This window comes from Arthrobacter ruber (assembly GCF_002954225.1).
In the GTDB taxonomy this organism is placed as follows: domain Bacteria; phylum Actinomycetota; class Actinomycetes; order Actinomycetales; family Micrococcaceae; genus Arthrobacter_D; species Arthrobacter_D ruber.
In genome coordinates, this window is sequence record NZ_PPTH01000016.1 from 166516 (window position 1) to 220152 (window position 53637).

Below are 53637 nucleotides of genomic sequence, written 5' to 3' on the forward strand. Positions count from 1 at the left end.
CGAACGTGACGAATTCTGGAGGAAACGATTGCGGCATCCCTGTTCTTCTGCGGCTCGGTCCCCTCACGATCCCTGCCCGGCTCAGGCAGGAATAACGACGACCTTTCCTGAGAGGCGGCCGGCCGTTGCTTCGGCGTGAAGGGTGGGCAGTTCCCTGAGCGGGATCCGGCGTGTCACCTCCACGGTGAGTGCGCCGTCGTCGACCAGGGACACCAGTTGCGCGAGCCGGTCACGATTGCGGAGGACGAACACCGTCCTCGCCTGCACGCCTCGGGTGTCGTCGCCAGGGGTGGGCATGAATGCCGTGGTGCTGACGACCACACCGCCGTCACGCACGGCGGTGACGTACGCGGTGAACTGCTCCGGATCGATCGGGGCGAGGTTCAGCAGCACGTCGACCTGCCCGTCGAGGGCGTCGAGCAGGTCCGTGTCGGTGTGGTCGATGATCTGGTCCGCGCCGGCTGCCCGGACGGCCTCGATGCTGCGCGGACCGGCCGTGGCGATGACATGCACACCGGCCCGCCTGGCGAGCTGGACGGCGTACTTGCCCACGACGCCGCCTGCGCCGATGATCAGCACACGCTGGCCCGCCGCGAGCCCACCCTCGTCGAAGAGCGCCTGCCACGCGGTCAACGCGACCGAGGGAAGGGCCGCGGCATCCGCCAGCGGAATACTCGTCGGAGCTGCGACGACAGCATCCGCAGGAGCGACCACGTACTCGGCCGCACCGCCGTCGCGCTCCATGGGCAGGAAGGCGATCACCGGGTCGCCGACGGTGAGCCCGTCGACGCCCTCGCCCACCGCGTCGATGGTGCCCGAGACGTCGTAGCCCGGCACGTGCGGCAGCTCGATCGGGATCGGGAGGAACCCGGCTCGCATACCGTTGTCGGCCGCATTGAATGCCGAGGCCGCGACATGCAGCCGTACCTGCCCGGCAGCCGGAACCGGCTGCACGATCTCGCGGTATCGAAGGACCTCGGGACCGCCGACTTCCTGGAACTGTATCGCCTTCATGATCCGACCCTCTCGTTAATTGCTTCGAGTTCGAAGCAGATACGAGAACAGTACACCACTTCGAATTTGAAGCAACCCCTATGATTAGACGATGAGCCAACCACCTGCCTCACTGACGCCGACCCAGCTCGGCGCGTACTTCGCCTTCACGGAGGTGAGCAGTCTGCTGCGCCCCGCGGTCGAGAAGCAGCTCCGCGACGCCGGCGCCCTGAGCTACGTCCAGTTCCAGCTCCTGGCACGCCTGGGTGACGCCACCGACGGCCATATGCGCATGACCGACCTCGCCGATGGCGTGGTGTACAGCCGCAGCGGCCTGACCTATCAGGCGCAACTGCTCGACCAGCGCGGTCTGGTCACCCGCTCCCCCTCGCCCGACGACGAGCGCAGCACCGTGGTCGCCATCACGGCCGCGGGCCGTGACGTCCTCACGGCGGTGTTTCCCGGCCATATCGAGGCCGTCCACGACCTACTGTTCGCACCTCTCAGCGATGATGACGCCGGTGATCTCGCTCGTATCCTCGGTCGCGTCAGTGCACACCTCCGAGCGGCCCCACCGCGCTCGGCGACGCGCCGACGGAAGACCTGACCCTGCGACTGCCGCGAGGGACACTCGCTCGTGCATGCGTGCACCCTTGACGATGCGGTCGACGACGTCGCGGGGACCGCGAAGGCCGATCCCGACAAGGTCCAGCCTGTGGGCAGGTACCCCTGCCACCGCAGCCCTGTTGGCCTCGTCATGACCGGTGGAGAACAGCTCCCGCGTGTACAGGGCGATGGGGACACCACGGCCCAGTGCCCGCTCCCGGGCTGCCGCCAGCAGGTCCGCCCCGGCCGCCGTGGCACAACAGACGGTGACGGGCCCCTGGATCGTCACGGCGGTGACCGGCATCCATGCCGCGCTGTCCTCACCGGGTGATGCACTGGCAGCCGAATGCGGCGTACGGGATCGCCCCGTACGCCTACGTCACAGGACGGCGCGTGGACCGGGCCGGCGTCTCCTGCTCGACGAACGCTCGGCGTCCGAGGCTGCAGTAGAGGCAGGTTTCCACGACCAGGCGCATCTCACGAGGCACTTCAAGCGTGTTCTGGGAACCACTCCAGGAGTCTTCGCCGGCTGATCCGACCGGGCGGCAGTGGTGCGGGTCGGCATGCCGTCAACAGCGGGTCCACGAACCGATCCCGGAAGCCACCGGCTCGCCGCATCCCCCCTCCTTGCGGTGCTTCACACGAGGTCGGTCACGAAGACCCGTCGGAGGGTCCTGCGTGCCGGTCCTACGTGCTGGGCAGAGTGCGGGGTCAGCCCCCGAACAGGGCCGCGACGCGGGTGAGGGTCTGGAAGACGCCATAGGCGAGGGGCACTCCCACGAGGGCCCAGACGACGGCGATACGTGCTCCGGCCATGTCAGGCCTCCTTCGCGAATGCTCGGGGTGCGTCCCCGACGGGCTCGTGGAAGCGGGGATCGACGGGCTTGATGAGCAGGTTCGCGATGAAACCTATGATCAGCAGGCCCACCATGGTGAGCAGCGCGGGCTGGTAGGCACCCGCGGTCAGCTCGCCGGGCGTGCCCTGCGAGTCGAGGAACGCATTGACGATCAGCGGCCCGGCGATGCCGGCCGCCGACCACGCGGTGAGCAGCCGGCCGTGGATCGCGCCGACCTGGTAGGTACCGAAGAGGTCCCGCAGGTAGGCCGGAACGGTCGCGAAACCACCGCCGTAGAAGGAGATGATCACGAAGGCCAGGACCACGAACAGCAACGTGGTCGAGGAGCCGGCCAGGGCGAGCACGGAGTAGAGGGCCGCTCCCACCCCGAGGTAGACCATGTAGATCCGCTTGCGACCGATGATGTCCGACGTCGTCGACCACACGAAGCGTCCGCCCATGTTGCCGATCGAGAGCAGGCCCACGAACCCTCCGGCGACGGCGACGGAGACCGCCGTCGTGCCGTCCGCGCCGCGGAAGAAGTCCTGGATCATCGGGGCGGCCTGCTCGAGGATGCCGATCCCGGCCGTCACATTGCAGAACAGCACGATCCAGACGAGCCAGAACTGGCGGGTCTTGATGGCGTTCGCGGCCGAGACGTTGTCCGTGGTGACGAGCGGCTTGGATTTCAGCTGGGAGGGGTCGAAACCGTCGGGCTTCCAGCCGTCGGCGGGGACCTTGATGGTGAACGCGCCGAACAGCATGTACACGAGATAGACGACGGCGAGGGTCAGGAACAGCTTCCCGACGGCGTCGCCACTGGCCACCCAGCCCTCCGCCCCGGAGTTCGGGTCGTACGTGCGCAGCAGCTGCGTGGAGAGCGGGCTCGCGATGAGGGCGCCGCCGCCGAAGCCCATGATCGCCATGCCGGTGGCGAGGCCGGGTCGGTCGGGGAACCATTTGATGAGCGTGGACACCGGGGAGATGTAGCCGATGCCCAGGCCGATCCCGCCGATGACCCCATAGCCCAGGTAGAGGAGCCAGAGCTGGTCGGTGAAGATGCCGAGCGCTCCCACCAGGAATCCGGAGGTCCAGAACACGGCCGACGTCGCCATGGCCTTGCGGGGACCGTTGCGGTCCACCCAGGTTCCGAGGACGGCAGCGGACAGGCCGAGCATCACGATCGCGATCGAGAAGATGATGCCGATCTGCGTGAGGGTCGCGTCGAAGTGCGCCGTCAGGGCGGTCTTGTAGACGCTCGTGGCGTACGCCTGCCCGATACAGAGGTGCACGGCCAGTGCGGCCGGGGGGATCAGCCAGCGGTTGAACCCCGGTGGCGCAATGCTGTGCTCGCGGTCAAGCCAGCTCATCGAGAGCCTTTCGATCGGCATGGCGGCCGCTCACCGGCCCTTGTTGTTGAGGGCAATTATGCTGTGCGTCACGTGGAACGGGAACAACCCGCGACCGGTGGTGCTCCTCGTGCGACGAGTGGTATGGGCGGGGAGGATCTAGCCAGCCGGCTTAGTACTCTCACCTACACTGACCCCTATGGCCATCACTGAGCAGGTTCCCGACACCCGATTGAAGCGCGGCATCTCGGGTCCGCTGCTGTACCTCTTCATCCTCGGGGACGTCCTCGGGGCCGGCGTGTACGCCCTCGTCGGCGTCATCTCCGGGAAGGTGGGAGGCGCTATCTGGGTACCCCTCATGGTGGCCCTCGCCCTGGCCCTGCTGACCGCCGGGTCCTACGCCGAACTCGTCACGAAGTACCCGAAGGCGGGTGGGGCCGCCGTCTTCGCCGAACGCGCCTTCAAGAAACCGTTCATCTCGTTCCTCGTCGGCTTCTGCATGCTCGCGGCCGGCGTGACGAGCGCCGCCGGCCTCGCACAGGCCTTCGCCGGTGGGTACCTCACCACCTTCATCGACGTACCGGCCGTGCCCGCCGCCCTCGTGTTCCTCGTCCTGCTGGCCCTGCTCAACATGCGCGGCATCAAGGAATCGGTGCGCAGCAACATGGTCATGACCGTGATCGAGGTATCGGGCCTCGTCCTGGTGATCGTGGTCGTCGGCATCTTCGTGGCGGGTGGCAACGGCGACATCTCGCGCGTCACCGAGTTCCCTCCCGGCGTGAGTGCGGCCTCGGCCGTGCTGGCTGCGTCCCTGATCGCCTACTACTCGTTCGTGGGGTTCGAGGTGTCGGCGAACGTCGCCGAGGAGGTCCGCGACATCAGCCGCGTCTACCCCCGGGCCCTGTTCGGTGCCCTGCTGACAGCCGGTGTCGTGTACCTGCTGATCGGACTCGCCTCCTCGGCCGCCCTGGCTCCCGATCTGCTCGCCGGCTCCACCTCGCCCCTGCTCGACGTGGTCGCAGCCACCGGCGCAGGCATCCCGAACTGGCTCTTCAGCCTGGTGGCCCTCGTGGCCGTCGCCAACGGCGCCCTGCTGACCATGATCATGTCCAGCCGCCTGACCTACGGCATGGCTGAGCAGGGACTGTTCCCGTCGATCTTCGACCGCGTGCTCCCCAAGCGCCGCACCCCGTGGGTCGCGATCGTCGTGACCACCCTGGTGGCCATGGCGCTGACGCTCACCGGCGGCCTCGAGTCCCTGTCGCAGACCGTGGTGCTGCTGCTGCTGTTCGTGTTCCTCAGCACCAACATCGCCGTCCTCGTGCTGCGGAAGGACGAGGTGGACCACCGGCACTTCCGCATCCCGGCGGTGTTCCCGTACCTCGCGATCGCCTCCTGCATCCTGCTCCTGACGCAGCAGTCGGCCGAGATCTGGCTGCGCGCGGGCATCCTCCTGGCACTGGGGTTCGTCCTGTACGGGGTGCAGCGCCTCGTCCGCGGATCCGGCAAGGCACCCGTTTCCTCCTGAGCCACGTCCGGGCCGTCGGGTACGGCGAAGTCAGCAGTGGGCAGGACGAAGGGGGGCGGCGGTAGCCGCCCCCCTTCGTCCTGCCCGTCCCGGCGCGTCTACCGCTTGCCGTACTTGCGGTGCACCGCCTGCTTGCTCACTCCCAGGCATTGGGCGATCGCTTCCCACGACAGTCCGGCCTGACGCGCGCTCCGGACGAGACCGGCCTCCGCCCGCCCCACCACCCTGTGCAGTTCCGCGATCGCCTGCAGGGACTCCGCAGGGCCCTTCCCATCCATCGAGCCGACGAGTGTCTTCATGCGCTCCACCTCCATGCGTCAACATTAGTTGACGAACTGGGGTGGGACAAGGACCGATCGTCGACGGACATTTTCGGTCCAGCGTCGGGTGCCGACGGCAGACCGCCTCAGGCAGGGAGGCGCCGGAGTCCGAAGGAGCACGAGGTTGATCGTGCATTCCCCTTCGCCCTCGCGTGACCGAAGGCGAGAAGACCGTGCACACTCACCAGGCGTGCGGCGCCGGCCTGCGCGTACTGGGCAGGGTGTTGTTGAGGCGCCATTCATGGATCCACTCGGGCAGGACCAGATCCGCGGGCGGCGCACCGAAGGCCGCGACGATCTCCTCGTTGCTGACGGGACCGGTGCGCGAGACGAGCCGCGTGGCGATCACGGCCCGGGCATAGATCTCGCCGCCGGCCACGGCGCGCTGCTCGAAGTAGATGGCGCGCTCGTCGAGACCGATGATCCGGGTCTCGATCGAGTACCGCTGGCCGAGTCGCAGCGACTTGCGGAAGCTGATGGTCTCCCCCGCCGCGACCGGGCTCCACCCTCGGGCGCGCATCTGCCGCCAGACGCCGCTGCGCACCATGAGGTCGAAGCGTCCGAGATCGAACACGGAGAAGTACATGCCGTTGTTCATGTGCATCGCGATGTCGATGTCCGTGAGGAGTACACGCAGGGTCACGCTGCCGGCACCCCAGATACTGAGCGCCGAGCGCCTGCCGGAGGTGAACAGCTGCAGGATCGTGCGGAGGATCAGGTGCATGATCGAATGCTACCCGCCGGTAACCTGGTGGCCGGGGAAGCGAATAAGCGGAATAATTCCTCCGGATACCCGGTTTCCGCCTGCAGGAAGCCATTCGATCCGAGGAGCAGTCATGACCGTCAGTACCCAGATCCAGCTCACCTCCCGCCCCGTCGGCGCCCCGACGCCGGAGGACTTCGCCACGGTGCAGATCGAGCTACCCGCCCTCGGCCCGGACGAGGTGCTCGTCCGCAACGAGTTCGTGTCCGTGGACCCGTACATGCGCGGCCGCATGAGCGAATCGAAGTCCTACATCCCGCCCTTCGGCCTGGACGAGACCATGACGGGCGGCGCGGTGGGCAGGGTCGTGGAGTCGGCGTCCGACGCCCTGCCCGTCGGCAGCGCGGTCCTCTCCAGCTACGGCTGGCGTGATCTCGCCCAGGGCCCTGCCGCCCACTTCTCCCCCCTTCCGCAGTCGGAGCTGCCCCTGTCCGTGTTCCTCGGTGCTGCCGGCATGACCGGACTCACCGCCTATGCGGGCCTGAAGCGGGTTGCCGGCCTCAGGGAGGGCGACGCCGTCTTCATCTCAGGAGCCGCCGGCGCCGTCGGCTCCATCGCCGGGCAGGTGGCCCGCAAGCTCGGCGCCTCGCGCGTCATCGGCTCGGCGGGCTCCGCCGCGAAGGTGGCCCTCCTGAAGGAGAAGTACGGGTACGACGACGCCTTCAACTACAAGGACGCCCCCGTGCGGAGGCAGTTGCGGGACCTCACACCCGAGGGTATCGACGTCTACTTCGACAACGTGGGCGGGGACCATCTGGAGGCAGCCCTGGACCGCCTCAAGCGCGGGGGCCGGGCCGCACTGTGCGGCGCGATCTCCCAGTACAACAACACCGAACGCACGCCGGGGCCGGACAACATGGCCAATCTGGTCAAGAACTCGCTGAAGCTGGAGGGCTTCATCGTGGGGCAGCACCAGGACCTCCAGGCGGAGTTCGCCGGGAAGATGACCGGATGGCTCGCGGACGGCAGCGTGGTGTTCGACGAAACCGTCGTGGACGGGATCGGGAACGCCGTCGGCGCCTTCCTGGACATGATGGACGGCGCCAACACGGGCAAGATGCTCGTCCGCGTCTGACCGGCCGGGCCAGGAGGATCGGGGTCGCTGCACCGCCCGGCAGGGCAGGACCCACGGCGGAGCGCACTGCTCGGGCCGTCCCTGCACCACCTCATCGGGTGTGCAGTCCCTTCCCGTCCCGCCGGTGCTGTCAGTCGTCGCCCGCCGCGCGCAGTGTCGCTTCGAGCCGTTTGCGCTGGTCGACCGGTAGGAGAGCGCGGTACTGGGGGAACTCGGTGAGGAACTCACGCACCCGCGGGCAGTAGGGGACCACCGCGATACGACGCCGGTGGGCGTTGAGGAGCACCTGACGGATGAGGGCCGGCTCCACGTCGACGGCGTCGAAGCGGGGGTCGACGACGGCCTGGATCAGGACCGCGTGCGGACCCTTCATCTCGTACTTCACGTGGCCCACCATGGTGCCGTCACTGAAGAGCTCGAAGCGCGCGAAGAGGGAGTTGTCGCGGAAACCGCTGCGGGTCCTCACCGGCACGGTGCGGGCCTCGGCCTGCACCTCGCGCCGCTCAATCTCCTCGACCAGCAGCTCGTAGCGGTGTACCGCCTCCATCGGCGGGAAGTCGCGGTCGAGCAGGCGGTAGGTCTGGTTGCACAGCACCCGCAACTGGCGCGTGGAGACGACCGTCAGATCCTCGGGGAATTCGGCGTCCTCGGTGCGCGGAAGGGGTGCAGGCGAGATGCGGGGAGCCGCACCCCATACCGACTGCTCCGGCTCGGCAAGGGGTGCGGCCTGAGTACGGTAATCGGCGAAAGAGGATGTTTCCATGGTCAGCTCCACGATGGTGGTTCGATGGCCCGCTGCTAGGCCCTGCCCGAAACTATAGGCGCATTCTTTCCGAATGGGAAATTACTCATACCATATCCCCGCCGGCGTTCCATGGGTAGTGCGGGGCTCTTGAGCAGATCTTGAGGATGCATCGGTGCGACGCGCGTGAGTCCGTCGCGGCGGCGACCGGTCGGCTAGTGGGCGAGGAACTCGTTCGTCGCCTCGACGATCCCGTCCTGTGCATCGCGCCGGTCCGTCCTGGCCACGCCGTCGCCCGGCTGGTCCCCGTAATCGCCGAAGAAGGCATGCACGGCCCCGCTGATCTCGGTGAAGCGGGCGCCGGCGGGCAGCGAATTCCTCGAGGCGCCGACATCGGCCGGGGTGGTCAGGCGGTCCTGCGAACCACTGACGGACAGGACGTCCAGGCCACTGGCGGACAGGTCGTCGAGCGGATAGGACGCCCAGAGCAGCAACCCGTGGACGGCGTCGTTCCCCGATGCGAACGCGGAGGCCGCGACGCCGCCGAGGGAGTGCCCGCCCGCCACCCATCTGCCGATCCCGGGATGCGCCTCGAGGGCAGAGCGCGCCTGCCCCGGTTGGAGGAGCGAGATCCCGAGTGGTTCCTTGAGCACCACGACGACGGTGCCCTCCTGCGCCACCCTGGACAGGAGGGGCACGTACGCGAGAGCCTCGACGCGCGCCCCGGGATAGAACACGAGACCGCGGGTGGCCCCTCCGGTCGGCGCCAGCGTGATGGACGTCGCGTCCTCGATGAGATCGACGTTCACCAGGGAGACACCGGCAGCACCACCCTGTTCGTCCGTCAGCGCGAAGGGCTCGAGCCACGCGAGCGCCGCCATCAGTCCGATCGCCACGAGGGCTCCGATCCCCGCCGGCACCGGGCTCCCTCGCCTTCCCTGCGGTCCCCTCCGCCGCCGTCCGGCGCGGACCGTCAGCACCGCGACGGCGAGTCCGATGACGAGCGCCGCGAGGAGGAGCGAGGGCAACAGCGGATGGGATCTCGCCACCGCCGGGTTCGTGGCGAAGAGCCACACCGGGGTGATGATGAGCGCAAGGGCCGCACAGATGGCGGGAACGCGATGCAGCATGGGGCCTCTCTCCGGCGCTCCGCGCCCTCGTGACCGCCCAAGGATATCTCTACGATGGAGACACCGGGTGCCGGACCGTTTGACGGAGCGCCCGCCGACCCGGAAGGGTGGTACGGACACCACCGTCCCGAGCAGGAGTTCCCCATGGCACCCGCCCCCACAGTCCGACTGCGCAGCGGCGCCGACCTCCCCCTCCTCGGCCTCGGGACCTGGCCGCTGAACGACGACGAGGCCGCCGACACCGTGGACCTGGCGATCCGGACCGGCTACCGGCTGATCGACACCGCGGAGAACTACCGCAACGAGAAGGGCGTGGGCGAGGGGATCCGCCGTTCCGGCGTCCCGCGCGAGGAGCTGTTCGTCACCACCAAGTTCAACCGGGAGCACCACAGCCGCGACGGCGTGCGGCGCGCCTTCGAGGCGAGCACGCGCCTGCTGGGGCTCGACTACATCGACCTGCTGCTCGTCCACTGGCCCAACCCCGGCCAGGGTCGCCAGGTCGAGGCGGTTCAGGGCATCGCCGCGCTCCTGGAGCAGGGGCTCGTCCGCGCGGTGGGCACCTCCAACTACAAACCGGCTCACCTCCAGCAGGTCATCGACGCCGGGATCGTCCCGGACGTGAACCAGATCCAGCTCGACCCGCAGCGGCCCCGCATCGAGGAGCGCGCCTTCCACAACCAGCACGGCATCGTGACGGAATCCTGGAGCCCCCTGGGCCAGGGCGGAGGACTCCTGGACGAGCCCGCGCTGGTCGCGATCGCTGCGGCGCACGGCCGCACGCCGGCCCAGGTGGTGCTGCGCTGGCACGTGCAGCAGGGCATGGTGGCCATCCCGAAGTCCTCCGATCCGCAGCGGCTCGCGCAGAACCTCGACATCTTCGGCTTCGAGCTCTCGGGCGAGGAGCTCGCGCGCCTCTATACCCTCCACGTCGGGCGCGCGGAGATCGTGGACTCGGACAACTTCGGCCACTGACCGGTCCCGGCCCCTGACTGCTCAGCCCACCCGAGAGGACGTTCCACGCTTGCTCGAGATCGCCGTGATCCTCGCCGCCGGTTTCTGGGCAGGGATGATCAATGTCGTGGTGGGCTCCGGAACGCTCGTGACCTTCCCCACCCTCCTCCTGTTCGGTTACCCGCCGATCGTCGCGAACATCTCCAACAACATCGGCCTCGTGGGTGGCGGGCTGTCCGGATCCTGGGGCTACCGCCGCGAGATCGCCGCCAACAAACGGCTCCTCCTGAAGCTGCTGCCCCTGTCGGTGCTCGGCGGGCTGGGCGGGGCACTGCTGCTGCTCGTGCTGCCGGCGGCAGCGTTCCAGGCGATCGTGCCGATCCTCATCATCATCGGTCTCGCCATGGTGGCGCTGGCACCCCGCGTGCAGCGCGCTGCTGCCGCGAAGGCCGGTGACGCCGTCCCTGATACCGCGCCGTCCCGGCGTCGTTCGCTGCTCCTGCTGGCCGGCATCGGCGTCCTCGGGGTCTACGGCGGCTATTTCGGGGCCGCTCAGGGCATCCTGATCGTGGGACTGATGAGCATGGTCACCATCGAGAGCCTCCAGCGGATCAACGCGATCAAGAACGTCCTGACCACCGCCGTCAACGCCGTCGCGGCCGTCACGTTCATGGTCTTCGCCTGGAGCTCCATCAACTGGGCGCTGGTGCTCATCATCGCCATCGGTGCGACGCTCGGCGGTTTCCTCGGTGCCCGGGTGGGCCGCCTGCTCTCCCCTCCTGCGCTGCGCGCCACCATCCTCGTCATCGGCACCGCGGCCCTGATCCGCATCGTCTTCTTCAGCTGACCCCCTTCACCACACACCCGGAACCAGGACCCCCATGCAACGCTTCACCTGCGCCGTCTGCTCGGCACCACTGTTCTTCGAGAACTCGCGCTGCCTCGCCTGCGGTGCGCAGCTCGGCTTCCACCGCGGCGAGCGCGTCATCGCGCCGCTCGACGACGACGGCGTGTACCGCGACCGCGAGGGCCAGGTGCTGCGCCGCTGCGTCAACCTCGCGCTCTCCGGCTGCACCTGGCTGGTCCGCGAGGAGGGCGATGAGTGCTTCAGCTGCAACCTGACCCGTAGCCGCCCGGACGACCACGACACCACCGGGCTCGCGCAGTTCCTCGACGCCGAGCGGTCCAAACGCCACCTCATCTACGAGCTGGACGTGCTCGGCCTGCCGATCGAGGACCGCGTGCAGAACCCGGAGCGGGGGCTCGCCTTCGACCTGCTCTCCAGCGTCGAGGAGAAGGTGGTGATCGGTCACCAGAACGGCCTGATCACCATCGACCTCGCGGAGACCGTGGACTCCCACCGCGAGAAGATGCGGGCGAAGCTCGAGGAGCCCTACCGCACCATGCTGGGGCACTTCCGCCACGAGACCGGCCACTACTTCGAGGGGACGCTCGTCTTCTCCGATCCGGACCTGACCGACCGTGCCCGCGCCGTCTTCGGCGACGACCGCGCCAGCTACAAGGACGCCCTGACGCGGCACTACGCGGAGGGCGCTCCCGAGGACTGGGTGCGGGAGCACATCTCGACGTACGCCACCATGCACCCCTACGAGGACTTCGCCGAGACGTTCGCGCACTACCTGCACATCTGCGACACGGTGGACACGGCCCTGCAGTACGGGCTCGCCGAGGGCCCCGGACCCGACAGCTCGGAGGACTTCGGCGACGTGGTCCGCAGGACGTGGATCCCGCTCTCCGTGGCGCTCAACCAGGTCAACCGCAGCATGGGCGCCAACGACCTGTACCCGTTCGTGCTGCCCCCGACCGTCATCGACAAGCTCGACTTCGTGCACAAGCTGCGCGTGCGGGTCGGCGAACCGGTCGCCGTGACGGAGCCCGACGCGTCCACGACGGATGACGCGGCCACGACCGCGGCATAGGAACGGCCCGGACGGCCGGGCCTAGGGCCAGAGCATCTCCCGACGCCAGCCCTCGCCGAACCGGGTGTACAGCAGGCGGGTGTGGCGCCGCTCCTGGTCGGCCTGCCAGAACTCGACGGCATCCGGTGCCACCGTGAAGACGGTCCACGTCGTCGAGGCGAGTCCGTCCGTCGCCTCGATGCGCTCCACCTGCTTCCCGACCGCGGCGTCGAGCTCGCCCCGGCTGCGGAGCACGGAGCTCTGGGAGCCGGCCAGCACGAGGGCTCGGGCCACCGGGTGCCGGCGCTGGAAGTCGGCGTCGTTCTCCTCGGTGGTGCCGGTCGAGACGGACCCACGAATCCTCACCTGGCGGCCCGCCGCCGGCCAGAAGAAGGTGAGTGCTGCCGAGGGGTTGGCCGTCAGCTGCCGGCCCTTGGGGCTGTCCTTGCTGGAGGCCACCTCCCACCCTGTCGCGGTGACGTCCTTGAGGATCACCACGCGCGCATCCGGGAAGCCGTCGTCGCCCACGGTCGCGAGGTTCACGGCGTGCGGTGCCGCGACGCCGTCCTCCACGGCGCGGGCCAGCCATTCGACGAACAGGTCGATCGGCGAGTCCGGCGCAGTCGACGGATCGAAGGGCGGCATCTCGTCGGGGAAGACGGGGACACCGCGGACGAGATCGCGGATCAGGCCAGGCTCGCTCATGCCGCCAGCCTAGTCCGCCGACGGGCATCCGGGCAGGCCCGGGGCAGGCACAAGGGTGCTGATCGAGGCAAACCGCGCCCCTCCGGCGGCGGCTATGTGCCGACGGCCGCGACAGCGGCATAGAGTCGATGGATGCCAGCGCACCAGGACCAGTACGTAGGACCCCGGGACCTCACACGGTGGACGACGCCGGTGGGCCGCCTCCTCGTGCGGTGCGTCAGGCCCATCGCCCGATGGATCGGACCGCACGGGGCCCTGCTGCTCCTCATCGCGATCGGAGGGGGTGTCGCCGCCGCGCTGACGGCGGCGTCGGCCGAGGTGTACGAGTCCGTCGTCGAGTCCGACGGGGTCGCCGCCCTCGACCGGCCGGCCCTGGACCTCGCCGTGTCACTGCGCCAGGACTGGCTCAACGCCCTCATCACCGGCTATACCAACATCGGTGGACCGGTCGGCATGCCCATCCTCGCCGTCTCGATCATGGTGCTGCTCGCCGTGCGGCGGAGATCGTGGGCCCCGGTGATCCTCCTGCCCGCAGCCGCTTTCGGGTCCCTGCTGATGACCGTCGCGGGCAAGGACGCCATCGGCCGCCTGCGCCCGCCGCTGGAGCTCGCCGTCCCGCCGTACGAGTCCTCGCCGTCGTTCCCCAGCGGCCACTCCCTCAACGCCCTCGTCATCGCCGGCGTCGTCGCCTATCTGCTCGTGGTGCGGCAGCGCCGCAAGCGGACGCGCGCACTGACCGTGGTGCTCGCGACCCTGTTCGCCGTGTCCATGGGCATCAGCCGCGTCTACCTCGGCCACCACTGGCTCACCGACGTGCTGGTGGCCTGGACCCTCGGGATCGCCTGGCTCGCCGTCGTCATCACCGCCCACCGGCTCTTCCTGACCTTCCGGCTGCATCGGGCCGCACTGCATGCCGCTCCCGCCTGAGGACACGCGCGACGCCGTCGTGCGCCCGCTGCGACGGGACGCCCAGCGCAACCGCGAGGTGGTCCTCGCGGCGGCACGGCGCATGTTCGCGCTGCACGGCGCCGAGTGCAGCTTCGAGCACATCGCCCGGGACGCCGGGGTGGGGGTCGGCACCGTGTACCGCAGGTTCCCGGACCGCCGCACGCTGATCGAGGCGATCCTCGAGCAGCGCGTCGTCGACGTCGACGACGCAGCCGCGGCAGCGCTCCGGCTCGACGACCCGTGGGCGGCCGCGAGGCTCTTCATCGGGGCCGCCGCGCGCATGCAACTGGAGGACCGCGGCCTGCGCGAACTGCTGCACGACCACCGGTTCGTCTCGGTCGGGCTCGCCCTGCTGCGCGAGCGCATCAGGCCCACCGCGGAGGAGCTCGCGGCCCGCCTGAGGGACGACGGCGCCGCACGGCCGGACCTCACCGCCGAGGACCTGGTGGTCCTCATCCGCATGCTCGGTTCCCTGACGCCCGGGCACGAGGCGTCGGACCCCGCCGGCACCGACCGCGCGACCGGCGAGCCCGGGCGGCACACGGGATTCGAACGCTACCTGGGTCTCCTGCTGGACGCGCTGCGCCGCCCGCCCGGTCACCGGGGCTGAGGAAAATGCGCTTTCACAGTCCGGCGGCCCGCTTCATACTTGGCTGAAGTGCAGTGCTCCCCTTCTAGGATCGGACGATGATGTCGGACAGATCAGGCGTGCAGGCCTCCCAGTCGGTCCTGCGGCGGAAGCCCATCGACTACGTCGAGGACGAGACGGGCCGTACCGGCCTGTTCAAGAGCCTCGGACTGTGGCAGCTGACCGCGATTGGCGTCGGCGGCATCATCGGCGTGGGCATCTTCACGCTCGCCGGCCTCGTGGCGAACGGCGGGGCGGACGGCGATCCGGTGGGCCCGGCCGTGCTGATCTCGTTCCTCATCGCCGGCCTCGCGAGCGCCGCCGCCGCGTTGTCCTACGCCGAGTTCGCGGGGATGATCCCGCGGGCGGGCTCCGCCTACACCTACGGCTACGTGGCCCTGGGCGAGATCATCGGCTGGTTCATCGGCTGGGACCTCCTGCTCGAGTACATCGCCATCGTGGCGGTCGTCGCGATCGGCATCTCCGGGTACTTCACCGAGTTCATGTCCGGGATCGGCGTCACCGTCCCCACCTGGATGCAGGGCACCCCGGACACCATCGAGGGCGGCGTGGTCAACGTCCCCGCGATCGTGGTGTGCCTGATCATCACGTTCATCCTCAGCCGCGGCACCAAGACCTTCGGCCGGTTCGAGCTCATCGCCGTGGGCCTGAAGATCCTGCTCATCCTCGGGATCGTGGGCCTCGGCTTCTTCTACGTCAATGCCGAGAACTACTCGCCGTTCCTGCCCTCGGGATTCGGCGCGGTCTTCACGGGCGCCGCCACCGTCTTCTTCGCCGTCTTCGGCTATGACGCCATGAGCACCGCGGCCGAGGAGGCGACGGACGGCAAGAAGCACATGCCGAAGGCCATCCTCCTGTCCCTGGCGATCGCGATGGTCCTCTACGTGCTGGCGACCCTCGTCCTGACCGGCATGCAGAACTACGAGGACATCAGCCCGACGGCGGGCTTCGCCTCGGCCTTCCAGTCCGTGGGCCTGCCGGTCGTGGCGACGATCATCTCGGCGTTCGCCGTGATCTCCATCCTCACGGTCATGCTGACCTTCCTGCTCGGCGTGACCCGCGTCTGGTTCTCGATGAGCCGCGACGGACTGCTGCCGGCGTGGTTCTCGACCACGGACCGCCACGGCACCCCGCAGCGCGTCACCTGGATCGCGGGGATCGCCTCGGCGCTGCTCGCCGGGGTCTTCCCCATCCGGGCCGTCGCGGACCTCACCAACATCGGCATCCTCGCGGCGTTCGTCGTGGTCTGCATCGCGGTGATCGTGCTGCGCCGCACGCGCCCCGAGGTCCCGCGGACCTTCAAGCTGCCGCTCATGCCGTTCGTGCCCGCCTTCGGTGTCCTCTCGTCCCTGTTCCTGATGCTGCAACTGCACTGGGAGACGTGGGTCCGGTTCGGCATCTGGCTCCTGATCGGCCTTCTCATCTACTTCTTCTACGGCCGCAAGCACTCCCTCATGAATCCGGACAGCCCCCGCCACGCGCTCCTGAAGCGCGACGCCTGACCCGTCCCGGAGCCGCAGGGAACGGTCCCGCCGCACCGTAACGATTGTGCGGCGGGCGCCGTCGTTGCCTAGGGTCGACAGGGACCGGCCGTACCGTACGACGGCGGTCGCCGCCCACCCCCTCTGCAGTGAAGGACCAGCACCCCTATGGACCTCTTCCGGACGAAGTCCGTTGAGCAATCAATCCAGGACTCCGACGAGAAGGGCCACGGACTCAAGCGCTCCCTCACCACGTGGGACCTCATGATCATGGGGGTCGCCGTCGCGGTCGGGGCAGGGATCTTCTCGGTGGGCGCGCAGGCTGCCGCCTTCAACGCCGGCCCCGCCGTGACCATCTCCTTCGTGCTGGCAGCCATCACCTGCGCCCTGGCCATCATGTGCTACGCCGAGTTCGCCACGGCCATCCCGGTGGCCGGCAGCGCCTACGTGTTCACCTACGCGACCATGGGCGAGCTGCTGGCCTGGATCATCGGCTGGAACCTCATCCTGGAACTGCTCATGGCCGCCGCGGTCATCGCCAAGTTCTGGGGCGTCTACCTGGCCGACCTCTTCAGCGCCCTGGATCTCGCCGTCCCGGCGGAGATCAGCCTGCTGGGCCTGAACCTGACCTGGGGTCCGCTGCTGATCGTCGCCGTGTTCACCGCCGTGCTCATCTACGGCACCAAGCTCTCGGCCCGGGTCAACAGCGTCTTCACCGTCATCAAGATCGGCATCGTGCTGTTCGTGATCGTGGTGGGCTTCTTCTACGTGAGCCCCGAGAACTACACGCCGTTCGTCCCCGCCTCGCAGCCCGCAGCGGCGAGCGGCGGCTGGGCCGAACAGCCCTTCCTCTCCTTCCTCAGCGGCGCGTCCCCGGCCGCCTTCGGCTTCACCGGGATCATCTCCGGCGCCGCGCTCGTCTTCTTCGCGTTCATCGGGTTCGACGTCGTCGCGACCTCCGCCGAAGAGGTGAAGAACCCGAGCCGCACCCTCCCGCGCGGCATCTTCGCGGGGCTCGCGGTGGTCAGCGTCCTCTACATCCTGGTGACCCTCGTGGTGACCGGCATGGTGCCCTACACCGAACTCGGGGCCTCCGGGGCGCCGTCGCTCGCGACCGCCTTCCAGCTCGTCGGCGCCGACTGGGCCGCCGGCATCATCTCCCTCGGCAGCCTGATCGGCCTGACCACCGTGATCATGGTGCTGCTCATGGGCCTCGCCCGCGTGATCTTCGCCCTCAGCCGCGACGGTCTCCTGCCCAGGGGCCTGAGCCGCACCTCGGACAGGCACGGGACGCCGGCGCGCACACAGGTCCTCTGCGGCGTGGTGGTCGCGCTGCTCGCCGGCTTCACCCAGGTGGAGGTGCTCGCCGAGATGATCAACATCGGCACCCTCACCGCGTTCATCACGGTCAGTCTCGGGATCATCGTGCTGCGTCGCAAGCGTCCGGACCTCACCCCGGCCTTCCGCGTGCCGTTCGGCAAGGTCATCCCTCTCGCATCGGCCGCGCTCTGCCTCTACCTGATGTTCAACCTGGCGACCATCACGTGGCTGTTCTTCGCAGGCTGGCTCGTGGTGGGCTTCGCCATCTACTTCGCCTACGGCTACCGCCATTCCCGCCTCCGGGTGGAACAGCGCACGGCCGTGTGAGAACCGTGCCGCCGGCGTGCGCGAACCTGCAGGACGCGAGATGATGGAACCCCCGGGCTGACGCCCGGGGCATCCGTCCGCTCGAGCCAGGAGAACCACGATGTCGCAGGACCCCTACCCCGGCGAACGTCCCACCGGCAGCCAGGAGAGCCCGTATGACGGCGGCGCGAGCGGCAGCAGGAGCACCCCTCCGCCATACCAGCCCACCCAGCCCTACCAGCCGTACCAGTCGGGCGGGTACCAGCCAGGCCCCTACCAGTCGGGCGGCTACCAGGCCGGGCCCTACCAGTCCTACCAGCCCTCCTATGCCGCACTGGAGGGTGAGAAGGCCGCGCAGCTCTCCCTGATCCTCGGACTCGTGGGTCTCTTCGTGGCGGGCTTCGTCCTCGGACCGCTCGCCATCTGGCAGGCCAGGAAGGCCGAGCGCCTCGGCGTCCCTGCCACGGCGGGGAAGGTGCTCGGCTGGGTCGTGACCATCCTCTACGCCCTGGCGATCCTGGCCACGATCGTGATGCTGGTGATCGTGTTCGCCGGTTTCGGGGCGATGGCCACCTACAGCAGCTGAGCCTGCGGGCGGCCGGCCCGCCCTGTATTCCTGCCCGACCTGTCAGAGCGTCGGGAAAAGGCGGGTGGATCGCTCGCCCGCCTCGAACACGCGCGAATGCGGGCCGGTGCCGACGATCAGCGGATCCGGCGTGCCGACGACGTCGTGGTCCTTCTCGTCGTAGTCGAGGACGGACAGGACGTAACGCAGCGCCTCGATGCGGGCCCGCTTCTTGTCGTTGCTCTTGATGACCGTCCACGGGGCATCGGCCGTGTTCGTGTAGAAGAACATCGCCTCCTTGGCCTCGGTGTAGTCGTCCCACTTGTCGAGCGACTGCAGGTCCATGGGGCTGAGCTTCCAGCGGCGCACAGGGTCCGTGTGGCGCTGGGCGAAGCGGCGGCGCTGTTCCTCCCGGGACACCGAGAACCAGAACTTGATCAGGTGGGTGTCGGCACGGACGAGCATGCGCTCGAGCTCGGGGGCCTGCCGCATGAACTCGAGGTACTCCGTGGGCGTGCAGAACCCCATGACGCGCTCCACGCCCGCCCGGTTGTACCAGGACCGGTCGAACAGCACGATCTCACCGCCCGAGGGGAGAACCGAGACGTAGCGCTGGAAGTACCACTGCGTCTGCTCCTTCTCGCTGGGCTTGTCGAGGGCGATGATCCTCGCACCGCGGGGATTCAGGTTCTCGGTGAACCGCTTGATGGTCCCGCCCTTCCCCGCGGCGTCACGCCCCTCGAACAGTATCGCCACCTTGGCGCGGTTCGCCTTGACCCACCCCTGCATCTTGAGCAGTTCGATCTGCAGGGCGCGCTTGGCCTTCTGGTACTCGCGTTCGGTCATCCGCCTGTCGTACGGGTAGTCCTCGCGCCACGTCGGCTGGTCCGGGTGCGGCAGGAGCACATGGTCCTCGCCCTCCACGTGCGGCGTGGGCACCGGGATGGCCGGGGGCACCCCGACGTCCACGCCCCCTTCGACGCCGCCGCCACCTGCCGCGCCGGTCCTGTCGGCGGGGGCATCGGTCGGCTCGTCGGTCAGCGCGTCCGTCGGTTCCTGCGTGGATTCGTCCGTCATCTCGGTCATCTCGGTTCCTCGTTTCCGCCGGTCCTTCATGGTTCCAGACACCGCCGCGGAGGGACACGCGAACCGCGTGACCGGGTCGCGGTGGACGGCTCCTCAGCGTGCTTGATAGGGCGCAGGTGCCGGTGGCGGCTCCCGGCACAGCCGCCGGCGCGGGGAATGCCGGACGGTCGGCGGGGGTTCTAGCCGGTGCAGCACCCAGAACCAGGAGACGATGCATGAGCCCCACCCAGACCGCCGAAGAACGCTGGATCCGCTTCCGCGCGGCACGCGATGCAGCACTCGCCGAGCCGCACGGCTGGCTGTCCCTGACGTCCTACCACTGGCTCCCCGATCAGCCCGCCGCGCTCGACAGCGTGCCCGGCCGGTGGTCGTCGGAGGGTGGCACGGCACGTGTGATCGCGCAGCCCTCCGACGGCCTCACCGCACTGGCCTCCGGCGAGCTGCTCGAGGGGACGCTGACCGCGGTGCTCGACGACGAGGACTCGCTCCTGTGGGCGGCCTACGGCGGAGCGGACGGCCACCGCGTGGTGGTGGAGCTCGTGCGCCGTGCAGGCCGCTACGCCATCCGGACGAGGGACGCGGAAGCACCCGTCCTTGCCCGCTTCACCGGCAACCCCGTCTTCGGCTACCGGCCCGACCTGGTGGTCGACGGCCGGTTCGAACCGTACGGACAGCCGCAGGAGGAACCGATCTCCACGGCCCATCCCGAGGTTCCCGGCACACTCGTGGCGGCGGGCGACGTCGTCTTCTCGCTCCCCGGTGACAGCCGGGAGTACCGGCTCCGGGCGTCGCAGGACGAGGCGGGGGCCCTCGACATCACATTCCACGATGCCACCAATGCCACGTCCACCGCGCCGTGGCGCAAGGTGACCGCGCGCCGTCCTCGTCCGGACGGGTCCGTGGTCCTGGACTTCAACAGGACCATCAACTACCCGAGCGCCTTCACGCCGTTCGGCACCTGCCCCATGCCGGTGGACTCGAACGTCGTCGACGCCCCGATCGAGGCCGGGGAGAAGTTGCCGCTGCCCTGACGCGCGTTGCAGGCGGGTGCCCCCCTCAATCACATTCCAGGCTCGACGGCGCTCGCCGCCGTGCTCTCAGGCGTCGGTCCCGGGATAGATGCTCCGGGTCTCGGTCCGCCGGTTGCGGTTGGTGACCCAGTCCGTGGGATAGATCTTCGGCAGGACGTTGGCCAGCGCCAGCGAGGCGTAGATGACCGTGTTGATCGCGACGAAGGCCGCCAGGATGGCGAACACGCTGGTGTGGAGCACGGCCTCGGGGAGGAGGATGCCGGTGCGGATGACGGGTCCTGCTGCGCTGCTGATCATGGCCTAGGCCTCCTGGGACGAGAGTGCGGGCGCCGGAGCGGCGTGGGTGAGGTGCTTCCAGTTGGCCTGGCGGCCGGAGGAGAGGTCGATGATGCCCTTCACGTACACGAGGTTGAGGAACATGTCGAAGAACAGCTCGGGGAACAGCGTGAGGGCGAGGATGCGGGCCTTCCAGCCTCCCTTCCACACCGTGACGACCCGCTCGAGGGTGAACAGCAGGCCCAGTCCGAGCCAGAACGGGAACCAGATCCACGTCTCGAGGGACACGATGGTGAGGACGATCAGTGCCAGGTAGGCGCCGAGGGCGATCACGCCGTAGCCGATGCCCAGCTGCTGCGCCCAGTACCGCATGGTGGAGGACGTGACGCCGTAGGCACCGATGTTCTCGAGGGCGCCTCGCTGCCAGCGCAGGCGCTGGTTCCAGAGCGTGCCCCAGGAAGGCATGAGCTCGGTCACCACGGTGCAGTCCTGGGGCGAGATCATGAGACCTCCGAGGGACTTCAGGGCGATCGTCAGCTCGTTGTCCTCGGTCAGTGCCGCGGTGTCGTACACGTCCCCGTGCGTCCCCGGGAGGGTCCGGCCACGGCTGTCCGCGATGGTGCGCAGTGCCACGGGCCGGAAGAGCGACGCCGTCCCGGTGAGCACGAACACGCGGCCCCGGCGCCGGCGCATCTGACGGGAGTAACGGATGTATTCGTTCCGCTGGAACTGGCCGATCAGGCCGTGGCCGTCCTCCCCGTAGAAGAGGCCGCCCACCGCCATCAGGGCGCGGTCCCTGACGAAGCGCACCACCGCGTTGGCGAGGAAGCCGTCGTCGAGCTGGGTGTCGGCGTCCATGATCATGACCACGTCGTTGTCGCCCTGCTCGGGCAGCACCCACCTCAGCGCCTGGTTGAGCGCACCCGCCTTCTTCTTCGTGTTGCCCACCGACTCGATGACCTCGACGCCGGCTTCGCGGGCCAGGCGCACGGTGGCGTCGGTGCAGTTGTCGGCGACCACGATGATGCGCTCGGGCCGGTGCGACTGGCTCTTGAGGGACGCGATGGTCTGCGGGAGCGACGCCTCTTCGTTGTGCGCGGGGATGAGCACGGTGACGGTCACCTCGCCGGCGAACTGGCCACGGTTGGCGGCCATGATCACCTTCGGCGCCAGGGGTTGGTGGCCGGGATTCATGGAACGGCGTGCCTTCGTGGCGATGTGCCGTTCCACGAGGGCGAGCCCGGCGGCGGCGAGCAGCGCGAGCGCGATGGCCGCGAGGATGGTGCTCGCATCAGGGGCGTCCGCGTTGTAGAGGACGCGCCAGATGCCGATGACGGCGTCGTTCGACTCCGCGATCGTGGTGTCCGGTCCCTTGGCCGCGACGGCGAGCCACAGGAGCACGGCGGCGGCGGTCACGATGCCGGCGATCACCACGCCGACGATGCGGTCGAGCCGGACGGTCGGTCGGCGGGTGGCTCCCTCTTCCTCCGATACCGCTGCGGAGTCCTGCCCGTGGGGCGCGTCGAGTGTCATTGTCATTGCTGCGTCGTCTCCTGGGGACTGGTGCCCGGACCGCTCCTGAGGGAGCAGTGGCATCCACATGATTCCGCGCAGGTCCTGGCAGCAGGACCCGCGCTCTTCTTGGACGAGTCTTTCGCTGCAACCTCGACGCAGCCCCGTGCCGAGACCGAAGAATGCTTCAACGAATGGCGTAGGTACGCCCGAACCCCGTACGCACCCCGTAGCGGAGCGCGGCAGATGCCACCGGCGCACAATGGGGAGGTGAGCGAACCGACCGATGCCCTCATCCCCCGCCCGCCCCGCGAACTGGGGCCGGGCGCCGTGCACCTCCCCGGCTGGCTCGATCCCGTACGCCAGCGGGAGCTGGTGGCCCTGTGCCGCACCTGGGCGAGCGGACCGGTCCCCATGCGCGCCGTGACGATGCCCACCGGCGGCGTGATGTCCGTGAAGAGCATGAGCCTGGGGTGGCACTGGCTCCCCTACCGGTACAGCCGCACGGCCGACGACGTCGGCGGAGGCGCCGTCGCGCCCTTTCCCGACGTGCTCCGCTCGCTGGGGCGCGACGCCGTCACTGCCGCCTGCGGGCCGGAGGCCGGGGCCTCCTACGAGCCCGATGCCGCGCTGGTCAACTACTACGACGACGCCGCACGGATGGGGATGCACCAGGACCGGGAGGAGCGCATGAACGCTCCTGTGGTCTCACTCAGCCTCGGTTCCTCGTGCGTGTTCCGGTTCGGCAACACGGAGAACCGGAACCGTCCGTGGCAGGACCTGGAACTCGGCTCGGGTGATCTCTTCGTGTTCGGCGGGCCCTCCCGGTTCGCCTACCACGGGGTCCTCAGGATCCTGCCGGGCACCGCGCCCGCCGGGATCGGCTTCGACGGGCGGCTCAACATCACGCTGCGGCAGACGGGCCTCAGCTAGGCAGGGCACCGGCGCGTCGGACGGCCCCGACGAACAGCGTCACGGCCGCCCGGGGTCCGTCGCCTAGGCGAGGATGATGCCGCGTGCGTAGGCGGCCTGACCGGCGTGCTGCACGGCGTCGTCGATCACGCTCACGAGCCGGACGAGCAGCGTCACGGGCGGGTCCCACCCTTCGTCGACCACGCGGTGCAGGTCGTCCTCGTCGAGCGCTGCCACCAGGCCCCGGGACCGCGCGTGCACGGCGTCGAAGTAGTCGAGCAGCTGCTGCGCCGAACCGACCCGGACCGCAGCCACCTGGTCCGACGAGTGGCCGTACCCCGTGTCGCCGGGTTCCAGGGACAGCCCCCACCGCTCGGCGAAACCGTCCGCGAGCCATACCTCGTCGTGGCCGAACGCGTCCGCGAAGTGGCTGTCCTCGACGCGCGCCAGGTGCCACACGAGCCACGCGATCGAGTTCGCGGAGCCGCCCGGCCGCAGGGACAGCTGGTCGGCGTCGAGGCCCTCGACGGCGCCGCGCACGAGCTCGGGAAGCCGGCCGAACGCCTCGGAGAGCACCTCCGCGGACGTCATCGCCGGTCCTGCCCGGCGTCCCGCGACGCCATCAGCGGCCTGAACCGCCGTCGCTGCCGTGCGGGGATGAGCGGGAGGTACTGCGGATGCTGGGCCGGGAACTGCTGGGTCCCGGGGCTCTGCGGCAGCACGGCGAGGGGCACCCGTCGGGAGGGCGAGGCGCCATCTCCCCGGGCGAGGGGTTCGAGTATCTGCGGGAAGTATTGCATGGCTGCTCCACGTCGGGGCCGGTTCATGGCCTCCTGCTCGACCAGTCCCTGAAGTCTAGGTGACCCCCGGACCGTCCGGAAGCAGGGCGCTCCGTGAGCGGGACCCGCCGGCGGGGATCCCGGACCCGTTGCAGGAGTCCTCGGCGGAACTCCGCGCGAGCACGGGACCATCACGGCGTCGACCACCACGTTCCCGACCACAGGCCGTAGGATCGGGGATCAACCCGGGCCGTGCAGTGGTGTCGGTCCGCGCACCGGTCGATCCCGGCACGGTCCGACGACGAGCAAAGGCACCCATGCAGCAATCCTCCGGCCCCGCTGTCCCCCCGGCCCTCAGGCGCCGGGTCCCGAAGGTCGCGGACCTCGCCCCGCTCATGCAGTTCAAGAAACCGGAGCTCGGCGCGGCCGCCCGCCTGAAGCGGGCGAACACCATCTGGGACCTCCGCGACCTGGCGAAGCGCCGAACACCCAAGGCACCCTTCGACTACACCGACGGCGCCGCCGAAGCCGAGATCTCGCTGGGCCGCGCCCGCGCAGCCTTCCTCGACCTCGAGTTCCGCCCCGGGATCCTGCGCGACGTCCGCACGGTCAGCACGGTGACCCCGATCCTCGGGAAGGACTCGGCCCTGCCGTTCGGCATCGCTCCGACGGGCTTCACCCGCATGATGCAGTCGGAGGGCGAGTACGCCGGATCGCAGGCCGCGGCGGCAGCGGGCATCCCGTACACCCTCTCGACCATGGGCACCGCCTCCATCGAGGACGTCGCACAGGCCGCACCGACCGGCCGCAACTGGTTCCAGCTGTACCTCTGGACGGACCGTGATCGCTCCATGGAACTGATCGCGCGGGCCGCCGCCGCCGGGAACGACACCCTCATGGTCACGGTGGACACCGCCGTCGCCGGCGCCCGCCTCCGCGACGTCCGCAACGGCATGACCATCCCGCCCGCGCTGACCCTGAAGACCGTCGTCGACGCCTCCTACCGGCCGGCCTGGTGGTTCAACTTCCTCACACACGAGCCGCTCGCGTTCGCCTCGCTCTCGCGCTACTCGGGCACGGTCGCGGACCTCATCAATTCGATGTTCGACCCCACCCTCACGTTCGAGGACCTCGACTGGCTGCGCGGCGTCTGGAAGGGCAACCTCGTGGTCAAGGGCATCCAGACCCTCGACGACGCGAAGAAGGCCGTGGACCACGGCGCGGACGGCATCATCCTGTCCAATCACGGCGGGCGGCAGCTCGACCGTGCACCGGTCCCCCTGCACCTCCTGCCGCACGTCGCCGCGGAGCTGAAGGGCAAGACGGACATCATCCTCGACACGGGCATCATGAGCGGCGGGGACATCGTCGCGGCCCTGGCCCTCGGCGCCGACTTCACGCTGATCGGGCGCGCCTACCTCTACGGCCTCATGGCAGGCGGTCGCGCGGGGGTGGACCGCACCATCGCGATCCTCGGCGCCCAGACCGTCCGTACCATGCAGCTGCTCGGCGTCAACCGGATCGCCGATCTCACCCCGGACCACGTCCGGCTGCTCGGCAGCGCGACCGCCGGTCCGACGGGCACCGCGACGGGCACCGACCTCCCCGGCGCCGCCATCACCCTCTGAGCAGCCCTCTTCCGCCCTGCCCCGTCGGGAGGGCGGACACGCCCTTCCTGACGCCGTCGGAGAGGTGTTCCCGCCCTCCCGACGCATCGCTCCCCGGCGGCACCGGTGCTGCGCACCGCCCGCTGGCGACCATCACGTCTCGATCCGGTCCCGGACACAAGAAAAGCCTTGTCAGGGGACTATTATTCATCCAGTGGCATCGCCTGGGGGCGGGCCCGGATAAGTCTGGGGAGACGAATATGGAGCGTAGGCGGAGGCACTTTCCGTTGCGTTACAGGCGCGCGAGGTCACTGCTCTACGTGATCGGCCTGTTCTGGCTGTGGCTGTGGCTGGGCAGCGCCGCACTGATGGCCGGGCTCTATCATTCGCCCGTCCATGCGGCCCTCGCGATGTACGCCATCGCCGTCGTCGTGCTGGTCTCGATTCCCGCCGCCCTGCTCGCGGCCATCCGGATGCTCATGACCCGCCCGCACCGCGAGGCGGCCGTGGTGCCCCTGAGGCGCCGGCCCCAGCAGCCCCTCGAACCCGCCGAATGGTGGTACGACGAGCGGGTCTCCTGACCTGACCGCTGCGCCGGACCAGGAAGCCGGAGGCGCAGGTGGACCGGTCACGCTGCGGCGGGATCACCTGGATGAGGAGTTCTCCGCCGGAGAGGTCAGCACCCGGCAGGTCGATGCCCTCGGCGGTGTCCGCGTCCTCGAAGCCGACGGACGAGGACTGCCCTGCTGCCGCGGTTCGCGTGGAACGCCTCCCGAAAGTAGTGGACGCTGCGGGCGCTGCGCTGGCACGCTGAAGGCGTCCACACCCTCCGACGACGGGCACTCCCATCGCATCGTCCATTCCTCCCGCTGCCCGTGACCGACAGGACGACGGCGCCCTGCTGCAGCGTCGCAACGTCCTCGTGGGATTCCTGTTCGGCTGCGGCATCATCGCCTTCGTCGACGAGGCCGTGTTCCACCAGCTCCTCCACTGGCACCACTTCTACGACCGGTCCACCCCGGCCGCAGGACTGGTGTCCGACGGCGTCTTCCACGCCTTCAGCTGGTTCGCCACCGTGGCCTCACTCTTCCTCTTCGCGGACCTGAGACGGCGGGGTGCCCTCTCCACGCGCCGATGGGTGGCCGGGATCCTGATGGGCATCGGGGCCTTCCAGCTGTTCGACGGCGTGGTGCAGCACAAGCTCCTCGACCTCCATGAGATCCGCTACGGGGTGGAGCTGCTCCCCTACGACCTCGCCTGGAACGGCGCGGCCCTGGCTTTCCTGGTGGCGGGGGTGCTCCTGGTCCGCCGCACCGCGCACCGGAGCGTCGGCGATGCGTGAGGGACCCCACCACCCCGGCCCGGCACCGGGCGGGGAAGCCCTCGGAGCCTTCGCACTGGACACCGCCGTCGTCCTCGTGTGGCTCGGGCTGGCCGCCCTCTATCTGGTCGCCGGGCGCGCCGGCGTCCTGCGGGGGCGGACCGGGTGGCCGCTACGCCGCACCACTGCCTGGCTCATCGGCACGGGATTCGGGGTCGTCGCCACGGCGGGCCCGCTCGCACAGGCGGCCGGCAGCAGCCTGACCGCGCACATGGCGGCCCATCTGCTGCTCGGCATGCTCGTGCCGCTGCTGCTCGTCCTCGGTGCTCCGGGGACCCTCTTCCTGCGGGCGGTCTCCGCGAGGACAGGACGGCACTACGCCCGATTGGCCGGTTCTGCGCCCGTCCGGCTGGCCGCACATCCGCTGATGGCCGGCCTTCTCGCCGCAGGCCCGACGGCCGTCCTCTACTGGGACCCGGCGGCATTCGCCCTGCTGCACCACCCCGTGTCCGGGCCCCTGCTGCACGTCCACTTCGTGGCGGCGGGAACGCTCTTCGCCTACGCGGTCGTCGGACCGGACCCGAACCCGCACAGGGCCGCTCCCTGGCTGAGGGGCGTCGCGATCCTCACGACGATCGCAGTGCACGCTGTGGTGGGGAAGCACCTCTACGCCGTCGCCGGTCAGGGCTCCTGGCCGTCCGACGCTGAGCAGGCGGCCCAGCTGATGTACTACGGCGGGGATGCCGTACATGTGCTGCTGCTCGTGGTGTTCTGCACGCAGGTCTACCGGACCGCCGGACGACGCCTGCGGCGCCGGGCGACGCCGTCGGCCCGGGGACGACTCGGCAGCGCCGGGGCCGCCTGACACGGAGCGACGGGTGCCCGGTCTTGTAGGGTGATCGGCACAGGGGCCGCCGGGCCCCGTCATCCATGGGGGTCTTCGATGTCGCGTGTCCTGTTCCTGCCCGTCCTCGCCGCCGTCGAGGAGGGCTAGTCATGCGCCTCGAAGGCTGGCACATCATCATCCTGCTCGGTCTCGTGGTGGCGCTGGCGGTGCTCGTGGGCATCGCCCTGCTGGTCACGGGGGCGCGCCGGGGCGCCGGCACCGGGGACGGAACCGCTACCCGACCGCCCGACACGGCAGCGGCACCGGCGGGCAAGGAGCAGCGCCTGCAGGAACTCGACGACCTCCTCCGCCGACAGGTGATCCGGGAGGACGAGTACAGGGAGGCCCGGCAGCGGATCGTCGATTCCTAGGTGCGGCCCCATCGCATCGCGGAGTGGACACGAGTAGGTCAGTCCGCATATAACTAGTTTATAGAACTAGTTAGCAGTATGGTTCGTATTCTTGACCCGAAAGTGAGAGAGCCATGACGCAGACAATCGATGACGCTGTCGGCGCAGACGACACCGCGGTAGGGGCTCCCCTGCACTGCGGTGACCCCATGACACTGCGCGAGACCTCCTACCGGGGGTCCTCCTACGGGATGGTCCTGCAGCCGGTGCCGGCATCCGATGTCGAGCTCGTCTGGGCCTGCTCGTGCGGGTTCCAGCTCTCCCATGAGGAGCCCCGGGAACTCGCCCTTCCCCTGACCCCGGCCCTACGGCGGGTCGCCGCCGCGGCAGCGGACGTGGAGTCGCTGCAGTGGGACCTCGACCAGCGGACGGCCGAGCTCGAAGCAGCGGTGGTGCGGGCGGCCGAGAGCGGCGCGGCGATCATCGACATCGCCGAGGCTGCAGACCTCGAGCCCGCCGACGTGCGGCAGCTCGCCTGGGCTGATCCGCTGCTCGTCGACGTAGGCTAGACGCCAGGTCGCCCCTGCCGGGGCCGACGTCCAGCCCTCACGGGCCCGCCCGAGGGGAGCCACCGACGCCATGAACGAGCCTGCCTGGATCGAGCACGCCATCTGGTGGCAGGTGTACCCGCTGGGCTTCACCGGCGCGGAGAAGACCGCCACCCCGGAGCCCGCGGCCGAGCACCGGCTGCTGGATCTGGTGCCCTGGCTGGACTACGCGCAGGGTCTCGGCGCATCGGGGCTGGCCCTCGGTCCCGTGTTCGCCGCCGAGACGCACGGCTACGACACCACCGACTATTTCCGGATCGATCCCCGCCTCGGGAGCCTCGAGGATTTCGACACGCTCGTCGCCGAGGCGCACCGGCGCGGCCTGCGGGTCCTGCTCGACGGCGTCTTCAACCACACGGGGAGATCGTTCACACCCTTCCAAGACGTCCTCGCCCAGGGACCCGGTGCCGCCACGGCTTCGTGGTTCTCCCTCGACTGGCCCGGGGACGCCGGTGCCGGCACGGAACCCGGATACCGGGACTTCGAGGGCCATCACCACCTGGTGGCGCTCAACCACGACGAACCCGCGGTCGCGGACTTCGTCGTCGACGTCATGGAGTACTGGCTTGCCCGGGGCGCCGACGGCTGGCGGCTGGACGCCGCCTACGCTGTCCCGTCCTCGTTCTGGGCCGCGGTGACGGCCCGCGTCCGCGCCGCACACCCCGAGGCGTACTTCGTCGGCGAGTACATCCACGGCGACTACGCCGGGCAGGTCCGGGCAGGAGGACTCGACTCGGCCACCCAGTACGAACTGTGGAAGGCCGTCTGGAGCTCCCTCAACGACACCAACTTCTTCGAGCTCGCCGCCGCACTCGAACGGCACAACGCACTCCTGGGATCCTTCGCGCCGCTGACCTTCATCGGCAACCACGACGTGACCCGGATCGCGAGCAGGCTCACCGATCCCGCACTGCTGGCACACGCCGTCGTCGTCCTGCTCACCGTCGGCGGCACGCCGTCCCTCTACTACGGGGACGAGCAGGGCTACCGCGGCATCAAGGAGGACAGGGCGGGGGGCGACGACGACGTGCGACCGCTCTTCCCACCCTCACCGGCCGACCTCTCACCGCTCGGACGTCCCGTCTACGAGGTGCACCAGCAGCTCATCGGCCTCCGGCGCCGCCACCCGTGGCTGCACCGCGCCACCACCGAGGTGATGCACCTCTCCAACGAGCTCCTGGCCTACCGCGTCGCGGACGGCCCGGACGCCCTCGTGGTCGCGTTGAACCTCTCGCCCGAGCCACGCGCCGTCGACGCCGGCGCGGCCACCGTCCTCGCGGGCAGGGCCACGATCCGGGGCGGGACCTCCGTGCTCCTCCCGCCCCGGGGATGGGCCGTCCTCGCCTGAGCCCTCGCCTGACCCGCGGCGGACGGCACTGCCCAGCAGGGCGGTTCCGAGTGGATAATGGAGCCGAGACCGCATCGCAGAGGAGAACGGCATGAGCGCGGAGGACCAGCTCCGGGACATCGACACGGTCGACTTCACGCCCTGGCCGCGGCCGGTGCCGCTGCACGTACTCAACGCCGTCAAGAAACTGCTCCTCGTGGCGGCGATCCTCGTGGGGCTGCACCAGCTGTTCCCCGCCACGACCCTCGGCTCGTCCCTGAGCAGCACCTTCACTCTGCTCGTGGTGATGTCGTGGCTCGGTCCGCTCGTGCGGATCCTCGCGGCGCGACCCTGGGGCAAGAAGGCCGCCGAGGAGTAGTCCGTCCGTGGAGATCACCGCAGCGGCCGGATGACCAGTGAATTCTCGGAGGCTGTCCGCAGTGCCCGGATGTCACGTCGTGGTGGTCCACTCGGTGGCATGACACCTACCGACGGGCCACTGCCCGACAGCTCGCACCTGCGCCAGGACATCAACATCCCCGAGGAAGCCGTGATCGACGAACCGGGCACATCCCCGGTCGGCGACACGTCCCTGCTCAACGCCGGTCAGCAGACGGCGGGCATGAGTCCTCTCGACGCGAGAGGCGGGCCCGGGTCGGATCCGGCACAACCGGACGCCGAGGAGAGTTAGGCCCCGCGGTCTCCGGCCGCCCGCTACCCGCTCGGCCGGGCAGGACCAGTCCTGACTCCCGGCCGCACCGGCCACCGACGGAAGAAGCGAGGCTCCTGGTGACAGGAGCCTCGCTTCGTCTTCCGGAACAGTGGAGCTTAGGGGAATCGAACCCCTGACCTTTTCATTGCGAACGAAACGCTCTACCAACTGAGCTAAAGCCCCGGACACCACTTCCGAACACCAACACTGTACCTGCGAGGAGCGGCTTAGCCCAAAGTCGCCCGGCGCCGGTACCGGGCCCGGCACCGTCGGACGCCGGGCGTAGTCTTCTTCCATGCCCAGCACCCCCTCCCAGGCAACGCCTGCGCCGCCCCGGAACGACGACGTCAGGCCCTGGCCCGCCCTGTGGTCGCTCGTCATCGGCTTCTTCATGATCCTCGTCGATTCGACGATCGTGTCCGTCGCCACCCCGGCCATCATGGAGGGGCTGGACGCCGGTATCGACAGCGTCATCTGGGTGACCAGCGCGTACCTGCTGGCCTACGCCGTGCCGCTGCTCGTGGCCGGTCGGCTCGGGGACCGCTTCGGGCCGAAGCGCGTCTACCTCGTGGGGCTCGTGGTCTTCACCCTCTCCAGCGCCTGGTGCGGCCTGTCCGGCTCGGTGGAGGCCCTCATTCTCGCGCGCGTGCTGCAGGGCCTGGGCGCCGCCCTCATGACCCCGCAGACCATGTCCGTCATCACCCGCATCTTCCCGCCGGAACGCCGCGGAGCCGCCATGGGCCTGTGGGGCTCGGTCGCAGGCATCGCCACCCTCGTCGGCCCGATCATGGGCGGGGTGCTCGTGGATTCCGCCGGCTGGGAATGGATCTTCTTCATCAACGTGCCCGTCGGCGTCGTCGGGTTCATCCTCGCGGCCCGCCTCGTACCCACCCTGCCCACGACGTCGCACCGATTCGACATGCTCGGCGTGTTCCTCAGCGCCGCGGGGCTGTTCTGCCTGGTGTTCGGCATCCAGGAGGGCGAGAGCTACGACTGGGGCACGATCGCCGGACCCGTGTCCGTGTGGTCGCTCATCATCACGGGCATCGTGCTGCTCGTCGGCTTCGTGGTCTGGCAGAAGCTCAACCGCGGGGAGCCGCTGGTCCCGCTCAGGCTGTTCGGTGACCGCAACTTCTCCCTGGCCAACACCTCGATCACCGCCATGGGCTTCGCGATCACCACCATGTCGCTGCCGCTGATGCTCTACGCGCAGACCGTGCGCGGTCTCTCCCCCACCCAGGCCGCGCTCCTGCTCACCCCCATGGCCGTCATCTCGGGCGTCCTCGCCCCGTTCGTCGGCAAGTACGTCCAGCGCAGCAACCCCAAGTACATCGCCATCGCGGGGTTCGCCGGCATGTCGGCCGCCCTGTTCTGGATGGGTTCCATCCTCACGCCGGACGTCCCGATCTGGCAGCTCCTGCTGCCGGTGTCGCTGCTGGGCCTGGCGAGCGCCGGGATCTGGGCGCCGGTGTCCCTGACGGCCACCCGCAACCTCGCGCCGTCGCTCGCGGGTGCCGGCTCGGGGGTGTACAACACCACGCGGCAGATGGGCGCGGTCCTCGGGAGCGCGGCCATCGCGGCCATGATGCAGTCGCGCCTGACGTCGAACCTCGGCGGCGGCGGGATGAGCGCCACCCCGGGCGCGGCCCTGCCAGACGAGGCCAGGGCAGGCTACGCCCTGTCGATGGGCCAGTCGCTCTACCTGCCCGCGACCGTCATCATCCTCGGGTTCGCCGCGGCCCTGTTCTTCGCCAGGCCCCAGCAGAACCGCGTGTGGGACGGCGATGCGGGTGCCGCCGGACCGGCCGCCGACGCATCGGGGCACCGGCCGCGGGAAGCGACGCGCGCCGACTCCTGAGCCGTTGCCTCGGAGAACTACCGGTAGGCTCGTACCATGGCTGACGAGACGCAGGACACACCCAAGGACGCCCCTCGCGACGCAGGGAAGGACGAGGCGAAGGAGGTCTCGGACGACTTCACCGTCCGGGAGCACACCGCGCCCTCCGGCCTGAGGTACACCACCACCACCGGGCGCCTCGTGCTCCGGCGCGAGGAGACCACCGACGGCAAGGCGGGCGGCTTCAAGCCGAAGGCCGAGATCTTCGTCGTCGCGTACACGAAGCAGGACGCCGAGCCGGACCGCCCCGTCACGTTCGCGTTCAACGGCGGCCCGGGCTCGGCCTCGGTCTGGCTGCACCTGGGCCTGCTCGGTCCGCGCCTGGTCGACTCCGGTGACGTCGGCGCCATGACCCCAGCGCCCTTCGGGCTCGTCGACAACCCCGAGTCGCTGCTCGAGTCCAGCGACCTGGTCATGATCGATCCCGTGAGCACGGGGTACTCCCGCGTGGTGGAGGGCGAGAAAGCGGACGAGTTCCACGCCTTCGTGCAGGACAGGGACCTCGTGGCCGAGGTCATCCGCCTCTGGACCACCCGCAACAACCGCTGGCTCTCCCCCAAGTACCTCGTCGGGGAGTCCTACGGGACGCTCCGCGCCGTCGCGGTGGCCGGGCGCCTGTTCGACGCGTACGGGATGGCGGTCAACGGGCTGGGGCTCATCTCCACGGTGCTCAACATGTCCACCCTGCGCTTCTTCCCGGGCAGCGACCTGCCCTACGCCCTGCACCTGCCCACCTATGCTGCGATCGCCCACTTCCACGGACTGCACGGGGACCGGGAGCTCGCCGACGTGGTCCGCGAGGCGGAGGAGTATGCAGCCCGGGACTTCGGCTACGCCCTCACGCAGGGCACCCGGCTGACACCCGAGGAGCACGACGACGTCGTCGCGCGGCTGCACGCCATCACGAGGCTCGACGAGGACTTCATCCGCCGCACGAACCTCCGCTGGGCGTACCACGAGTTCGCCGCGGAGCTCCTGCGCTCCGAGGGGCTCGCGGTCGGCCGCATCGATGCGCGCTTCACGGCGCGGCCGGAGAACCTGCAGGCCTCGGACTCCATGGACGATCCCAGCATCCGGGCGATCACGGGCCCCTACTCGGCCGCGATGAACCACTACGTCCGCGCCGAACTCGGCTACGAGAACGACCTCCCCTACGAGATCCTCACCGCCCGCGTGCAGCCCTGGAGCTACCGCACCTTCGAGGGTGCACCCGTGGACGTCTCCGGGGTCCTCGAGCGACTCCTCGTGCACAACCCGACCCTGCGGGTGCACGTCGACTACGGCTACCACGACGGCGCCACACCGCACTTCGCGGCCGAGTACGTCTGGGCCCACATGAACCTCGACGACGACGCGCGCGCCCGCTTCACGCACCACTACCACGAGGCCGGCCACATGATGTACCTGAACCCGGTAGCACGCCGGGCGCAGCTGCGGGCGCTGAGGGCCTTCGTCACCGGGGGCCGGGACGGCCAGGAATAGTAAGTAGGATGATCGATAGGCCCGGCGCTGACCGTCATCGCCGGCCACCCCGACCGTAAGGACGCATCATGCTGAAGAGAATCCTCTGGGCCCTCGTGCCCGTCATCGCCTCCCGCGTGCTGAACAGCCGCCGCTCCGGGCAGCAGCCCCGCGCCAACAAGACGCGCTACAACGGCAGGTTCGGCAGGTAGCAGTCGGCGGGGGCCGGTCGGCCGTGACGGACGCGTTGAGGGACGAGGACGGCTTCGCCGACATCCGCTCCTACGCCGCTATCGGCGACGGGCGGACCGTGGCCCTGGTGGCGCTGGACGGCTCGATCGACTGGTACCCCACCCCGGACCTCGACTCGACGCCGTCCTTCGCCCGGCTCCTGGACGCGGACGAGGGCTTCATGGCCCTGGCACCCGCAGGGGAGTTCTCGGTGGAACGGCGCTACGTGGACGGCACCAACGTCCTCGAGACGACCTACACCACGGCCACGGGCACCGCGCGCGTGACGGACTCCCTCAACACCGGCGTGGCCGGTCGGCTGCCGTGGGGTGAACTCGCCCGCCGCGTGGACGGACTCACCGGAGCCGTCGACATGGCATGGTCCGTCACCCCCGGCAGCTGCTTCGGCTCGGCGTCGCCCTGGCTCGACGGTGATGCTGACGATCCCGTCCTGCGCATCGACGCCGTGGGCCTCGGCATCCGTGGGATCGACCACGGGCTGCGGACACCCTCGGGACAGACCGTCGACGGCGCCTTCACCACCTCGGCCGGGTCGCGCCACCTCGTCGCCGTCGTCTCGACCCATGGTGAACCACTGCCCCTACCCGATCCGCAGACCATCGACGACGGCGTGGACCGCACCATCCGCAACTGGCAGTCGTGGTCGGACGACTTCGCCTACGACGGCGACTACCGGCACGCGGTGCTCCGCAGTGCCCTCACCCTGAAACTGCTGCTCCACAGCCCGTCCGGATCGATCGCGGCCGCGGCGACCACCTCGCTTCCCGAGAGCGCCGCAGGGGGCAAGAACTGGGACTACCGCTACGCCTGGGTGCGGGATACGGCCTACACGCTGCACTCGCTGACGCGTGCCGGGCTCCGGGAGGAGGTACACGCCGCGGTGTCGTGGATGCTCAAGAATCTTCGCTCGCAGGGATCCGACCTGGAGGTGTTCACCCACCTGAACGGGGACATGCCGCAGGGGACCCACCGCCCGGACCTCACGGGCTGGCGCAACAACGGACCGGTCGTGGACGGCAATCCCGCTGCAGGACAGCTTCAGCTGGGTGTCTTCGGTGACGTGTTCGACATCGTCTGGCAGTACGTCCAGGCCGGTCACGTCCTCGATCCCGCGACCATGCGGCAGCTCGCGGACCTCGCCGACCTCACGTGCGACATCTGGCAGCGTCGTGACGCCGGGATGTGGGAACTGCCGGAGGAACGGCACTACGTCACCTCGAAGCTCGGGTGCTGGAACGCCCTGCGCTGCGCAGTGGCGCTCGCCGAGCGCGGGCAGCTGCAGGGACCGGTGGAGCGGTGGGCGGCCGAGCGGGACCGCATCCGCGACTGGGTGCACGAGCACGGCTGGTCCGAGGAGCGGCAGAGCTACATCTGGTATCCCGGGTCCACCGAACTGGACGCCTCGATCCTGCTGCACGCCATCAGCGGCTTCGACACGGGACCTCGCATGTCGTCCACGATCGACGCCCTCCGCGACGAGCTCGGAGCAGGCCCCCTCCTGTACCGCTACAGCGGCATGCGGGAGGAGGAGGCCACGTTCGTCGCCTGCGCGTACTGGATGGTGTCGGCGCTCGTGTCCGTGGGCCGGCGTGACGAAGCGGTGGACCTCATGGAGGAACTGCTGCCCCTCGCGAATGACGTCGGCATCATGTCCGAGATGGTCGAGCCGTCGGACAACTCGTTCATGGGCAACATCCCGCAGGGTCTGAGCCATCTGGCGCTGATCGTCGCGGCCCTGTCCATCGCAGGCAAGGAGTAGGGCCCAGGCGGGGCTCCGGGCTCGGGCAGGGCTTCAGGCCGTCGCGAAGTAGACCCATACACCGATGACCCAGGTGGTCCCGGCCAGGCAGGCCAGGACCAGCTCGGCGAGGATGCCGAGGCCTGTGGCCTTCAGCGCGTGCAGGCTCGAGGTCAGTGCCGCACGGGCATCCCGCTGCCGTGCGTACTCGCTCGTGAACAGCCCGAGCGCGAAACCCACGAACAGTCCGACGACGGGGATGACGAACATCCCCGCGATGCCTGCGAGCACGCCGATGGTCACGGAGCGGCCGGGGATCCGGCGCTGCTTGAGAGTCCGGCCCGTCAGGACGATCCCGGCGGTGAGCCCGGCGCCGGCCAGCGTGGTGCCGATCGCGAAGACCACCCACCCCTCGGTACTGGTCACGGTGAGCGCCCACATCAGCAGCGACACGATGATCAGGATGCTGCCCGGCAGCACCGGGACCACCACCCCCGCGATACCCACGGCGATGAGCGCACCGCACACCACCGTCATGAAGACCTGTAGATCCATGGCCCCAGTCTTGCACCCCCGGCGCGACGCGGTGCCACAGACGGTCCCGCGCGGACCGGCGTGGAATACTGGTCGCAATACTAAGCCACCTTAGCGAGCCCGCGGGCCCGAAGATCAGGAGGACCGATGAGCACCTCGGCAACAGGCAACACGGACGGCGACGGGTCGCGGCGTCCCCACGAACCCGAGAACCCGACGGAGCTGATGGACACCGACCGGTCGGGTGCGGGCGCCAGCAGCGTGGGGCGGGCCGACACCGGCACGAGCGCGAGCACCACCGCGGGAGCCTCCCGGGCGGGCGCGGACGAGGGCGGGCACGGCGACTACGTCCCCGGCGGCTACTTGGCCGATGACGACTCCAGCGGCGACTACGTACCGGGCATGTACTCGGACAGCTCCGACACGACCCCCACCCGCCAGCAGGCGCAGGCCCCCGTCTCCGCCTCCCGTGAGCGGGAGGCGGAGACCCGGGCGCACACGCAGGTGGCGCCCGTGACGGCCACCAGGTCCAATGCCCGGACCGACGAGGACCAGGGCCGTGAACGCCACCTGCCCCGGACGGCGGCCGTCGGCTCCGGCGTACCGAGCCCCGAGGACCGCAAGCTGCTCCACCGGCGCGAGAAGGAGCACTTCGGCGGCATGAAGTTCGGTGCCGGGTTCTTCGGCTGGCTGACCGCCACCGGGTTGTTCGTCCTGCTCTCGGCCCTCGTGGGCGCCGTGGCCGCGCTGTTCGGCGCCGGCGCGAACCTGTCGGCCGCGGACATCACGAGCGGCTCGGGCGAGGCACAGACCACGGGCCTCACGGCGGCCATCATCCTCGGCGTCATCCTGCTCATCTCCTACTTCGCCGGAGGGTACGTCGCCGGGCGCATGGCCCGCTTCAGCGGCGTCAAGCAGGGCGTCGCCGTCTGGCTGTGGGCCGTCATCGTCGCCGTCGTGCTCGCCGTCATCGGCCTGATCGTGGGGAACCAGGCCAATGTCACCGAGCAGTTCCAGGGGATCGGCGTCCCCTCCGCCCAGGACCTCACCGGCCCCGGCCTCATCGGCCTGCTCGTGGTCGCCGCCATCGCGCTGGTCGGCGCGATCCTCGGCGGCCTGGCGGGCATGCGCTACCACCGCAGGATCGACCGCACCGATTTCGACGCCCTCGAGGGGACCGCGTAGCCGACGACCCTCGAGCACCCCGGACCACGGCAGCCCCGGACTCGCAGGAGTCCGGGGCTGCCGTGGTCCGACGGGACGGTGGATCAGGGCGAGGGCATACCGCCGTTGACGTTCAGTGTCTCGCCGAGGACGTAGCTCGACTCCGAGGACGCCAGGAAGACGTACGCCGGAGCCAGCTCGGTAGGCTGCCCGGCACGACCCAGCGGGGTGTCCTTGCCGAATTCGGGCAGCGCCTCCGCAGGCTGGCCGCCCGATGGCTGCAGCGGGGTCCAGATGGGACCCGGCGCCACGGCGTTGACGCGGATGCCCTTCGGCGCGAGCTGCTGCGCGAGACCCTTCGTGAAGTTGTTGATCGCGGCCTTGGTGCTCGCGTAGTCCACGAGGGTCGGCGAAGGCTCGTACGCCTGGATGGACGTCGAGTTGATGATCGCCGATCCGGGCTGGAGGTGCTTGAGGGCTTCCTTCGTCACCCGGAAGAACGAATAGATGTTCGTCTTGTAGGTGTGATCGAGCTGCTCGTCGCTCAGGTCCTCGAGCGACTCGACGGCCACCTGCTTGCCGGCATTGTTGACGAGGGTGTCGAGGCCGCCCAGGCCGTCGACGGCCTGCTGCACCAGCGAGGTGCAGTACGCCGGATCCTTCAGGTCGCCCGGGATGCAGACGGCCGTGCGGCCCTCCGCCTCGATGATGCCCTTGACGACCTGGGCGTCCTCCTCCTCCTCGGGAAGATAGGACAGGGCGACGTCGGCGCCTTCGCGGGCGAAGGCGATGGCGACGGCCGCGCCGATACCGGAATCGGCACCCGTGATGAGGGCCTTGCGTCCCACGAGCCGACCCGTGCCGCGGTACGAGGTCTCGCCCCGGTCGGCCTTGATGTCGAGGTCCGCCTCGAGGCCGGGCTCGGCCGTGTGCTCGGCGGCCGGCGTGATGCTCTCGAACCTCGTCACGGGGTTCTGAAAGGTGTACTGGTCGGTCGATCCTGTCATGCTGTCGGAGGTCATAGGTGTTCTCCCTGTACAGAGGGTGTGTCGTACCGGCTGCATGCAGCCCGTACGACACACGGGTGAATTATCGGCAGGGCCGATAAAGCTAAGCCTACTTAGGATCTCCGGTCGGGGGAAGTCCGTTCCGCGCGGCCCCGACTGAAGGAGGGGGTGGCGTAGCATCACGGGGACAGGTAGGGCCACGCGCATCACATGCGATGGCCGAAAGCCCGGCGGCGCTCGATCGCCGCATGAGGACCGGGGAAGAACGGTCAGAAGACGACGGAGAAGAACCCGGCGCCGACGCTGAGGACCATCGCGGCGACGAGGAGCCAGACGATCGGGGTGCGGAGCTTACGCATGTGTTCCATAGTCCGCCCAGTCTATCGGCCGGGCAGGACTCAGACCGTCCCTGCCTGCCGCACACGTGCCAGGCGTTTCAGCCCGTCGGCGGGGCGGACGGGCACGGGCCAGCGGGGCTGCAGGTCGTCGCCGAGCGTGACCTTCCGCAGGCGCCGCCCGAACATCGGCACCACCCACTCCCCCAGCCAGGTGGTCTCCCGGCGGAGGCCCGCCACGAGCCCGGCATAGCCCTCGCGTTCGGGCAGCCGGGGCACCAGCGAATGGTCCACGCCGAGGATCCGCAGCACGTGGGCCGCGAGGTTCCGGTGCCCGGCCGGTGACATGTGCAGCCGGTCGGCGTCCCACAGGCCCGGATCCGAGTACTCCTCGAAGCACCAGTAGTCCACGAGGACGGCGTCGTACACGCCGGCGATGCGCCGCACGTGGTCGTTGTACAGCCAGTTGCGGCGCTTCATCGGCTCGAACACGGGGCTGAGTGGGATGTCGAAGCCGGTGAAGAGAAGCGGACGCGCACCGGAGGCGGCGATCCGCGCCACCACCGCCTCGTACTCGCGCATGAGGGTGCCCATGTCCGCGCGGAGCTCCAGGATGTCGTTGCCGCCCGCGTAGAGGCTGACGAGGGTGGGCTTCAGGGCCAGCGCCCGTTCCACCTGCTCGTCGCGGATGTGGTGGAGCCGCTTGCTGCGGATGGCGAGATTCGCGTACTCCCACGCGGGGTCCTGCCGCCCCAGCTGCTTGGCCACGCGGTCCGCCCACCCGCGCACCCCGTTCGGGTACCGCGCGTTCCAGTCACCCACCCCCTCGGTGAAGGAGTCTCCGATCGCCACGAACCGTCCGGCCATTCGTGGAAGCCTAGCCCGACGGGGCAACCCGGGGGCGACGCCGGGGCCAACACCCGATGAACCCTGTTCTCCCGACGCGATGGAAATAAACCGCGCATCCCCGTGGCTGACACGGGCATGGAGCACCGCATCGCAGTCACAGGGTCCACCGGCATCGTGGGCGGCAGTACCGCCAGGATCCTCGCCGGTGAGGGGTTGCCGCTCATCCTGCCGGTCCGATCCCCGGACCGGGCACAGCACCTGCCGGAGTCGGAGGTGCGGCAGGCCTCCTACGAGGACTCCGCCGCGGCCCTCGATGCCCTCGCCGGCGTCGACGTCCTGTTCATGGTGTCCGCCGCCGAGGCGCAGGACCGCCTCGAGAGCCACCGCACGTTCGTCGACGCGGCTGCCAGGGCGGGCGTCCGGCACATCGTCTACACCTCGTTCCTCGGCGCAGGCCCCGAGGCGGCCTTCCTCCTCGCCCGGGACCACTGGTACACCGAGGAGCACATCCGCCGGTCAGGACTCACCTGGACGTTCCTCCGCGACAACCTGTACCTCGATGTCGTGCCGGCGCTCGCGGAGGACGGCGTCATCCGCGGCCCCGCAGGGGACGGCCGGCTCTCCGCCGTCGCGCAGGCCGACGTCGCGCGGTCGGCGGCCGCCGTCCTGCGCGCACCCGACGAGCACGCCGGGAAGACCTACCACCTCACCGGACCCGAGGCCTTCACCCTCGCCGAGGCCGCAGCAGTAATCAGCGACCTCACTCCCGCGTCCGTGCGGTTCGAGGACCAGACGCACTCGGAGGCCCTGGCATCGCGCGCCCATCATGGCGCGCCGCCCTGGCAGGTGGATGCGTGGGTCAGCACCTACACGGCCATCGCCCGCGGCGAGATGGCCGAGGTGTCGCAGGACGTCGAACGCCTCACCGGCCGCGCGCCGCTCGGCCTCCGCGACCTCCTCACCACGCCGGGCCCGGGTGGCAGGCATGCGTAGGGACGTCGTCCCCGATCCGGCGAACAGCCGAGCGTTCTACCGCTTCCTCACCTCGGTGGTCGTGCCGCGCCCCATCGCGTGGATCTCGTCCACGTCCGCGGACGGCGTGGACAACCTCGCGCCCCATTCGTTCTTCACGATCGCCTCCGTGAACCCGCCGATCATCCAGTTCACCTCGGTGGGCCGCAAGGACTCGGTCCGGAACATCGAGGCCACGGGCGAGTTCGTGGTCGGCTTCACCCCCGAGAGCCTCTTCGAGGCCGTCAACGCCACCGGCACCGCGTTCCCCCCGGAGGTCAGCGAGTTCGACGCCGCCGGCCTGACGCGGGAGCCGAGCACCACGGTGCGGCCGCCCCGTGTCCTCGAATCCCCCGTGGCCCTCGAGTGCCGGCTCCACCTGATCCAGGAGATGGGCGACTGCACGCTGGTCTTCGGCGAGGTGCTGCACGCGGTGGTGTCCGAGGACGTGCTCGACGGCGACCTCCCGGCGATCGGCGCCCTCGAGCCGCTCTCACGGCTCGGCAGGAACGAGTGGGGAAGCGCGGGGACCATCCGCGACATCCCACGGATCCCGCTCGGGGAGTGGCCGGGGCACTATCGCGGACCGCACAGAACGCCCTGATGCAACCATGCACCCCGCGCGGGGACCACTCGATCGGTTGCCGTACAGTGCGAGTATCTGCGGGTTAGCACCCCACCCCTGGCTGGGAAGCCATTCGCTACCCCAGGGACCCCCATGAGCATCGCCGCCCCGCGCACCGTCCGTATCTCCCGGCCCAACGACGTCGTCGCCTCCTACTCGGTGCTGCTGAAGCAGGTCCGCAAGGAAGGCCTGCTGAACCGGCGTCGCCGCTTCTACGTCACGGTCTTCGCGCTCCTCGTGCTCGCCATGGGTGCGGCATGGACGGGATTCGCCCTGCTCGGGGACACCTGGTTCCAGCTCCTCATCGCCGCCGTGCTCGGCGTCGTGCTGACGCAGGTCGCCTTCCTCGCGCACGAGGCCTCGCACCGCCAGATCTTCGAGAGCCGCGGCGCGAACGACTGGTCGGGGCGTATCCTCGCCGCCGGGGTCGTCGGGATCAGCTACGCGTGGTGGATGGACAAGCACACGCGTCACCACAACGACCCGAACACCAAGGGCAAGGACCCGGACATCGAGGTGGACACCATCTCCTTCCTCGAGGAGGACGCCGCGAAGGCCACGGGGATCCGCGCGTGGATCACGCGCCGCCAGGGCTACCTCTTCTTCCCCCTCCTGACCATGGAGGGCATCAACCTGCACGCCCGCTCCATCAGCACACTGTTCGCCCGCCGCACCATCAAGGGCCGCTGGGTGGAACTGGCGCTGCTGGGCACACGCTTCGGTGCGTATCTCGGCATCTTGTTCTGGTTCCTGCCGGTCGGCATGGCGTTCGCGTTCCTCGGCGTGCAGCTCGCCGTCTTCGGCGTGTACATGGGCGCGAGCTTCGCCCCCAACCACAAGGGCATGCCCGTGGTGCCCAGGGACAGCAAGCTCGACTTCTTCCAGAAGCAGGTACTCACCTCACGCAACATCCGCGGCGGATCGTTCGTCAACAACGCCTTCGGCGGACTGAACTTCCAGATCGAGCACCACCTCTTCCCGGACATGCCGCGTCCGCACCTGCGCCGCGCCGCCGTGATCGTCAGGGAACACTGCGAGCGCCTCCGCGTGCCGTACACCGAGGTGGGCGTGGCGGCGTCGTACGGCGCGGTGGTGTCCTATCTCAACCGCGTGGGCCTCGCCGCCCGCGACCCCTTCGACTGCCCGATGGTCAACCGGTTCCGCCGCCAGTGACCCGCAGCGCCGCCGGTCCGCGGACGGCGGCGCTTCAGCCCTCGACGGCGATCGGCGCTATGCGCCGGGGACGTCGAGCTGGCCCCTGACCATGCTCACGCCCGAGTGGGTAGGGTCCCCGTCCGGAGGCTCGTCCGAGACGTCGACCACGGGGAACTGCTCGAGATCGATCCCGGAAGGCACCGCGAAGGTGCCCTCGTCGCCGTCCATCAGGCCCAGGCTGTACATCCGGCCGGCATCCGGTGCGAGCAGCCACACTTCCCGGTAGCCGCTGGGCGAGGGGCCGGTGAGGGCCACATCGAGACTGCGCGCTCCGTCGTCGGATCCCGAGAGCGTCGCCCGGCCCGATCCCGGGTAGTCCGGCAGCGGCGTCAGCTCAGCCCGCGCCAGGACACTTCCGCTGCCCTCGTCCGCGGACTGGAACCCCCACATCGCGCCTCCCCCGGCCGCGATCCCGACGACGGCGGCCGCGGCGAGCCACCACGCCGGGACCCTCCGGCCCGTCGTGGCGCTCCCACCCGTCCGGCCGGGATCAGCCCGGCCCTGATCGGCCCTGTCCCCGTCCGACCGGCGGATCGGCATGACGACGGCGCCCTGAGCGTCGGCATCGCGCACCGCCGTACTCTCGGACAACCCCAGTTCCCCGGCGACCGCGGTCCACACGGAGGGATCGGGCGCCTCGATGCGGCCCTGGTATCCGCCGGAGCGTGCGAGCATGACGACCCCCTGCAGCTCCGAGACCTCCTCGCCGCAGGCACCGCACTCGAGGAGGTGCTCGGTGGACCACCGGTCCAGCGGCTCGTCCAGCGCGGCGATCCCGAGGATGTCCGGATCAAGGTGTCGCATTCCATTCCCCCAATCGACTGCGCAGGTGTGCAAGGCTCCTTCGGATGTGACTCTTGACGGTACCCAGCGGCAGCTCGAGCCGCTGCGCGATCTGCTGGTGTGTCAGGTCCTCGTAGAAGGCGAGCCGGAGGATGGACCGCTGCGGTTCGCCCAGCAGGTCGAGCTCGGAGTCCAGGACCACCCGGTCCGTCACGGCGTCCACCTCCCGGGCGTGGCCCCGAGGGCCCTCCGGTTCCACGACCGCTCCGGATCGTGCCACCACCTGATTCTGCCTGCTCCGTGCCGCGAGGTTGTCCAGGATGACGTTCCTGCTGATGCCGAGGATCCAGGCCGGGACGGTGCCGAACCGGGGGTCGAAGCTGTCCCGGAAGCGCCACGCCCGCACGAACACGTCCTGGGTGATGTCGGCGGCCACGGCCCTGTCGTCCATGGATCGCAGGGCCACGGTGAACACCAGGGGGGAAAGACGCCTGTACGCGACGGCCAGTGCGGCCTCGTCACCGGCGGAGAACTCCGCGTCGAGCTGGCTCGTCCACTCGGTGCTCGGAGGTGTCACGCCCCACTCCTTCAGCGCGGTGCCGTGCCCGGTACCGCGCTGGAACTCCCGGCGGCCCTCCACCGGGACCTCCCGACGTCGAAGCGTCCGGATCTCGGGTGAGCGGAGCAGGCGGACCACGGGCAACGTGCACTCAGAGCGGTGAGGCTGTGAGGACAACATTATCCTCGTAGTCCCCCTTGTCCAGCAGCCATTCGCCGCCGCAGGTGATGATCTTGAGTTGATGGGGGCCGTCGCGCCGGAAGACCTCCGACCCGTCCAGGGTGGCCTTGGGCACGTTCTGCACGCCGTCCACGCGGTACCGCACCGACGATCCGTCCGCCAGGCCCACCGTCACGATGCTGCCCGGGTCGGTGTCCTTGAGCCGGGCGAAGGGCATCACCTCCGTCTGGCTGTCCACGTGGGCGGCGATCACGGCGTGGCCGGCGTCCTCGCCGGGCGCCGGCCCGTACCGGTACCACCCTGCCTCCCAGAAACTGTCCGGGATCTCCATGGCGTCGTTCTCCGCGATCCCCACGTCGACCACGCGCACGGTGATGCCGGGGTCCTCGATCTCCAGGGACACGGGTGCGGGAGGCGGGGGCTTGGACGCGTCGTTCGCAGGCCTCACGGGGACGCCGCCTGCTCCGATCCCGGCCGCAGCCGGAGGCGGCGCATCGGACGCCGCGGCTTCCAGTTCCGGGAGTTCCGGTATCCCCTCCGGCGCCGGGGTGGGCGCCGGGGTGGGCGCGAGGATGGGCGCTGCAGGCGGTGCAGGCAGGGCGGTGGTCGTCGAGCAGCCGCTGAGGACTGCGGCGGTGATCGACAGCGCCGCCAGGCCGGCTGCTACGCGGGGAGTGTGCACAGGATCATCCTCGTCGAAGGGAGGTCGGGGCGGGGTGCGCGGACCCCGGGCACTGTCCGCGCACCCCGCCGGCTTTCACACCCGGGCCGTGCGCCTGCGGGAGACCGCCACAGCGACTCCCAGCAGGGCGAGGACGGCGGCACCGAGCCCGAGCGCCGCTCCGTTGCCGTCATCCGTCGCCAGTCCCGACCGTCCGCCGGGAACAGAGCCGGGCGCCGAGTGGAGACCGTCGATCACCTGGGTGGCCAGTGCGAGGTTGCCCGCCTCGAGGCTGCCCCACGCGTAGACGATCGTCGAGGTCCCTTCGCCGAGGGTCAGGTCCGCCGGGCCGATGACGGGCTCGGTGGTGCCCGCCGCGGCGACCGCCGCTGACACGGTACCCGCGTCCGTCACCAGAGACGCCTCGCCCGGGTTGCTGAGGTTCGGCACGATCGCCGTACCGCCCGCGAGGACGTCCACCGCCGGTGCCGCGGCCACGTGCCGCACGGTGAGCCGCGACTTGCCTGCCTCCACCGGGGAGACGTCGTTGGTGTAGAAGTTGGCCGTCGGGGCCCCCGTGGCGTCGAGGTTGGCCGTGGCGGTGTAGTTCCCCCCGGCCGCGAGGGTGACGTCCACGGGGCCGATGACCGGCGCGCTGGCGTCGGCCGCATCGGCGGCCGTCACGGCGAGCTGGTAGCTGCCGGCGGGCAGGGAGAGCGGGCCGGCGAGCTGCCCCGGCGCGAAATCGTCCAGAGTGAGCGCTCCGTTGACGTAGACGTCCACCGTGAGGTCGGGGACTCCGTGCAGCACGGACAGCGATGCTGTGGATCCCGATCCGGCGGCTGTTGCCGGGGCGGCCGCGGCGGCGGCTCCTACGACCAGCACGGTTCCGACGGCGTACAAGCTTCTTCGCATGACAACTCCTTCGTGTCGTCCCTTCGGGGACGCTTTTCGCTGACATCCGGTACTACCGACGGCGGGGTCCCGCTGGATGCAGGAATTCGGAAAATTCCCGGATGATGTCAGAGAAGACCGTTACAACGCCGAGGCAGGGGTGCGGAGGATGTGCGCCAGCACCGGGCGCGTGGCCCGCAGCCCCAGCACCACGAGCCCTACTCCTCCCGCCAGGCAGCCGAGGATCACGGCCACGGACAGCGGCGCGAAGATCAGGGCGAGTCCTGCCAGCGGAAGGACCACGACGACGGCGGCCAGTGCGCTGCCCACGGACACCACCAGGAGCGGAACCATCACGGCCCGGCTCCGTGCCGCGTTCACCGTGCCGACGGGCATCCCGAGCCGGTCCAGGCTGACGTAGAGGTCGCGCCGGTCGAGCAGCAGTGACGACTGGGTGACGCCCACCGAACAGGCCACCATCAGGAAGGACGCGACGATGGTGATGAGGACGCCGGTCCGGACGTCGTCACCCAGGAAACGCTCGCTGCCCTCGAGGGGACCCGCCGCGCTCATGAGCGCGGCTCCCGTCCCACCGAACACTGCCACGAAGCTCGTCATGGCCACGCCACTGACCTGCCGCCACGCATCCTTCGGCGAATCGAGGACCTGGCGGGCCGCGAGGAGGCGCTCCGGCGTCCCTGCCGAGCGCACCTGACGCCGGGCGACGACACCGATGAGCCAGGGACCGGCCAGGTTGAGCACGCCGAGCGCTCCCGCGAACCCGACCCCGAGGACCACCACCACGACGGCGAAGTCCCCGGCAGAACCTAGGGTGCCCATGACCATCGCCACCCCGGAGACGACGGCCACCGCGACGACGGCGCGCAGCCAGTGCAGCTTCGGCGCCTCCTGCCGCGTCCTCACGCCCAGCGGCGAGATGACGATCTTCCGGAGGCCGAGCGCCGCGCTCACGGCGGCCAGGACCACGACACCGGTGGCCACCAGCGCCACGGTCGCCGGACCCATCCATACCGAGCCACCCAGCGGTTCGCCGCGGAACGGGATCAGCTGAACGAGGGGCATGAGCAGCAGGTGACCGAGGATCCCCACGAGTGCGCCGACGGCGGCGAGCATCATGGATTCCGCGACGGTCATCACGGCGACCGTCGAGGCCGGGGCGCCGAGGAGGCGGAGCGTCGCGAGCCTCTCGTCCCGGCGTCGCGCCGACAGCCGGGCAGCGGACCCGCCGAGGGTGATGAGGGGCACCACCAGGAGCGCCGTCGCGATTGCGGCGAGCGCCAGGTAGAGCTGTCCCGTCTCGTCCTGCCAGCGGAGGAAGGAGAGACCGCCGGCGACGACCGTGAGCAGCAGGGCCGTCACGAGGGCGAAGGCCGTGATCGGGAGCGCCACCGCCGAGAGGCCGGTCGCGGTGGGACGCGCGAGCATCCAGGCGAGCCGCAGCGGTACACGCAGCGACACGCGCGACGGCGTCGCGACCGCCGACGGCGCGGGGATCACCGGAGCGGCGCTCATGCTGCTGCCCCGGCGTGGAGCGAGTCGCTCACGATCCGGCCGTCACGCAGCCTCACGGTGCGCGCGCACCGGCGGGCGACGTCGTCGTCGTGCGTGACGACGACGAGCGTCTTGCCCGTGCCGGTGGTGGACCGGAGCAGGAGATCCATGACCTCGGCGGAAGTGCCCGAGTCGAGGGCGCCGGTGGGTTCGTCGGCGAAGATCACCGCTGCACCGGTCACCTGCGCGCGGGCGATGGCCACGCGCTGCGCCTGTCCGCCGGACAGTTGGCCGGTGCGGCGGTCCTCCATGCCGCCGAGCCCGAGGGCGGCGAGCCACTGGGCGGCGGAGTGCTCTGCGCCGGCGCGGTCGACGCCGAGCAGCATGAGCGCCACCGCGACGTTCTCGAGGGCCGTGAGTTCCGGGATGAGCAGGCCCTGCTGGAAGACGAAGCCGAAGGTCGAGCGGCGCAACGCGGAGCGTTCGCCGTCGGAGAGACGCGCGATATCGGTGGTGCCACGGCCGGTGTGCAGGACGACCTGACCGGCGTCGGGCGTGATGATGCCCGCGAGGCAGTGCAGGAGCGTGGTCTTGCCCCCGCCCGAGGGCCCCATGACGGCGACGGACTCGCCGGCGCGGAGGTCGAGGCTCAGATCGGCGAGGGCGTGGGTGGCGTCGTAGGTCTTCGTCAGACCGCGCGCGCTGAGGACCACGGGCACGGTGGCATGGTCGCGTGGCAGCAGGGGATCGGGCGGGGTGGTTGTCATGCCTCCATGCTTCCGGCGACGGCCCGGCCGGTGCGTCGGGCCGCGGACTGACATGCGCGGGCCCGTCTCATCCCGTGGGAGGAGCAGGGCGCCGTCCGTGGCCGCAGCCTGCGGCACGATGCCGGACTCCCGCCACGGGACAGGTCCTGGTACGGCACCCCCGGCGGCGGAACGCAAGCCCTGCGGGATGGCACCGCCGCAGCCCCGGCCCGCTCCGGACTGGCTACGGTGGGAGGATGTTCTTCCTCTTCGGCCTCACCACGCGTGAGCACCTGCAGTTCACCCGCTCAGCCAACTGCCGCTACTGCGGCCAGCACGCCCCGCAACAGGTGATCCAGCGGAGGACCAAGCTGTCGGTCTTCTTCATCCCGCTCATCACCCTGAAGAAGACCCGCCTGCAGGTCTGCACCAACTGCGGCGGCACCTCGAGCATCAGCGGCTCCGAGCAGCGGGCCCTCGCGTACTAGTCGTCCCGCCGGGGACTACGCGTTCCAGAGCCCGTAGGAATCGGCGAGCGAGGAGATCTTCTGGGCGCGCGCCAGGCGCGGCAGATACGAGCCGTCACCCACCACGGCCCCGGCGGCGTGCTCACGCAGGAGCTCGGCGGCCCAGTTGATCTCGGACTCGCTCGGCGACAGGCCCCGGTTGATGGTGTCGGTGGCGTCGGTCAGCAGGCACAGCTTGCCGGTCATGCCCATGGACGCCGTGACCTTGCAGGCCTCCAGCAGCTCGTCCCCCAGGGCGCCGACGGTGGGGCCGTCGATCGGCCCGGGGAGCTGTCCCACGCGCGACGCCACGACGAGCTTCGAGCGCGCGTAAGCCAGCGCCATCGGGTCGTCGGAAGCTCCGGTGTCGCGTCGGAAGTCGCCGACGCCGAAGGCGAGCCGGAACGTGCCCGGTGCGCTGGCGATCGCCGTCGCGTTCTCGATGCCCAGTGCCGATTCGATCAGTGCGAGCACCGGCGTGCCCGCCTGCAGGCGCATGGCGGTGTGCGTCACCTGCTCGGGCTTCTCCGTCATGGCGAGCATGACGCCGCGCAGTCCGGGCGCCTTGGACAGGGCGGCGAGGTCGTCGGCCCAGTACTCGGTCTCGATGCCGTTGACCCGCACCCATGCCGTCATGCCGGTGGACAGGGCCTCGACCACGCGCTCGCGCGCCTCGGCCTTGCCCGCCGCGGGGACGGCGTCCTCCATGTCGAACACCACGGAATCGGCCTCGGAGGTGAGGGCGGGGATGAACGTGTCCTCGGTAGCAGCGGAGGCCAGCAACCAGGATCGTGAGAGCTTCGCGGGAAGTGCTGCGGCGCGGCTGTTTCTGAGGAAGGTGGCCATGCCCAAACACTACTGAGGATCGCCGCGGGTTATCCAACGGACATCCGAGCCGACGCGTGAACACTACGACCAAAAGCCCCTGATGGACGCGCCGGAACCCTTGACCGTCCACGTACGCGCGGCCTAGCATTCGTATACGATTTTGTGCTCGGCGGTGGGGACTGCGGCGTCCCCGCCCGTGGCCGTGCACGTCACGAACCTCGCACTGCAAAAACAAGGGAGTTTTTCATGGCACTAGCCTCAGAGCGTCCGGACGCCCGGTCCCGGAACGGCATGAGCGCCGCGGACCGCAAGGTCCTCGCGGGAACGATGGTCGGCACCACGATCGAGTGGTACGACTTCTTCATCTTCGCCCAGGCCGCGGGCATCGTCTTCGCCACGCTGTACTTCGGGCCGCTCGAGGGCGAGAGTCCGGGCCTCGCCCAGCTCGTCGCGTGGGCCACGATCGGCATCAGCTTCTTCTTCCGGCCCCTCGGCGCGGTCATCGCCGGGCGGCTCGGCGACAAGATCGGCCGGAAGGCCATGCTCGTCTTCACGCTCGTGATGATGGGCTCCGCCACCGCGCTGATCGGCCTGCTGCCCACCTACGCGCAGATCGGCGTCTGGGCACCCATCCTGCTCATGCTCCTGCGCATCCTCCAGGGCTTCTCCGCCGGTGGCGAGTGGGGCGGCGCCGCACTCATGGCCGTCGAGCACGCCCCGGTGAACAAGCGTGGCTTCTGGGGCGCCTACCCGCAGATCGGCGTCCCGGTCGGCATGATCCTGGCCACCCTCGTGCTGTTCCTGCTGCGCAGTTCCATGTCCCCGGAGGACTTCCTGGCCTGGGGCTGGCGCATCCCGTTCCTGCTCTCCGTGGTGCTGATCGTCGTCGGCTACTTCATCCGCGCCGCCGTGGCCGAGAGCCCCGTGTTCAAGCGCATGATCGAGCGCAAGCGCGACACCGCCACTCCCCTGCGCAACCTCCTGAAGACGAACAAGAAGCAGGTCGTCCTCGCCGCGCTCATCTTCATCGGCAACAACGCCGCCGGCTACCTGGTCATCGCGTTCCTCTCCTCCTACGCCCAGCGGACCCTCGGCATGCCGGCCGCCCCCGTGCTCCTCGCGACACTCCTGGCGTCCTTCGGCTGGCTCATCTTCACGCTCTACGGCGGCATCCTGTCCGACCGCATCGGCCGCGTGCGGACCTTCCAGATCGGCTACGCACTCATCTTCGTCTGGATGATCCCGATGTTCATGCTCATCGACACCCGCAGCATCTGGGCCTACGGGATCGCCATCTTCGTCCTCACCATCGGACTCGGGCTGTCCTACGGCCCCATGTCCGCGATGTATGCCGAGATGTTCCCAGCCAACGTCCGCTACTCAGGCATCGGCATCGGCTACGCCCTCGGCGCGATCCTCGGTGGCGCGTTCGCCCCGCTGATCGCCGAGGCCCTCCTGAGGGGCACCGGATGGTCCGGTTCGATCGGCCTCTACATCATGGGCCTGTGCGTCATCTCCTTCATCGGCGTCACCCTGGCCAAGGAGACCAAGGGGGCGCCCCTGGAGGCGGAGAAGGACGCCGTGGGCGTCGACGCCGGGCGTTCCTCCCAGTAACGCGCTCCCGCCTGACCGTTCGAATCATCGAGGATGCCCACCGGCTGCACCACGCCGGTGGGCATCGTCGTCTCCCCCTGACCGGGTCGGCCTGCTGGGCGACGACGGCCCGGCCACCGGTCCCGGACACCTGGCAACGACGCCGTGGTGCGGCCTCGGGCCGCCGCGCCGATACCGCGCCCGCTATAGTGACTGACGTCGGGCGCCGTGGCGCCGTGCCTGAAAAAGAGGCAATAAGGGCGTCGCCCGAGGCACATACGGAACCCACCCATCAAGTCCTCCGGGTCGACCGTGTGCCGCTCGTTGTAGCCCCGGGGACTTCGCGCTGAAGGAATTCCCGATGCCCACCGTCTCCTCCCGGATCGTCTCCGCCCTCCTGCCCGCCACCACCAAGGTCTTCGGGGTCATGGGCAACGGCAACGCGCACTTCCTCGACGCCGTCATGGCGGCACCGTCCTTGCACTTCACCGCCGTGCGGCACGAAGCCGGTGCGGTCGCCGCCGCCGACGCCTACCACCGGGCCAGCGGCCGCCTCGCCGTAGCCACCACCACGTACGGCGCCGGATTCACGAACGCCCTGACGCCGCTGGCCGAAGCCGTGCAGGCGGGCATCCCGCTGGTGCTCGTGGTCGGCGATGCCCCCACCACCGGGGTGCGCGCGTGGGACGTGGATCAGGCCCTCGTCGCGAAGGGGCTCGGCGCCACGACCTTCACCGTGTCCGCCGCGCGCCCCCAGGCGACGACGACGGCGGCGATCGAGCACGCACTCCACCATCGGGAGGCCGTGGTGCTCGCGATCCCCTACAATCTCGCCGCCGCCGAGGCCGCGGACGAGGTATTCGCCGCTCCACCCGCCGCAGCACCCCTCGAGGAACCGGCCGCCGGGGACATCGCGCGCGCCGCCGCGCTGCTCTCCGCCGCCGAGAGGCCCCTGATCCTGGCGGGTCGCGGCGCCTGGGTCAGTGGTGCCGGTGAGGCAGCAGCCCGCCTCGCCGACCGCCTCGGCGCCCTCACCGCCACCTCCGGCCTCGGTGCGGGGCTCTTCGGGGACGATCCTGCAGCCCTCGGGATCGCCGGCGGCTGGGCCTCCGAGCGCACGGCGGAGCTCATCGAGCAGGCCGACGTCGTCCTGGTGCTCGGGGCGCGGCTCAACCAGTTCACGATGCGCTTCGGCCACTCCTTCGATCCGGACGCCCGGGTCATCCAGGCCGACATCGCCGCCGGCCCCACCTCGCCTGCCGTCACCGACTTCCTCCGCGCCGACGCGCGCCTCGCCGCCGAGGCGCTCCTCGCCGCCGTCGGGCCCCGCGAGGGAGCCCGCCGGTGGAGCACCACCGCAGCCGATGCCGCCTTCAAGGCCCACGATGCGCGGGAGGACGGTGACGCCGCCGCACCGGACGGCCGCCTGGACCCGCGGAGCCTGTGTAGGGCGCTGGACCGGATGCTGCCCGCGGACCGGACGGTGGTGCAGGACGGCGGCCACTTCATCGGCTGGGCGCCCGGCTACCTCCGCGTCCCGGCGCCGAACCGCCTGATCATGGTGGGCACCGCGTACCAGACCATCGGGCTCGGCTTCCCCAGCGCCGTGGGCGCAGCCCGAGCGCTGCCGGGATCCACCGTCGTCCTGTGCACTGGCGATGGCGGGGCGCTCATGGCCCTGGCCGACCTCGACACGTTCATCCGGGCCGCACGGCGTGCCGTCATCGTGGTCTTCAACGACGCCGCCTACGGTGCCGAGATCCACCAGTACGCGGTCCGCGGCATCCACTCCGGCCCCATGATGATCGACGAGGTGGACTTCGCCGCCGTCGCCGCCGCCTTCGGTGCCCGCTCCGCCACGATCGCTGCGCTCGAGGACCTCGCCGCCGTGGAGGGCTGGCTGGCGTCCGACGACGACGGCGTCCTGCTGCTCGACTGCAAGATCTCGCAGCAGGTCGTGGCCCCCTATATGCAGGAGATCGTGGCGGTGGCGACCGGCAAGCGCTGAGGCCGGCAGCGGTCCCCGTCAAGGAATCGTGCCTGCTCGAGGGAGCCGTCCGGCGGACCGCGGCGGCATCGCCCGAAAGTTATAGTGGCTGGACCGGGAGACGACAGCGGCTGCCCAGGCGCTGATGAACCGCTATCGCAGGAGCCCATCGTGACCCACCAGAACACGCAGAGCACCGACGCGCCATCCGCCGCGGTGTCGTCGGAGTCCGTCGCCTCCGCAGCTGGTGCCGGGGCGGCCGTCGACGCGTCGACCACGGTGCTGGTCGCCGGCGCCGGCGGGGTCATCGGGCGGCACGTCGCGGACGAGTACGCCCGTCGCGGCGCGACGGTGCGGGGGCTGAGCCGCCGTCCCGTCAGCGGCGCCCGGTGGGAGCACCTGCCCGTGGACCTGCTCGCTCGGGACGCGGCCCGCACCGGCCTCGAGGCGGCCCGGGACACCACCCACCTGGTGTTCGCGGCATACATCGAACGGGCCACGACCGCCGAGCAGATCGAGATCAACTCCGCCCTGCTGACCAACGCCCTGGACGGGCTCGAGGCGGCGGATGCTCCGCTGCGCCACGTCACCCTCTACCAGGGCGGGAAGGCGTACGGGGGGCACCTGGGCTACTTCAACACCCCGGCGAAGGAGCGCGACGCGCGGCTGATCCAGCCGAACTTCTACTACGACCAGGAGGACATCCT

The 53637-nt window shown here is 69.9% G+C and carries 60 protein-coding genes and 1 tRNA gene (1 of these 61 only partly in view); 35 read left to right on the forward strand and 26 right to left on the reverse strand.

Features of this window, described 5'->3' with window-relative positions; genetic code table 11:
* Positions 1-81: 81 nt before the first annotated feature.
* Complete coding sequence (locus tag CI785_RS09355) at positions 82-1014, reverse strand: NADP-dependent oxidoreductase (RefSeq protein WP_105031824.1); 933 nt, start codon at positions 1012-1014, stop codon at positions 82-84.
* Positions 1015-1105: 91 nt separating this feature from the next.
* On the opposite strand from CI785_RS09355, the gene CI785_RS09360 reads away from it, so the two are divergent.
* The gene (locus CI785_RS09360) at positions 1106-1600 is read left to right on the forward strand and encodes a MarR family winged helix-turn-helix transcriptional regulator (protein WP_105031825.1); all 495 of its coding nucleotides are present in this window, start codon (positions 1106-1108) and stop codon (positions 1598-1600) included.
* Here CI785_RS09360 and CI785_RS17080 read toward each other — a convergent pair.
* Positions 1481-1903, reverse strand: coding sequence for a DUF2000 family protein (locus CI785_RS17080; protein ID WP_240615106.1), 423 nt, complete (start codon positions 1901-1903; stop codon positions 1481-1483). The two genes, CI785_RS09360 and CI785_RS17080, sit on opposite strands and share 120 nt — an antisense overlap.
* Between CI785_RS17080 and CI785_RS09370 the strand changes: the two genes are divergently transcribed.
* A complete protein-coding gene (locus CI785_RS09370) occupies positions 1851-2132 on the forward strand; it encodes a helix-turn-helix domain-containing protein (protein ID WP_240615107.1) in 282 nt (93 codons plus the stop codon). The genes CI785_RS17080 and CI785_RS09370 overlap by 53 nt on opposite strands.
* A gap of 178 nt (positions 2133-2310) precedes the next feature.
* On the opposite strand, the gene CI785_RS17750 is transcribed toward CI785_RS09370, so the two are convergent.
* Entirely contained in the window at positions 2311-2415 is a 105-nt protein-coding gene (locus CI785_RS17750) for an MFS transporter small subunit (protein WP_420808225.1), read from the reverse strand.
* Position 2416: 1 nt separating this feature from the next.
* Positions 2417-3805, reverse strand: a complete 1389-nt coding sequence (locus tag CI785_RS09375; RefSeq protein WP_105031826.1) for an OFA family MFS transporter — start codon at positions 3803-3805, stop codon at positions 2417-2419.
* Positions 3806-3983: 178 nt separating this feature from the next.
* Between CI785_RS09375 and CI785_RS09380 the strand changes: the two genes are divergently transcribed.
* Complete coding sequence (locus CI785_RS09380; protein ID WP_105031827.1) at positions 3984-5312, forward strand: APC family permease; 1329 nt, start codon at positions 3984-3986, stop codon at positions 5310-5312.
* Positions 5313-5410: 98 nt separating this feature from the next.
* Here CI785_RS09380 and CI785_RS09385 read toward each other — a convergent pair whose 3' ends face one another.
* Together CI785_RS09385 and CI785_RS09390 are read right to left on the reverse strand one after the other, a co-directional pair.
* A complete protein-coding gene (locus tag CI785_RS09385; protein WP_105031828.1) occupies positions 5411-5626 on the reverse strand; it encodes a transcriptional regulator in 216 nt (71 codons plus the stop codon).
* A gap of 187 nt (positions 5627-5813) precedes the next feature.
* The gene (locus CI785_RS09390; protein WP_105031829.1) at positions 5814-6356 is read right to left on the reverse strand and encodes an acyl-CoA thioesterase; all 543 of its coding nucleotides are present in this window, start codon (positions 6354-6356) and stop codon (positions 5814-5816) included.
* A 112-nt stretch (positions 6357-6468) separates the two neighbouring features.
* On the opposite strand from CI785_RS09390, the gene CI785_RS09395 reads away from it, so the two are divergent.
* Positions 6469-7470: an NADP-dependent oxidoreductase gene (locus CI785_RS09395; protein ID WP_105031830.1), complete on the forward strand. Its 1002-nt coding sequence runs from the start codon at positions 6469-6471 to the stop codon at positions 7468-7470.
* Between the two features lie 130 nt (positions 7471-7600).
* Here CI785_RS09395 and CI785_RS09400 read toward each other — a convergent pair whose 3' ends face one another.
* Positions 7601-8233 carry a GNAT family N-acetyltransferase gene (locus CI785_RS09400; protein WP_157940220.1) on the reverse strand — a complete coding sequence of 211 codons (633 nt, stop codon included), beginning with the start codon at positions 8231-8233 and terminating at the stop codon, positions 7601-7603.
* Positions 8234-8427: 194 nt separating this feature from the next.
* Positions 8428-9342 (reverse strand): alpha/beta hydrolase, encoded by a 915-nt coding sequence (locus CI785_RS09405; protein ID WP_240615108.1) that lies wholly within the window; start codon positions 9340-9342, stop codon positions 8428-8430.
* Between the two features lie 144 nt (positions 9343-9486).
* Between CI785_RS09405 and CI785_RS09410 the strand changes: the two genes are divergently transcribed.
* The 3 genes from CI785_RS09410 to CI785_RS09420 are packed head-to-tail and all read left to right on the forward strand — an operon-like array spanning position 9487 to position 12233.
* Positions 9487-10314 carry an aldo/keto reductase gene (locus CI785_RS09410; protein WP_105032142.1) on the forward strand — a complete coding sequence of 276 codons (828 nt, stop codon included), beginning with the start codon at positions 9487-9489 and terminating at the stop codon, positions 10312-10314.
* Positions 10315-10363: 49 nt separating this feature from the next.
* On the forward strand, positions 10364-11140 hold the full coding sequence (locus CI785_RS09415; protein WP_240615109.1) for a sulfite exporter TauE/SafE family protein: 777 nt from the start codon (positions 10364-10366) through the stop codon (positions 11138-11140).
* 34 nt (positions 11141-11174) lie between these two features.
* The gene (locus tag CI785_RS09420) at positions 11175-12233 is read left to right on the forward strand and encodes a zinc-binding metallopeptidase family protein (RefSeq protein ID WP_105031832.1); all 1059 of its coding nucleotides are present in this window, start codon (positions 11175-11177) and stop codon (positions 12231-12233) included.
* A 21-nt stretch (positions 12234-12254) separates the two neighbouring features.
* Here the strand turns inward: CI785_RS09420 and CI785_RS09425 are convergent, their stop codons facing one another.
* Positions 12255-12917 (reverse strand): pyridoxine/pyridoxamine 5'-phosphate oxidase, encoded by a 663-nt coding sequence (locus CI785_RS09425; protein WP_105031833.1) that lies wholly within the window; start codon positions 12915-12917, stop codon positions 12255-12257.
* Between the two features lie 132 nt (positions 12918-13049).
* On the opposite strand from CI785_RS09425, the gene CI785_RS09430 reads away from it, so the two are divergent.
* From CI785_RS09430 to CI785_RS09450, 5 genes are all read left to right on the forward strand, one after another.
* Positions 13050-13844: a phosphatase PAP2 family protein gene (locus tag CI785_RS09430; protein ID WP_105031834.1), complete on the forward strand. Its 795-nt coding sequence runs from the start codon at positions 13050-13052 to the stop codon at positions 13842-13844.
* Entirely contained in the window at positions 13828-14475 is a 648-nt protein-coding gene (locus tag CI785_RS09435; protein ID WP_105031835.1) for a TetR/AcrR family transcriptional regulator, read from the forward strand. Before CI785_RS09430 ends, CI785_RS09435 begins: the two co-directional genes overlap by 17 nt.
* Before the next feature lie 80 nt (positions 14476-14555).
* Positions 14556-16016: an amino acid permease gene (locus CI785_RS09440; protein WP_105032144.1), complete on the forward strand. Its 1461-nt coding sequence runs from the start codon at positions 14556-14558 to the stop codon at positions 16014-16016.
* 147 nt (positions 16017-16163) lie between these two features.
* Entirely contained in the window at positions 16164-17642 is a 1479-nt protein-coding gene (locus CI785_RS09445; RefSeq protein ID WP_105031836.1) for an APC family permease, read from the forward strand.
* 100 nt (positions 17643-17742) lie between these two features.
* A complete protein-coding gene (locus CI785_RS09450; protein ID WP_105031837.1) occupies positions 17743-18207 on the forward strand; it encodes a hypothetical protein in 465 nt (154 codons plus the stop codon).
* Positions 18208-18249: 42 nt separating this feature from the next.
* Here CI785_RS09450 and ppk2 read toward each other — a convergent pair whose 3' ends face one another.
* The gene (ppk2, locus tag CI785_RS09455; protein WP_205753592.1) at positions 18250-19272 is read right to left on the reverse strand and encodes a polyphosphate kinase 2; all 1023 of its coding nucleotides are present in this window, start codon (positions 19270-19272) and stop codon (positions 18250-18252) included.
* Between the two features lie 215 nt (positions 19273-19487).
* On the opposite strand from ppk2, the gene CI785_RS09460 reads away from it, so the two are divergent.
* A complete protein-coding gene (locus tag CI785_RS09460; protein ID WP_105031838.1) occupies positions 19488-20303 on the forward strand; it encodes a DUF1684 domain-containing protein in 816 nt (271 codons plus the stop codon).
* A gap of 66 nt (positions 20304-20369) precedes the next feature.
* Here CI785_RS09460 and CI785_RS09465 read toward each other — a convergent pair whose 3' ends face one another.
* Together CI785_RS09465 and CI785_RS09470 are read right to left on the reverse strand one after the other, a co-directional pair.
* A complete protein-coding gene (locus CI785_RS09465) occupies positions 20370-20600 on the reverse strand; it encodes a hypothetical protein (RefSeq protein WP_240615110.1) in 231 nt (76 codons plus the stop codon).
* Positions 20601-20603: 3 nt separating this feature from the next.
* A complete protein-coding gene (locus tag CI785_RS09470) occupies positions 20604-22118 on the reverse strand; it encodes a glycosyltransferase family 2 protein (RefSeq protein ID WP_240615111.1) in 1515 nt (504 codons plus the stop codon).
* Positions 22119-22361: 243 nt separating this feature from the next.
* On the opposite strand from CI785_RS09470, the gene CI785_RS09475 reads away from it, so the two are divergent.
* The gene (locus CI785_RS09475; protein WP_240615112.1) at positions 22362-23024 is read left to right on the forward strand and encodes an alpha-ketoglutarate-dependent dioxygenase AlkB family protein; all 663 of its coding nucleotides are present in this window, start codon (positions 22362-22364) and stop codon (positions 23022-23024) included.
* 63 nt (positions 23025-23087) lie between these two features.
* Here CI785_RS09475 and CI785_RS09480 read toward each other — a convergent pair whose 3' ends face one another.
* Entirely contained in the window at positions 23088-23594 is a 507-nt protein-coding gene (locus CI785_RS09480) for a mycothiol transferase (RefSeq protein WP_105031841.1), read from the reverse strand.
* Positions 23591-23803 (reverse strand): hypothetical protein, encoded by a 213-nt coding sequence (locus CI785_RS09485; protein ID WP_105031842.1) that lies wholly within the window; start codon positions 23801-23803, stop codon positions 23591-23593. Before CI785_RS09485 ends, CI785_RS09480 begins: the two co-directional genes overlap by 4 nt.
* 296 nt (positions 23804-24099) lie before the next feature.
* Between CI785_RS09485 and CI785_RS09490 the strand changes: the two genes are divergently transcribed.
* Together CI785_RS09490 and CI785_RS17085 are read left to right on the forward strand one after the other, a co-directional pair.
* Positions 24100-25410: an alpha-hydroxy acid oxidase gene (locus tag CI785_RS09490; protein ID WP_105031843.1), complete on the forward strand. Its 1311-nt coding sequence runs from the start codon at positions 24100-24102 to the stop codon at positions 25408-25410.
* A gap of 266 nt (positions 25411-25676) precedes the next feature.
* Positions 25677-25970, forward strand: a complete 294-nt coding sequence (locus CI785_RS17085; RefSeq protein WP_157940221.1) for a hypothetical protein — start codon at positions 25677-25679, stop codon at positions 25968-25970.
* On the opposite strand, the gene CI785_RS09495 is transcribed toward CI785_RS17085, so the two are convergent.
* Positions 25867-26340, reverse strand: coding sequence for a DUF4193 family protein (locus CI785_RS09495; protein WP_338064891.1), 474 nt, complete (start codon positions 26338-26340; stop codon positions 25867-25869). The genes CI785_RS17085 and CI785_RS09495 overlap by 104 nt on opposite strands.
* Here CI785_RS09495 and CI785_RS09500 point away from each other — a divergent pair.
* From CI785_RS09500 to CI785_RS09525, 7 genes are all read left to right on the forward strand, one after another.
* Complete coding sequence (locus tag CI785_RS09500) at positions 26312-26731, forward strand: DUF2243 domain-containing protein (protein ID WP_240615113.1); 420 nt, start codon at positions 26312-26314, stop codon at positions 26729-26731. The genes CI785_RS09495 and CI785_RS09500 overlap by 29 nt on opposite strands.
* The gene (locus CI785_RS09505) at positions 26724-27575 is read left to right on the forward strand and encodes a cytochrome c oxidase assembly protein (RefSeq protein ID WP_105031845.1); all 852 of its coding nucleotides are present in this window, start codon (positions 26724-26726) and stop codon (positions 27573-27575) included. The genes CI785_RS09500 and CI785_RS09505 overlap by 8 nt, the downstream gene beginning before the upstream one ends.
* 131 nt (positions 27576-27706) lie before the next feature.
* On the forward strand, positions 27707-27967 hold the full coding sequence (locus tag CI785_RS09510) for a hypothetical protein (protein WP_105031846.1): 261 nt from the start codon (positions 27707-27709) through the stop codon (positions 27965-27967).
* 113 nt (positions 27968-28080) lie between these two features.
* On the forward strand, positions 28081-28515 hold the full coding sequence (locus CI785_RS17090; protein ID WP_157940222.1) for a hypothetical protein: 435 nt from the start codon (positions 28081-28083) through the stop codon (positions 28513-28515).
* Between the two features lie 70 nt (positions 28516-28585).
* A complete protein-coding gene (locus CI785_RS09515; protein ID WP_105031847.1) occupies positions 28586-29902 on the forward strand; it encodes an alpha-amylase family glycosyl hydrolase in 1317 nt (438 codons plus the stop codon).
* 91 nt (positions 29903-29993) lie between these two features.
* On the forward strand, positions 29994-30260 hold the full coding sequence (locus CI785_RS09520; protein ID WP_105031848.1) for a hypothetical protein: 267 nt from the start codon (positions 29994-29996) through the stop codon (positions 30258-30260).
* A gap of 99 nt (positions 30261-30359) precedes the next feature.
* Positions 30360-30572: a hypothetical protein gene (locus tag CI785_RS09525; RefSeq protein WP_105031849.1), complete on the forward strand. Its 213-nt coding sequence runs from the start codon at positions 30360-30362 to the stop codon at positions 30570-30572.
* 131 nt (positions 30573-30703) lie between these two features.
* On the opposite strand, the gene CI785_RS09530 is transcribed toward CI785_RS09525, so the two are convergent.
* Positions 30704-30776 (reverse strand) — tRNA-Ala (locus CI785_RS09530).
* A gap of 112 nt (positions 30777-30888) precedes the next feature.
* Here CI785_RS09530 and CI785_RS09535 point away from each other — a divergent pair.
* The 4 genes from CI785_RS09535 to CI785_RS09545 all read left to right on the forward strand — a co-directional run bounded on the left by CI785_RS09535 (position 30889) and on the right by CI785_RS09545 (position 35962).
* Positions 30889-32451, forward strand: coding sequence for a DHA2 family efflux MFS transporter permease subunit (locus CI785_RS09535; RefSeq protein ID WP_105031850.1), 1563 nt, complete (start codon positions 30889-30891; stop codon positions 32449-32451).
* 36 nt (positions 32452-32487) lie between these two features.
* Entirely contained in the window at positions 32488-33972 is a 1485-nt protein-coding gene (locus tag CI785_RS09540; RefSeq protein WP_105031851.1) for a S10 family peptidase, read from the forward strand.
* 68 nt (positions 33973-34040) lie between these two features.
* Positions 34041-34163, forward strand: a complete 123-nt coding sequence (locus CI785_RS17650; protein WP_276308023.1) for a hypothetical protein — start codon at positions 34041-34043, stop codon at positions 34161-34163.
* Positions 34164-34186: 23 nt separating this feature from the next.
* Positions 34187-35962, forward strand: a complete 1776-nt coding sequence (locus CI785_RS09545) for a glycoside hydrolase family 15 protein (RefSeq protein WP_240615114.1) — start codon at positions 34187-34189, stop codon at positions 35960-35962.
* 33 nt (positions 35963-35995) lie between these two features.
* Here CI785_RS09545 and CI785_RS09550 read toward each other — a convergent pair whose 3' ends face one another.
* Positions 35996-36496, reverse strand: coding sequence for a DUF456 domain-containing protein (locus CI785_RS09550; protein WP_105031852.1), 501 nt, complete (start codon positions 36494-36496; stop codon positions 35996-35998).
* A 126-nt stretch (positions 36497-36622) separates the two neighbouring features.
* Between CI785_RS09550 and CI785_RS17500 the strand changes: the two genes are divergently transcribed.
* Positions 36623-37660, forward strand: a complete 1038-nt coding sequence (locus CI785_RS17500) for a hypothetical protein (protein ID WP_240615115.1) — start codon at positions 36623-36625, stop codon at positions 37658-37660.
* An 83-nt stretch (positions 37661-37743) separates the two neighbouring features.
* Here CI785_RS17500 and CI785_RS09560 read toward each other — a convergent pair whose 3' ends face one another.
* Together CI785_RS09560 and CI785_RS09565 are read right to left on the reverse strand one after the other, a co-directional pair.
* Entirely contained in the window at positions 37744-38661 is a 918-nt protein-coding gene (locus tag CI785_RS09560) for an SDR family oxidoreductase (RefSeq protein WP_240615116.1), read from the reverse strand.
* Between the two features lie 383 nt (positions 38662-39044).
* Positions 39045-39848: an SGNH/GDSL hydrolase family protein gene (locus CI785_RS09565; protein ID WP_105031853.1), complete on the reverse strand. Its 804-nt coding sequence runs from the start codon at positions 39846-39848 to the stop codon at positions 39045-39047.
* A gap of 102 nt (positions 39849-39950) precedes the next feature.
* Between CI785_RS09565 and CI785_RS09570 the strand changes: the two genes are divergently transcribed.
* From CI785_RS09570 to CI785_RS09580, 3 genes are all read left to right on the forward strand, one after another.
* Positions 39951-40823, forward strand: coding sequence for an SDR family oxidoreductase (locus CI785_RS09570; protein WP_338064892.1), 873 nt, complete (start codon positions 39951-39953; stop codon positions 40821-40823).
* Positions 40816-41445: a flavin reductase family protein gene (locus CI785_RS09575; RefSeq protein WP_105031855.1), complete on the forward strand. Its 630-nt coding sequence runs from the start codon at positions 40816-40818 to the stop codon at positions 41443-41445. The genes CI785_RS09570 and CI785_RS09575 overlap by 8 nt, the downstream gene beginning before the upstream one ends.
* A 114-nt stretch (positions 41446-41559) precedes the next feature.
* Positions 41560-42639 (forward strand): fatty acid desaturase family protein, encoded by a 1080-nt coding sequence (locus CI785_RS09580; RefSeq protein WP_105031856.1) that lies wholly within the window; start codon positions 41560-41562, stop codon positions 42637-42639.
* A 57-nt stretch (positions 42640-42696) separates the two neighbouring features.
* Here CI785_RS09580 and CI785_RS09585 read toward each other — a convergent pair whose 3' ends face one another.
* From CI785_RS09585 to CI785_RS09610, 6 genes are all read right to left on the reverse strand, one after another.
* Entirely contained in the window at positions 42697-43485 is a 789-nt protein-coding gene (locus tag CI785_RS09585) for an anti-sigma factor (protein ID WP_105031857.1), read from the reverse strand.
* Positions 43472-44041 carry an RNA polymerase sigma factor gene (locus CI785_RS09590; protein ID WP_240615117.1) on the reverse strand — a complete coding sequence of 190 codons (570 nt, stop codon included), beginning with the start codon at positions 44039-44041 and terminating at the stop codon, positions 43472-43474. The genes CI785_RS09585 and CI785_RS09590 overlap by 14 nt, the downstream gene beginning before the upstream one ends.
* 133 nt (positions 44042-44174) lie before the next feature.
* Positions 44175-44885 carry a class F sortase gene (locus CI785_RS09595; RefSeq protein ID WP_240615118.1) on the reverse strand — a complete coding sequence of 237 codons (711 nt, stop codon included), beginning with the start codon at positions 44883-44885 and terminating at the stop codon, positions 44175-44177.
* 75 nt (positions 44886-44960) lie between these two features.
* On the reverse strand, positions 44961-45779 hold the full coding sequence (locus tag CI785_RS09600) for a DUF4397 domain-containing protein (RefSeq protein ID WP_105031859.1): 819 nt from the start codon (positions 45777-45779) through the stop codon (positions 44961-44963).
* Between the two features lie 120 nt (positions 45780-45899).
* On the reverse strand, positions 45900-47291 hold the full coding sequence (locus tag CI785_RS09605) for an FtsX-like permease family protein (RefSeq protein WP_108724248.1): 1392 nt from the start codon (positions 47289-47291) through the stop codon (positions 45900-45902).
* Positions 47288-48037: an ABC transporter ATP-binding protein gene (locus tag CI785_RS09610; RefSeq protein ID WP_205753593.1), complete on the reverse strand. Its 750-nt coding sequence runs from the start codon at positions 48035-48037 to the stop codon at positions 47288-47290. The genes CI785_RS09605 and CI785_RS09610 overlap by 4 nt, the downstream gene beginning before the upstream one ends.
* Before the next feature lie 236 nt (positions 48038-48273).
* Here CI785_RS09610 and CI785_RS09615 point away from each other — a divergent pair, with 236 nt between their 5' ends.
* The gene (locus CI785_RS09615) at positions 48274-48504 is read left to right on the forward strand and encodes a zinc-ribbon domain-containing protein (RefSeq protein ID WP_105031860.1); all 231 of its coding nucleotides are present in this window, start codon (positions 48274-48276) and stop codon (positions 48502-48504) included.
* Positions 48505-48519: 15 nt separating this feature from the next.
* Here CI785_RS09615 and CI785_RS09620 read toward each other — a convergent pair whose 3' ends face one another.
* The gene (locus CI785_RS09620; RefSeq protein WP_105031861.1) at positions 48520-49368 is read right to left on the reverse strand and encodes an HpcH/HpaI aldolase/citrate lyase family protein; all 849 of its coding nucleotides are present in this window, start codon (positions 49366-49368) and stop codon (positions 48520-48522) included.
* A gap of 228 nt (positions 49369-49596) precedes the next feature.
* Between CI785_RS09620 and CI785_RS09625 the strand changes: the two genes are divergently transcribed.
* The 3 genes from CI785_RS09625 to CI785_RS09635 form a co-directional block, all read left to right on the forward strand.
* Positions 49597-50964, forward strand: coding sequence for an MFS transporter (locus CI785_RS09625; RefSeq protein WP_105031862.1), 1368 nt, complete (start codon positions 49597-49599; stop codon positions 50962-50964).
* Between the two features lie 340 nt (positions 50965-51304).
* The gene (locus CI785_RS09630) at positions 51305-52951 is read left to right on the forward strand and encodes a thiamine pyrophosphate-binding protein (RefSeq protein WP_105031863.1); all 1647 of its coding nucleotides are present in this window, start codon (positions 51305-51307) and stop codon (positions 52949-52951) included.
* A gap of 150 nt (positions 52952-53101) precedes the next feature.
* Positions 53102-53637, forward strand: partial view of an SDR family oxidoreductase gene (locus CI785_RS09635; RefSeq protein ID WP_240615119.1) — the 5' end (the start) only. Its footprint extends 613 nt past the window's final position; the window shows 536 of its 1149 coding nt (coding positions 1-536); the start codon lies at positions 53102-53104; the stop codon falls past the right edge of the window.

What these genes read in the sequence shown, in the direction of transcription:
- CI785_RS09355 (WP_105031824.1), bottom strand. Translation starts at nt 1,014, where the DNA reads ATGAAGGCGATACAGTTCCAGGAAGTCGGCGGTCCCGAGGTCCTTCGA.
- CI785_RS09360 (WP_105031825.1), top strand. Translation starts at nt 1,106, where the DNA reads ATGAGCCAACCACCTGCCTCACTGACGCCGACCCAGCTCGGCGCGTAC.
- CI785_RS17080 (WP_240615106.1), bottom strand. Translation starts at nt 1,903, where the DNA reads ATGCCGGTCACCGCCGTGACGATCCAGGGGCCCGTCACCGTCTGTTGT.
- CI785_RS17750 (WP_420808225.1), bottom strand. Translation starts at nt 2,415, where the DNA reads ATGGCCGGAGCACGTATCGCCGTCGTCTGGGCCCTCGTGGGAGTGCCC.
- CI785_RS09375 (WP_105031826.1), bottom strand. Translation starts at nt 3,805, where the DNA reads ATGAGCTGGCTTGACCGCGAGCACAGCATTGCGCCACCGGGGTTCAAC.
- CI785_RS09380 (WP_105031827.1), top strand. Translation starts at nt 3,984, where the DNA reads ATGGCCATCACTGAGCAGGTTCCCGACACCCGATTGAAGCGCGGCATC.
- CI785_RS09385 (WP_105031828.1), bottom strand. Translation starts at nt 5,626, where the DNA reads ATGGAGGTGGAGCGCATGAAGACACTCGTCGGCTCGATGGATGGGAAG.
- CI785_RS09390 (WP_105031829.1), bottom strand. Translation starts at nt 6,356, where the DNA reads ATGCACCTGATCCTCCGCACGATCCTGCAGCTGTTCACCTCCGGCAGG.
- CI785_RS09395 (WP_105031830.1), top strand. Translation starts at nt 6,469, where the DNA reads ATGACCGTCAGTACCCAGATCCAGCTCACCTCCCGCCCCGTCGGCGCC.
- CI785_RS09400 (WP_157940220.1), bottom strand. Translation starts at nt 8,233, where the DNA reads ATGGAAACATCCTCTTTCGCCGATTACCGTACTCAGGCCGCACCCCTT.
- CI785_RS09405 (WP_240615108.1), bottom strand. Translation starts at nt 9,342, where the DNA reads ATGCTGCATCGCGTTCCCGCCATCTGTGCGGCCCTTGCGCTCATCATC.
- CI785_RS09410 (WP_105032142.1), top strand. Translation starts at nt 9,487, where the DNA reads ATGGCACCCGCCCCCACAGTCCGACTGCGCAGCGGCGCCGACCTCCCC.
- CI785_RS09420 (WP_105031832.1), top strand. Translation starts at nt 11,175, where the DNA reads ATGCAACGCTTCACCTGCGCCGTCTGCTCGGCACCACTGTTCTTCGAG.
- CI785_RS09425 (WP_105031833.1), bottom strand. Translation starts at nt 12,917, where the DNA reads ATGAGCGAGCCTGGCCTGATCCGCGATCTCGTCCGCGGTGTCCCCGTC.
- CI785_RS09430 (WP_105031834.1), top strand. Translation starts at nt 13,050, where the DNA reads ATGCCAGCGCACCAGGACCAGTACGTAGGACCCCGGGACCTCACACGG.
- CI785_RS09435 (WP_105031835.1), top strand. Translation starts at nt 13,828, where the DNA reads ATGCCGCTCCCGCCTGAGGACACGCGCGACGCCGTCGTGCGCCCGCTG.
- CI785_RS09440 (WP_105032144.1), top strand. Translation starts at nt 14,556, where the DNA reads ATGTCGGACAGATCAGGCGTGCAGGCCTCCCAGTCGGTCCTGCGGCGG.
- CI785_RS09445 (WP_105031836.1), top strand. Translation starts at nt 16,164, where the DNA reads ATGGACCTCTTCCGGACGAAGTCCGTTGAGCAATCAATCCAGGACTCC.
- CI785_RS09450 (WP_105031837.1), top strand. Translation starts at nt 17,743, where the DNA reads ATGTCGCAGGACCCCTACCCCGGCGAACGTCCCACCGGCAGCCAGGAG.
- ppk2 (WP_205753592.1), bottom strand. Translation starts at nt 19,272, where the DNA reads ATGACCGAGATGACGGACGAATCCACGCAGGAACCGACGGACGCGCTG.
- CI785_RS09460 (WP_105031838.1), top strand. Translation starts at nt 19,488, where the DNA reads ATGAGCCCCACCCAGACCGCCGAAGAACGCTGGATCCGCTTCCGCGCG.
- CI785_RS09465 (WP_240615110.1), bottom strand. Translation starts at nt 20,600, where the DNA reads ATGATCAGCAGCGCAGCAGGACCCGTCATCCGCACCGGCATCCTCCTC.
- CI785_RS09470 (WP_240615111.1), bottom strand. Translation starts at nt 22,118, where the DNA reads ATGACAATGACACTCGACGCGCCCCACGGGCAGGACTCCGCAGCGGTA.
- CI785_RS09480 (WP_105031841.1), bottom strand. Translation starts at nt 23,594, where the DNA reads ATGACGTCCGCGGAGGTGCTCTCCGAGGCGTTCGGCCGGCTTCCCGAG.
- CI785_RS09485 (WP_105031842.1), bottom strand. Translation starts at nt 23,803, where the DNA reads ATGCAATACTTCCCGCAGATACTCGAACCCCTCGCCCGGGGAGATGGC.
- CI785_RS09490 (WP_105031843.1), top strand. Translation starts at nt 24,100, where the DNA reads ATGCAGCAATCCTCCGGCCCCGCTGTCCCCCCGGCCCTCAGGCGCCGG.
- CI785_RS09495 (WP_338064891.1), bottom strand. Translation starts at nt 26,340, where the DNA reads ATGATGCCGCAGCCGAACAGGAATCCCACGAGGACGTTGCGACGCTGC.
- CI785_RS09505 (WP_105031845.1), top strand. Translation starts at nt 26,724, where the DNA reads ATGCGTGAGGGACCCCACCACCCCGGCCCGGCACCGGGCGGGGAAGCC.
- CI785_RS09510 (WP_105031846.1), top strand. Translation starts at nt 27,707, where the DNA reads ATGCGCCTCGAAGGCTGGCACATCATCATCCTGCTCGGTCTCGTGGTG.
- CI785_RS17090 (WP_157940222.1), top strand. Translation starts at nt 28,081, where the DNA reads ATGACGCAGACAATCGATGACGCTGTCGGCGCAGACGACACCGCGGTA.
- CI785_RS09515 (WP_105031847.1), top strand. Translation starts at nt 28,586, where the DNA reads ATGAACGAGCCTGCCTGGATCGAGCACGCCATCTGGTGGCAGGTGTAC.
- CI785_RS09520 (WP_105031848.1), top strand. Translation starts at nt 29,994, where the DNA reads ATGAGCGCGGAGGACCAGCTCCGGGACATCGACACGGTCGACTTCACG.
- CI785_RS09525 (WP_105031849.1), top strand. Translation starts at nt 30,360, where the DNA reads ATGACACCTACCGACGGGCCACTGCCCGACAGCTCGCACCTGCGCCAG.
- CI785_RS09535 (WP_105031850.1), top strand. Translation starts at nt 30,889, where the DNA reads ATGCCCAGCACCCCCTCCCAGGCAACGCCTGCGCCGCCCCGGAACGAC.
- CI785_RS09540 (WP_105031851.1), top strand. Translation starts at nt 32,488, where the DNA reads ATGGCTGACGAGACGCAGGACACACCCAAGGACGCCCCTCGCGACGCA.
- CI785_RS17650 (WP_276308023.1), top strand. Translation starts at nt 34,041, where the DNA reads ATGCTGAAGAGAATCCTCTGGGCCCTCGTGCCCGTCATCGCCTCCCGC.
- CI785_RS09550 (WP_105031852.1), bottom strand. Translation starts at nt 36,496, where the DNA reads ATGGATCTACAGGTCTTCATGACGGTGGTGTGCGGTGCGCTCATCGCC.
- CI785_RS17500 (WP_240615115.1), top strand. Translation starts at nt 36,623, where the DNA reads ATGAGCACCTCGGCAACAGGCAACACGGACGGCGACGGGTCGCGGCGT.
- CI785_RS09560 (WP_240615116.1), bottom strand. Translation starts at nt 38,661, where the DNA reads ATGACCTCCGACAGCATGACAGGATCGACCGACCAGTACACCTTTCAG.
- CI785_RS09565 (WP_105031853.1), bottom strand. Translation starts at nt 39,848, where the DNA reads ATGGCCGGACGGTTCGTGGCGATCGGAGACTCCTTCACCGAGGGGGTG.
- CI785_RS09575 (WP_105031855.1), top strand. Translation starts at nt 40,816, where the DNA reads ATGCGTAGGGACGTCGTCCCCGATCCGGCGAACAGCCGAGCGTTCTAC.
- CI785_RS09580 (WP_105031856.1), top strand. Translation starts at nt 41,560, where the DNA reads ATGAGCATCGCCGCCCCGCGCACCGTCCGTATCTCCCGGCCCAACGAC.
- CI785_RS09585 (WP_105031857.1), bottom strand. Translation starts at nt 43,485, where the DNA reads ATGCGACACCTTGATCCGGACATCCTCGGGATCGCCGCGCTGGACGAG.
- CI785_RS09600 (WP_105031859.1), bottom strand. Translation starts at nt 45,779, where the DNA reads ATGCGAAGAAGCTTGTACGCCGTCGGAACCGTGCTGGTCGTAGGAGCC.
- CI785_RS09605 (WP_108724248.1), bottom strand. Translation starts at nt 47,291, where the DNA reads ATGAGCGCCGCTCCGGTGATCCCCGCGCCGTCGGCGGTCGCGACGCCG.
- CI785_RS09610 (WP_205753593.1), bottom strand. Translation starts at nt 48,037, where the DNA reads ATGACAACCACCCCGCCCGATCCCCTGCTGCCACGCGACCATGCCACC.
- CI785_RS09615 (WP_105031860.1), top strand. Translation starts at nt 48,274, where the DNA reads ATGTTCTTCCTCTTCGGCCTCACCACGCGTGAGCACCTGCAGTTCACC.
- CI785_RS09620 (WP_105031861.1), bottom strand. Translation starts at nt 49,368, where the DNA reads ATGGCCACCTTCCTCAGAAACAGCCGCGCCGCAGCACTTCCCGCGAAG.
- CI785_RS09625 (WP_105031862.1), top strand. Translation starts at nt 49,597, where the DNA reads ATGGCACTAGCCTCAGAGCGTCCGGACGCCCGGTCCCGGAACGGCATG.
- CI785_RS09630 (WP_105031863.1), top strand. Translation starts at nt 51,305, where the DNA reads ATGCCCACCGTCTCCTCCCGGATCGTCTCCGCCCTCCTGCCCGCCACC.